This window comes from Vreelandella populi, from assembly GCF_003989825.1.
GTDB classification, from domain to species: domain Bacteria; phylum Pseudomonadota; class Gammaproteobacteria; order Pseudomonadales; family Halomonadaceae; genus Vreelandella; species Vreelandella populi.
In genome coordinates, this window is sequence record NZ_RZHE01000012.1 from 229,001 (window position 1) to 286,671 (window position 57,671).

At 50.3% G+C, this 57,671-nt stretch carries 47 protein-coding genes, 1 tRNA gene and 1 pseudogene (2 of these 49 running past the window's edge); 26 read left to right on the forward strand and 23 right to left on the reverse strand.

Going from position 1 to position 57,671, the window contains the following annotated elements; all coding sequences use genetic code 11:
- The 4 genes from metG to ELY25_RS13320 form a co-directional block, all read right to left on the reverse strand.
- Positions 1-1,056, reverse strand: the 5' portion of a protein-coding gene (metG, locus tag ELY25_RS13305) for a methionine--tRNA ligase (RefSeq protein WP_126951748.1). 981 nt of this gene lie to the left of the window's left edge; only the first 1,056 of its 2,037 coding nucleotides appear in the window; its start codon is at positions 1,054-1,056; its stop codon lies beyond the left edge, outside the window.
- Positions 1,057-1,202: 146 nt separating this feature from the next.
- The gene (locus tag ELY25_RS13310; protein ID WP_126951749.1) at positions 1,203-1,484 is read right to left on the reverse strand and encodes a hypothetical protein; all 282 of its coding nucleotides are present in this window, start codon (positions 1,482-1,484) and stop codon (positions 1,203-1,205) included.
- Positions 1,485-1,617: 133 nt separating this feature from the next.
- Positions 1,618-2,802, reverse strand: a complete 1,185-nt coding sequence (locus ELY25_RS13315) for a 1-acyl-sn-glycerol-3-phosphate acyltransferase (protein WP_126951750.1) — start codon at positions 2,800-2,802, stop codon at positions 1,618-1,620.
- 62 nt (positions 2,803-2,864) lie between these two features.
- Positions 2,865-3,794 carry a recombination-associated protein RdgC gene (locus tag ELY25_RS13320; RefSeq protein ID WP_126951751.1) on the reverse strand — a complete coding sequence of 310 codons (930 nt, stop codon included), beginning with the start codon at positions 3,792-3,794 and terminating at the stop codon, positions 2,865-2,867.
- A gap of 168 nt (positions 3,795-3,962) precedes the next feature.
- On the opposite strand from ELY25_RS13320, the gene ELY25_RS13325 reads away from it, so the two are divergent.
- The 9 genes from ELY25_RS13325 (at position 3,963) to ELY25_RS13365 (ending at position 16,202) form a co-directional block, all read left to right on the forward strand.
- Positions 3,963-4,397, forward strand: a complete 435-nt coding sequence (locus ELY25_RS13325; protein WP_126951752.1) for an acyl-CoA thioesterase — start codon at positions 3,963-3,965, stop codon at positions 4,395-4,397.
- A gap of 153 nt (positions 4,398-4,550) precedes the next feature.
- Positions 4,551-7,256 (forward strand): DNA gyrase subunit A, encoded by a 2,706-nt coding sequence (gyrA, locus tag ELY25_RS13330; RefSeq protein WP_126951753.1) that lies wholly within the window; start codon positions 4,551-4,553, stop codon positions 7,254-7,256.
- The gene (serC, locus tag ELY25_RS13335; protein WP_126951754.1) at positions 7,240-8,343 is read left to right on the forward strand and encodes a 3-phosphoserine/phosphohydroxythreonine transaminase; all 1,104 of its coding nucleotides are present in this window, start codon (positions 7,240-7,242) and stop codon (positions 8,341-8,343) included. Before gyrA ends, serC begins: the two co-directional genes overlap by 17 nt.
- A gap of 5 nt (positions 8,344-8,348) precedes the next feature.
- The gene (gene pheA / locus ELY25_RS13340) at positions 8,349-9,440 is read left to right on the forward strand and encodes a prephenate dehydratase (RefSeq protein ID WP_126951755.1); all 1,092 of its coding nucleotides are present in this window, start codon (positions 8,349-8,351) and stop codon (positions 9,438-9,440) included.
- 5 nt (positions 9,441-9,445) lie between these two features.
- Positions 9,446-11,725: a bifunctional prephenate dehydrogenase/3-phosphoshikimate 1-carboxyvinyltransferase gene (locus ELY25_RS13345; protein ID WP_126951756.1), complete on the forward strand. Its 2,280-nt coding sequence runs from the start codon at positions 9,446-9,448 to the stop codon at positions 11,723-11,725.
- Positions 11,718-12,407, forward strand: coding sequence for a (d)CMP kinase (gene cmk, locus ELY25_RS13350; RefSeq protein ID WP_126951757.1), 690 nt, complete (start codon positions 11,718-11,720; stop codon positions 12,405-12,407). The genes ELY25_RS13345 and cmk overlap by 8 nt, the downstream gene beginning before the upstream one ends.
- Before the next feature lie 183 nt (positions 12,408-12,590).
- Positions 12,591-14,270: a 30S ribosomal protein S1 gene (rpsA, locus tag ELY25_RS13355; RefSeq protein ID WP_126951758.1), complete on the forward strand. Its 1,680-nt coding sequence runs from the start codon at positions 12,591-12,593 to the stop codon at positions 14,268-14,270.
- Positions 14,271-14,559: 289 nt separating this feature from the next.
- On the forward strand, positions 14,560-14,937 hold the full coding sequence (locus ELY25_RS13360; protein WP_126951759.1) for a histone-like nucleoid-structuring protein, MvaT/MvaU family: 378 nt from the start codon (positions 14,560-14,562) through the stop codon (positions 14,935-14,937).
- 926 nt (positions 14,938-15,863) lie between these two features.
- Complete coding sequence (locus tag ELY25_RS13365; protein ID WP_126951760.1) at positions 15,864-16,202, forward strand: hypothetical protein; 339 nt, start codon at positions 15,864-15,866, stop codon at positions 16,200-16,202.
- Between the two features lie 6 nt (positions 16,203-16,208).
- Here ELY25_RS13365 and ELY25_RS13370 read toward each other — a convergent pair whose 3' ends face one another.
- The 6 genes from ELY25_RS13370 to pilB form a co-directional block, all read right to left on the reverse strand.
- Positions 16,209-17,087 (reverse strand): DNA replication terminus site-binding protein, encoded by an 879-nt coding sequence (locus ELY25_RS13370; RefSeq protein ID WP_126951761.1) that lies wholly within the window; start codon positions 17,085-17,087, stop codon positions 16,209-16,211.
- Positions 17,088-17,108: 21 nt separating this feature from the next.
- Complete coding sequence (gene yacG, locus ELY25_RS13375; RefSeq protein WP_126951762.1) at positions 17,109-17,342, reverse strand: DNA gyrase inhibitor YacG; 234 nt, start codon at positions 17,340-17,342, stop codon at positions 17,109-17,111.
- A gap of 27 nt (positions 17,343-17,369) precedes the next feature.
- On the reverse strand, positions 17,370-17,960 hold the full coding sequence (gene coaE, locus ELY25_RS13380; RefSeq protein WP_126951763.1) for a dephospho-CoA kinase: 591 nt from the start codon (positions 17,958-17,960) through the stop codon (positions 17,370-17,372).
- Positions 17,961-18,079: 119 nt separating this feature from the next.
- Complete coding sequence (locus tag ELY25_RS13385) at positions 18,080-18,922, reverse strand: prepilin peptidase (RefSeq protein WP_126951764.1); 843 nt, start codon at positions 18,920-18,922, stop codon at positions 18,080-18,082.
- 17 nt (positions 18,923-18,939) lie between these two features.
- A complete protein-coding gene (locus ELY25_RS13390) occupies positions 18,940-20,172 on the reverse strand; it encodes a type II secretion system F family protein (protein ID WP_126951765.1) in 1,233 nt (410 codons plus the stop codon).
- Between the two features lie 2 nt (positions 20,173-20,174).
- Positions 20,175-21,869, reverse strand: a complete 1,695-nt coding sequence (pilB, locus tag ELY25_RS13395) for a type IV-A pilus assembly ATPase PilB (RefSeq protein WP_126951766.1) — start codon at positions 21,867-21,869, stop codon at positions 20,175-20,177.
- Positions 21,870-22,148: 279 nt separating this feature from the next.
- Between pilB and ELY25_RS18145 the strand changes: the two genes are divergently transcribed.
- From ELY25_RS18145 to ELY25_RS13420, 5 genes are all read left to right on the forward strand, one after another.
- Positions 22,149-22,535 (forward strand): type IV pilin protein, encoded by a 387-nt coding sequence (locus ELY25_RS18145; protein ID WP_126951767.1) that lies wholly within the window; start codon positions 22,149-22,151, stop codon positions 22,533-22,535.
- Between the two features lie 117 nt (positions 22,536-22,652).
- Positions 22,653-23,096 (forward strand): anti-virulence regulator CigR family protein, encoded by a 444-nt coding sequence (locus ELY25_RS13405; protein WP_185856274.1) that lies wholly within the window; start codon positions 22,653-22,655, stop codon positions 23,094-23,096.
- 99 nt (positions 23,097-23,195) lie between these two features.
- A complete protein-coding gene (locus tag ELY25_RS13410; RefSeq protein WP_422822383.1) occupies positions 23,196-24,005 on the forward strand; it encodes an inositol monophosphatase family protein in 810 nt (269 codons plus the stop codon).
- Positions 24,006-24,136: 131 nt separating this feature from the next.
- Positions 24,137-24,213, forward strand: a tRNA-Pro gene (locus ELY25_RS13415).
- A gap of 382 nt (positions 24,214-24,595) precedes the next feature.
- Entirely contained in the window at positions 24,596-24,892 is a 297-nt protein-coding gene (locus ELY25_RS13420; RefSeq protein WP_221885504.1) for a hypothetical protein, read from the forward strand.
- Positions 24,893-25,041: 149 nt separating this feature from the next.
- Here the strand turns inward: ELY25_RS13420 and ELY25_RS18045 are convergent, their stop codons facing one another.
- Together ELY25_RS18045 and ELY25_RS18050 are read right to left on the reverse strand one after the other, a co-directional pair.
- Positions 25,042-25,296, reverse strand: a complete 255-nt coding sequence (locus ELY25_RS18045; protein WP_236995738.1) for a hypothetical protein — start codon at positions 25,294-25,296, stop codon at positions 25,042-25,044.
- Between the two features lie 16 nt (positions 25,297-25,312).
- Positions 25,313-25,540 carry an opioid growth factor receptor-related protein gene (locus tag ELY25_RS18050; RefSeq protein ID WP_335808207.1) on the reverse strand — a complete coding sequence of 76 codons (228 nt, stop codon included), beginning with the start codon at positions 25,538-25,540 and terminating at the stop codon, positions 25,313-25,315.
- Between the two features lie 295 nt (positions 25,541-25,835).
- On the opposite strand from ELY25_RS18050, the pseudogene tnpA reads away from it, so the two are divergent.
- Positions 25,836-26,199: pseudogene (gene tnpA / locus ELY25_RS13430) on the forward strand (IS200/IS605 family transposase).
- Positions 26,200-26,257: 58 nt separating this feature from the next.
- Here the strand turns inward: tnpA and ELY25_RS13435 are convergent.
- Complete coding sequence (locus tag ELY25_RS13435) at positions 26,258-26,917, reverse strand: SGNH/GDSL hydrolase family protein (protein ID WP_221885505.1); 660 nt, start codon at positions 26,915-26,917, stop codon at positions 26,258-26,260.
- A 313-nt stretch (positions 26,918-27,230) separates the two neighbouring features.
- Between ELY25_RS13435 and ELY25_RS13440 the strand changes: the two genes are divergently transcribed.
- Positions 27,231-29,336 carry a TRAP transporter permease gene (locus tag ELY25_RS13440; RefSeq protein WP_126951770.1) on the forward strand — a complete coding sequence of 702 codons (2,106 nt, stop codon included), beginning with the start codon at positions 27,231-27,233 and terminating at the stop codon, positions 29,334-29,336.
- 40 nt (positions 29,337-29,376) lie between these two features.
- Positions 29,377-30,351, forward strand: a complete 975-nt coding sequence (locus tag ELY25_RS13445; RefSeq protein WP_126951771.1) for a TAXI family TRAP transporter solute-binding subunit — start codon at positions 29,377-29,379, stop codon at positions 30,349-30,351.
- A 19-nt stretch (positions 30,352-30,370) separates the two neighbouring features.
- Here ELY25_RS13445 and ELY25_RS13450 read toward each other — a convergent pair whose 3' ends face one another.
- From ELY25_RS13450 to ELY25_RS13470, 5 genes are all read right to left on the reverse strand, one after another.
- Complete coding sequence (locus tag ELY25_RS13450; protein ID WP_126951772.1) at positions 30,371-31,372, reverse strand: LacI family DNA-binding transcriptional regulator; 1,002 nt, start codon at positions 31,370-31,372, stop codon at positions 30,371-30,373.
- Between the two features lie 319 nt (positions 31,373-31,691).
- Positions 31,692-32,210, reverse strand: coding sequence for an opioid growth factor receptor-related protein (locus ELY25_RS13455; RefSeq protein WP_126951773.1), 519 nt, complete (start codon positions 32,208-32,210; stop codon positions 31,692-31,694).
- Positions 32,203-33,249 carry a helix-turn-helix transcriptional regulator gene (locus tag ELY25_RS13460; RefSeq protein WP_126951774.1) on the reverse strand — a complete coding sequence of 349 codons (1,047 nt, stop codon included), beginning with the start codon at positions 33,247-33,249 and terminating at the stop codon, positions 32,203-32,205. The genes ELY25_RS13455 and ELY25_RS13460 overlap by 8 nt, the downstream gene beginning before the upstream one ends.
- A gap of 37 nt (positions 33,250-33,286) precedes the next feature.
- Complete coding sequence (locus ELY25_RS13465; RefSeq protein WP_126951775.1) at positions 33,287-33,910, reverse strand: DUF2201 family putative metallopeptidase; 624 nt, start codon at positions 33,908-33,910, stop codon at positions 33,287-33,289.
- A gap of 565 nt (positions 33,911-34,475) precedes the next feature.
- Complete coding sequence (locus ELY25_RS13470; RefSeq protein WP_126951776.1) at positions 34,476-35,714, reverse strand: PcfJ domain-containing protein; 1,239 nt, start codon at positions 35,712-35,714, stop codon at positions 34,476-34,478.
- Positions 35,715-35,848: 134 nt separating this feature from the next.
- Here ELY25_RS13470 and ELY25_RS13475 point away from each other — a divergent pair, with 134 nt between their 5' ends.
- From ELY25_RS13475 to ELY25_RS13485, 3 genes are all read left to right on the forward strand, one after another.
- Positions 35,849-36,580, forward strand: coding sequence for an SIR2 family NAD-dependent protein deacylase (locus ELY25_RS13475; RefSeq protein WP_126951777.1), 732 nt, complete (start codon positions 35,849-35,851; stop codon positions 36,578-36,580).
- 41 nt (positions 36,581-36,621) lie between these two features.
- The gene (locus tag ELY25_RS13480; RefSeq protein WP_126951778.1) at positions 36,622-37,857 is read left to right on the forward strand and encodes a PDDEXK-like family protein; all 1,236 of its coding nucleotides are present in this window, start codon (positions 36,622-36,624) and stop codon (positions 37,855-37,857) included.
- Positions 37,858-37,967: 110 nt separating this feature from the next.
- Positions 37,968-38,501, forward strand: coding sequence for a hypothetical protein (locus ELY25_RS13485; protein WP_126951779.1), 534 nt, complete (start codon positions 37,968-37,970; stop codon positions 38,499-38,501).
- A gap of 185 nt (positions 38,502-38,686) precedes the next feature.
- On the opposite strand, the gene ELY25_RS13490 is transcribed toward ELY25_RS13485, so the two are convergent.
- A complete protein-coding gene (locus tag ELY25_RS13490) occupies positions 38,687-38,989 on the reverse strand; it encodes a hypothetical protein (protein WP_126951780.1) in 303 nt (100 codons plus the stop codon).
- Positions 38,990-39,140: 151 nt separating this feature from the next.
- Between ELY25_RS13490 and ELY25_RS13495 the strand changes: the two genes are divergently transcribed.
- The 6 genes from ELY25_RS13495 (at position 39,141) to ELY25_RS13520 (ending at position 46,932) form a co-directional block, all read left to right on the forward strand.
- Positions 39,141-39,725, forward strand: coding sequence for a nuclease-related domain-containing protein (locus tag ELY25_RS13495; RefSeq protein ID WP_185859317.1), 585 nt, complete (start codon positions 39,141-39,143; stop codon positions 39,723-39,725).
- A gap of 44 nt (positions 39,726-39,769) precedes the next feature.
- Complete coding sequence (locus ELY25_RS13500; protein ID WP_126951782.1) at positions 39,770-40,666, forward strand: AAA family ATPase; 897 nt, start codon at positions 39,770-39,772, stop codon at positions 40,664-40,666.
- Positions 40,667-41,020: 354 nt separating this feature from the next.
- Positions 41,021-42,529 (forward strand): DNA adenine methylase, encoded by a 1,509-nt coding sequence (locus ELY25_RS13505; RefSeq protein ID WP_126951783.1) that lies wholly within the window; start codon positions 41,021-41,023, stop codon positions 42,527-42,529.
- Entirely contained in the window at positions 42,526-43,818 is a 1,293-nt protein-coding gene (locus ELY25_RS13510; RefSeq protein ID WP_126951784.1) for a DNA adenine methylase, read from the forward strand. The genes ELY25_RS13505 and ELY25_RS13510 overlap by 4 nt, the downstream gene beginning before the upstream one ends.
- Complete coding sequence (locus tag ELY25_RS13515) at positions 43,805-45,535, forward strand: McrB family protein (RefSeq protein WP_126951785.1); 1,731 nt, start codon at positions 43,805-43,807, stop codon at positions 45,533-45,535. Before ELY25_RS13510 ends, ELY25_RS13515 begins: the two co-directional genes overlap by 14 nt.
- 23 nt (positions 45,536-45,558) lie before the next feature.
- Positions 45,559-46,932: a 5-methylcytosine restriction system specificity protein McrC gene (locus ELY25_RS13520; protein ID WP_185859319.1), complete on the forward strand. Its 1,374-nt coding sequence runs from the start codon at positions 45,559-45,561 to the stop codon at positions 46,930-46,932.
- Between the two features lie 546 nt (positions 46,933-47,478).
- On the opposite strand, the gene ELY25_RS13530 is transcribed toward ELY25_RS13520, so the two are convergent.
- The 4 genes from ELY25_RS13530 to recC all read right to left on the reverse strand — a co-directional run.
- Entirely contained in the window at positions 47,479-49,596 is a 2,118-nt protein-coding gene (locus tag ELY25_RS13530; RefSeq protein WP_126951787.1) for an AAA family ATPase, read from the reverse strand.
- A 147-nt stretch (positions 49,597-49,743) separates the two neighbouring features.
- Positions 49,744-51,801, reverse strand: a complete 2,058-nt coding sequence (recD, locus tag ELY25_RS13535; protein ID WP_126951788.1) for an exodeoxyribonuclease V subunit alpha — start codon at positions 51,799-51,801, stop codon at positions 49,744-49,746.
- Positions 51,798-55,574 (reverse strand): exodeoxyribonuclease V subunit beta, encoded by a 3,777-nt coding sequence (gene recB / locus ELY25_RS13540; RefSeq protein WP_126951789.1) that lies wholly within the window; start codon positions 55,572-55,574, stop codon positions 51,798-51,800. The genes recD and recB overlap by 4 nt, the downstream gene beginning before the upstream one ends.
- A protein-coding gene (gene recC, locus ELY25_RS13545) for an exodeoxyribonuclease V subunit gamma (protein WP_126951790.1) crosses the window boundary here: on the reverse strand, positions 55,574-57,671 show its 3' portion. The gene runs 1,547 nt beyond the window's last position; the window shows 2,098 of its 3,645 coding nt (coding positions 1,548-3,645); the start codon falls outside the window, past its right edge; it ends in the stop codon at positions 55,574-55,576. The genes recB and recC overlap by 1 nt, the downstream gene beginning before the upstream one ends.

A 57,671-nucleotide genomic window follows, 5' to 3' on the forward strand; every position in this document is an offset into this window, starting at 1 on the left:
AGGGTTAAGGTAATCGGCATAGGTGGCGGCCTTGATAAAGGTGCCGCGGGACTTCGACATCTTGGCGCCGTCCACGGTCAGAAACCCGTGGCAGTTAACGGCAGTGGGCGTGCGCAGATCGGCACCGTGCAGCATGGCTGGCCAGAAAAGCGCGTGGAAATAGACGATATCTTTGCCGATGAAGTGATAGACCTCGGCACTGGAGTCCTTGCGCCAGTAGCTATCGAAATCGATGCCTTCACGGTCACATAAATTCTTGAAGCTGGCCAGATAGCCGATAGGGGCATCCAGCCAGACATAAAAATACTTGCCCGGCGCATCGGGGATTTCAAACCCGAAGTAGGGCGCATCCCGGGAAATATCCCATTCGTTGAAGCCGGACTCGAACCACTCCATCAGCTTATTGCGGATTTGCGGCTGTACATGACCGTCGTTGATCCATGCCTGCAAAAACTCGGCAAAGTCAGGCAGTTTAAAGAAGTAGTGTGTCGAGCTGCGTACTTCTGGCGTGGCGCCGGAAATAGCCGAAACCGGATTGATGAGATCGGCAGGCGTATAGGTGGCGCCGCATTTCTCGCAGTTATCACCGTATTGGTCGTCGGCACCACATTTTGGGCAGGTGCCCTTGATGAAGCGGTCCGCCAGGAAAAGACCCTTTTGCGGGTCGTACATCTGTTCAATATCACGGGTGGCAATATGCCCTTTATCACGCAGGCGCTTGTAAATCAGCTCACTGAAATGACGGTTTTCTTCTGAATGGGTGGAGTGATAGTTATCAAACCCCACGCCAAAACGGGCGAAATCTTGCTGGTGATCATGTGACACCCGATCAATCAGGGCTTCCGGTGTAATGCCTTCCTGTTCGGCACGCAGCATGATCGCCGTGCCATGGGCGTCATCGGCACACACGTAGTAGCACTGTTGGCCACGGCTTTTCTGAAAACGTACCCAGATATCGGTTTGGATATATTCAAGCAAGTGACCGAGGTGAATAGCTCCGTTGGCGTAAGGGAGCGCGCTGGTCACCAGAATATTGCGCGTGGCAGAGTTGGACATGGTGAATGCTAATTCCAATTGGACGATAACAGTGAAATGGGGAAGTTATCCGGCCTCTGGCCGATGATATTGTCAGTAATGATATAGTCAGTAACGAGCGTAGGAGCGAAGTATAGGCATCGCATTCGCTAGGCTTTCAGTCGTTACTAGTAGAGCGCTTGTTCTTCTTGAACGACTTCTTTTAAAAGCTCCAAAAACAGCTTGTCAGCTTCTGAGTGCTCGGCAGGGTCTTCGGGAATATGCACGCTGGTAGTGTCTGATATCTCGTTGGCAATTCGTGCCATAGCCGCAGGGCTACTGCCTTCATTTAGCTGCTGTCGGGCGATGACTAGCGACTGCTCAAGAATATTGGGGTCTTGAAGCAATTTACGTATAAAGCCCCGCAGTTCATTAATAATGCGAGATTTTTGAATTTCTGATGCGGACATAAAATTCTCCTTAACGCCACGCAGGCGGACAGCCGCAAGCGTGGCCTGGCAATGTATTGACCATAGCATTTTTTCGTGCGGTGAGCATGGCTCGTCTAACGCCAGTCTGCATCACTATTGTGGATGATCGATATCATTTAAGCGTTAACCGGCCCGCCTTGTGCTTAACGGGGTTGGCATACTGCAATAGCCAATAAGGCCGCAAGGCTTCGGGTACGTTCGCAAGACGTGCCTGAAAGCGCTCGCGATCCTGACGGGTAATGGTTTTGCGCGCCACCAGCTCAGGTGCCTCACCCAGCGCTTCCAATGCCAGGTAGTGGCTTGGGTACAAGCGGTAACCTCCAATGACCTGGCGATCGATTTCGCCGGCCACTTCATCAGGGGTCGCCATGTCCACGCCAACGGGGGCGCCAAAACGCAGTTGAACACGGCCTTTAGCGCCGGTAATGCCCGCTACAATCGAGCGGATATCTTCAAACTCGCTTTTAGCGTAGCTGCCCTGTGTGGCTAGATCGTGTAGCTCCTGGGCTTTTTGCACGTCGCAGGGGTCATATTCATAGCTGATGGATACTGGCACGAGCTTAAGCTCGGCCACCGCGTCGCCAAACACCATATCGCGCTCGGCATTACGCTTGGCCATTGTCAGCATCTTGATGATGGCAGGGTCAGTGCGGTCGATACCGTTTTTGGCGCGACCTTCGCGCTGGGCCATCCAGATAGAGTGCTGGTCTTCTGTAATCGAGTGACGAATATAGGCGGAAAGCTGCTGATAGGCGGCCAGCATGGCACGTTTGCCGCGTGCGCTCCTCGGGACAATAAAGCTTTTATTTAACCGCATCAGGTCGGTTACGTAAGGCTTTTTGAGCAGGTTGTCACCGATGGCAATACGGACCGTGTCTCGTCCAGCCTGATAAAGCGCGTAGTTTACAAACGCCGGATCAAGGGATATATCCCGATGGTTGCCAATAAACAGGTAGGCGCCGTTAGGGTCGAGCTTATCAAGCCCCGACACCTCAAACGCATCTGTCGTGGTGCGAATCATGCGCTCCATGTAAGTGGCGATGCGCATTTGAAAGTCGCGCACCGAAGTAACCCCTTTTACTTCGCGCTGTATGGCATGACTTGCCAGTTTGCGGGCAAGCGATGGCACCCAGCGGGCCATACGGGGCAGGCGGAAACGGGTAAGCGCATCCAGTAGCTCGCTATCGCGAGCCAGATGTGCAAGAACATCAGCCACTTCGCTATCCATATAAGGGCGGATATCCGCCCATGGGTCAGTGGTATTGAGAGCGTTGGGTGCTTCGTTGTGATGAGTCATGCGATCCGTTGGATGATAAGTAAAAAGCGATTCATAGCAGCGAGATCAAAATGTCGGTTGCCTTACGTTTCCGCAGGCGCTTGCGTGTTTTCACCGTCCAGCCACTCTATCAGGCGGACAATATCATCAGATAGCGCTTGAGCCATTAAAATAAAGTCGGTTTCAAGCCGAGCCAGTGCGTCATCACCATCATCGGCGTGGTCCGCTTCTTCAATCAGGGCATCGCCAAAACGCAGCGATTTGAGCGCAAGATCGTCATGCAGTACAAAGCTTAGCCGCCCTTCAAGGCTCATGGCGAGTTTGCTCGCCTGGCGCCCGCTTTCCAGCAACTGCTGTATTTCATCACTGTCGAGATCCACTTGGCGGGCGCGAAGTACGCCATCGTCACCCTTGGCTTTGAGCTCCACTTGATCACCCAGCTGTAAATCGGCAGGGCGGCTGGCAGGGTCGCCAAGCCAGGTCGTCATGGCGCGAATAGGTAGCGTCTGTGATGACAAGGGCGTGGCTTTCAGGCTGCCCAAGGTTTCGCGCAATAGATCCAGCAGATCTTCAGCGCGAGTGCGCGAGCTTGCGTTAATACCAATTAGATGACGCCGCGTATCCCACCAGAGATCGATTTTTTGACTGCGTACAAACGCGCGAGGAAGCAGCTCTTCGGTTACTTGCTCTTTTAACGCGGTTTTCTCTTTGCGCGTCACTTTACGGCCTTCACGGGCCTCGATATCGGCAACTTGTTCATCAACCTCTTCTTTGACGACCGAGGCTGGCAGCAGGCGCTCTTGGCGCAGCACCGAAAGAAGCCGGTGGCCTTGAATCTCATGCAGCAGTTGTCCGCCGCCCAGACGACCAGCGGGGGCTGTCCAGCCTAAGCGACGAGCATCCGCCGTGCCCAGCGGTTTGGCTGCATGTGCATCGAGGGCATCGGCGAGCATTGTACTGTCAAGCTCGGGGGCGCCATGGAGGCGATATAAATGCAGGTGCTTAAACCACATGTCACCAGTCCTATTAAAAAGGTGGCACATTATGTCGAAAGCGCGGCATTCCTGCCAGCTCCTTACCGGGTATGAGTTTATTGTATGTGTTTCAAACTTGTGTTTGATTTGGTGTAAGGCGGGCTGACCGCTATCGTATTCAGGCTTTTTTACTTAAAAGGAGATGATATGTCGACATCGCTTTCCCGCGTTGAATTACGCGTCCGTGGTTATCATTTGGATGGCTACCGCCACGTCAATAACGCTCGCTACCTTGAGTTTATGGAGGAAGGGCGCTGGGCTTTTTTCGATGATCACCCCAGGTTAATGAGTGAGCTTCACCAGTCAGGCCACGCGTTTGTGGTCGTCAACCTCAATATCGACTACTGCGCCGCCGCCGGGCACGGCGATGATCTTTACGTACTCACCGGCATGGTAGACGTTGGTGAGCGCAGCGCACTTTGCCATCATCGAATATACCGAAGCGATGGTGTGTTGATTGCCCAGGCAGATCTTACCTTTGTGCTACTTGATATGAAGGCTAACAAGGCCGTGGAGATCGATGGGGAGCTTAAAGAGACGCTTGGTCGTCTGGTCGTTACCAAGGAACAATTTGCGGCTTAATGATCAATGGTCGTGTACCTGGCTGCCCTTGCTGCTGATGCAGTGGTATGATGTAGCAGTATCTGCGCGCCGCCTCATGGTTCTACTAAAAGGCGGTATTTTAAGCGCTTTCAACTCTCGCAGTGCCAATGCAGTGCAAAGGATCTGACTTTCATGGGTGACATCGCCAGAGAAATCTTGCCCGTCAATATTGAAGACGAGCTTAAGCAGTCGTACCTCGACTATGCGATGAGTGTCATTATCGGCCGCGCGCTACCCGATGTGCGTGACGGTTTGAAACCTGTTCACCGGCGTGTGCTGTTTGCCATGCATGAACTTGGTAATGACTGGAATAAACCGTACAAGAAATCGGCGCGTGTTGTCGGCGATGTCATCGGTAAATATCACCCGCATGGTGATAGCGCGGTTTATGACACTATCGTAAGGATGGCGCAGCATTTCTCGATGCGCCACGTACTGGTCGATGGCCAGGGTAACTTCGGTTCCATTGACGGCGATAATGCTGCCGCCATGCGTTATACCGAAGTACGCATGTCGCGCCTGGCGCATGAGCTGCTCGCGGACCTTGAAAAGGATACCGTGGACTGGGTCGATAACTACGACGGTACCGAGCGCATCCCTGCCGTATTGCCGACCAAAGTGCCCAACCTGCTGATCAATGGCTCGTCGGGTATTGCGGTAGGTATGGCAACCAACATTCCGCCGCACAATATGCGCGAAGTTATCGACGGCTGTTTAGCGCTGATCGATGACTACACGCTGACGGTGGATGATTTGATGCATTACATCCCCGGCCCTGATTTTCCCACTGCCGGCATCATCAATGGTCGTGCGGGCATTCTGGATGCTTATCGCACCGGGCGTGGGCGTATTTATGTGCGCGCCCGCCACACCATTGAACATCATGACAAGACCGGCCGTGACCATATCATCATTACCGAGCTACCTTATCAGGTGAACAAGGCGCGCCTGATTGAGAAAATTGCTGAGCTGGTAAAAGAGAAGAAAATCGAAGGCATTGCCGAGCTGCGCGACGAATCCGATAAAGACGGCTTGCGTGTCGTGATCGAGATTAAACGCGGCGAGTCGGGTGAGGTTGTCGTTAATAACCTATTCGCCCAGACACAGCTGCAGAACGTGTTTGGTATCAACATGGTGGCGCTGGAAAACGGCCAGCCACGCACGTTGAACCTCAAGGAGATGCTCGAGGCCTTCATTCGTCACCGTCGTGAAGTGGTGACGCGGCGCACGCTGTTCGAACTCAAGAAAGCCCGGGAGCGTGGCCATCTCCTGGAAGGCCTGGCGGTCGCCATCTCGAATATTGACGATATTATCGAGCTGATCAAGGCCTCTCCGAGTGCCGCGGAAGCCAAAGAAAAACTGCTTGCGAAAACATGGCAGCCTGGTCAGGTAACCGCCATGCTCGAAAGAGCAGGCGCGACATCTTGCAAGCCTGAAGAGCTTGATGAGCACTTTGGCCTTAATCCGTCTGCCACCGAGTATCGCCTGTCGCCTGCCCAGGCCCAGGCGATTCTTGAGCTTCGCCTGCATCGCCTGACGGGTCTTGAAACAGAAAAGCTGCTTAACGAATACCTGGCGATTCTTGAAAGAATCGCTGAGCTGACCGAAATTCTCGCCTCGGCTGACCGGTTGATGGAAGTAATCCGCGAAGAGCTGCACGCGGTGCGCGATCAGTTTGGTAATGATCGCCGCACAGAAATTCAGGCAAGCCATCTGGATCTTTCCATTGAAGATCTGATCGCCGAAGAGGATATGGTGGTTACCGTATCGCGCTCTGGCTATGCGAAAACCCAGCCGCTCTCCGATTACCAGGCTCAGCGGCGTGGTGGTCGTGGCAAGTCAGCCACGTCCATGAAAGATGAAGATGTGATTGAGCATCTGCTGGTGGCTTCAACCCATGACACCGTGCTGCTGTTCTCCAACCGTGGCAAAGTGTATTGGCTGAAGGTTTACGAGATGCCGGCGGCCAGCCGTGGTTCGCGCGGCAAGCCGCTTGTGAATATGCTGCCGCTTGAAGAAGGCGAATCGGTTAACGCTATCCTGCCGGTGCGCGATTACGATCCCGAGCATTACATCTTCTTTGCTACTGCCAACGGTACGGTGAAGCGGACAAGTCTCGAGCAGTTCTCGCGGCCGCGTAGCGTGGGCCTTATTGCGATTGACCTTGAAGAAGGCGACCGCCTGGTAGGCGCCGCGATCACCTCCGGCTCTGATCACGCCATGATGCTTTCATCCAATGGCAAGGCGATTCGCTTTGAAGAGGCCAATGTGCGAGCTATGGGGCGCACAGCCCGCGGTGTACGCGGTATGCGCTTGGCCGATGGCTGTGAAGTAATCAGCCTGATCATACCCAAGAGTCAGCAGATTGATGCTGAAGCCGATACAGATATCGAAGGCGCCGAAGCAAATATCGCCGAAAGTACCCAGGCGGAAGGGCAGATCTACATTCTTACCGCTAGCGAAAATGGGTATGGCAAACGTACGCGTCTTGAAGAGTTTCCGCTGCGCGGGCGCGGCGGCCAGGGTGTTATCGCCATGCAAACCAGCGAGCGTAACGGTTCGCTAGTGGCTGCCATGCAGGTCTACGACAGCGATGAAATGATGCTGATCACCGATCGGGGCACGCTGGTACGTACGCGCGTTGAAGAAGTATCAACGACCTCACGTAATACCCAAGGCGTCATGCTGATCCGTCTGGGTAAAGAAGAAAAATTGGTTAAAACCGTTCGTGTTGACGAACCTGACGACAGTGAGCTGGATGCACTGGATGAGCCGGGCGAATCCGACAACACAAGCGATAGTGCACAGGATACTGGGGCTGATGACGCGTCACTATAACTTTTGTGCGGGGCCTGCGGCCCTGCCCGTTGCGGTGCTCGAAAGAGCTCGCAACGAGCTGGTGGATTATCAGGGGCGTGGCTTATCCGTCATGGAGATGAGCCACAGAAGCGATGAGTTTGTGGCGATTGCCGAGCAGGCTGAAGCGGACTTTCGCAAGCTGCTGGGCGTTCCTGACAACTATCGGGTTCTGTTTCTGCAGGGCGGGGCCAGCATGCAGTTTGCCATGCTGCCCATGAACCTGCTTGGTCAGGGTGGCAGTGGCAACTTTATCCAGACAGGCATTTGGGGCAAAAAAGCCTTGAACGAAGCCAAGCGGCTTGGCTATGCCTGCCACGTGGCCGGCAGCAGCGAGCCAAACGGTCATACAGCCGTGCCCGGGCTTGATGCACTGGATATCAAAAGCGATGCGGCTTACCTGCACTACACGTCCAACGAGACGATTGGTGGCCTGGAGTTTGACTACACGCCCCACGTGTCGCGTTCTGACGGTGAGCGAGTACCGCTGATCTGCGATATGTCCTCCAATATTCTTTCCAAGCCTATGGAAGTTAACGACTTTGGCGTTATCTATGCCGGGGCCCAGAAGAATATCGGTCCGGCCGGGCTGACGCTGGTGGTAGTTCGCGATGACCTGCTGGGCCGCGCCAAACCTGATATTCCTTCGCTATTTGACTACCAACTGCTGGCCGAGGCCGGCTCCATGGTCAACACGCCACCAACGTATGCCTGGTACCTGGCAGGACTCGTCTTCCAGTGGCTGCGCGATGATATCGGCGGTCTTAAGGCGATGGATGCTATCAATCAGCGCAAGGCAGAAAAGCTATATAGCGCCATCGATGCCAGCGATTTCTACAGCAACCCGATTGCCAAAGCGAACCGCTCGCGTATGAACGTGCCTTTTGTATTAGCCGATGCGGCGCTGGACAAGGCGTTTTTAGAAGAGGCTGACCAAGCTGGTCTTCTCAACCTGAAAGGTCATCGCAGTGTGGGCGGCATGCGTGCCAGTTTGTACAACGCTGTGCCTGAAGAAGCGGTAGAGGCCCTGGTGGCTTTCATGGCAGATTTTGAACAACGAAGAGGCTAACTCTCATGTCCGACTCGTCAATCAATCTGGACGAGCTGCGCCAGCGTATCGATCAACTCGATGGTGATATTCTTCGCCTGATCAGTGAACGTGCCGCCTGCGCGCAGAAAGTGGCTCACGTAAAACTTGCCCACGACAAGGATGCGGTATTTTACCGACCTGAACGTGAAGCGCAGGTGTTGCGGCGCATTATGTCGTTAAATGAGGGGCCGCTGGACTCTGAAGAGATGGCACGGCTGTTTCGTGAAATCATGTCAGCCTGCCTGGCACTTGAGCAGCCGATCAAAGTGGCTTACCTGGGGCCAGAAGGTACGTTTACCCAGCAGGCCGCGTTGAAGCACTTTGGCGAAAGCGCCATTAGCCTGCCGATGGCGGCTATTGACGAGGTCTTCCGTGAAGTGGAGGCCGGTGCCGTCAACTATGGTGTGGTGCCGGTTGAGAACTCAACGGAAGGCGTCGTCAATCATACGCTCGATACCTTTATGGATTCGTCTATCCATATATGCGGTGAAGTCGTTTTGCGCATTCATCATCATTTGCTGATCAGTGATACGACACGGCGTGACAAGATCTCGCGTATCTATTCGCACCCTCAGTCTTTTGGGCAGTGCCGCAAATGGTTGGATGCACATTATCCTCACGCTGAGCGGGTGCCCGTATCGTCGAATGCCGAAGCTGCCAAACTGGTTAAAACTGAGTGGCACAGTGCCGCCATCGCGGGCGATATGGCAGCCAAGCTTTATGGTCTTGAGCGCGTGGCTGACAAGATTGAGGACCGGCCGGATAACTCGACCCGCTTCTTGATCATTGGGAATCATCAGGTGCCTATGGCGGGTGAGGATAAGACCTCGATCGTCGTGGCCATGCGCAACCAGCCAGGCGCACTGCACGATCTACTAGAGCCCTTTCACCGCCACAAGATCGATCTTACCCGTATTGAAACACGTCCATCGCGCACTGGCGTATGGAACTATGTGTTCTTTATTGATTTTAAAGGGCATATGGATGAGCCTCGGGTAGCTGCTGTGCTTGATGAAGTAAGATTACGGGCATCCGAGCTACGTGTCTTGGGCTCTTACCCGCAAGGCGTGCTGTGAAGGCTATGCATTTGTCGGCAGATAAACCTTTTTCATGCACTGAGCAGCGGCTGGTCATTATCGGTTTGGGTTTGATCGGTGGATCTTTAGCGGCCGCCCTGCGCGCATCGGGATTCAAAGGCGTTATTGCTGCCTGTGATCCTAATCAGGATGAAATAGCCCGCGGTATTGAAATGGGGCTGATTGATGAAGGCAGTGAGGACATCGCTGCTCAATTAGTGGATGCCTCCATGGTGGTGCTTGCAGTGCCTGTGCTGGCCATGGAGCCCGTGATGACGGCGCTTGCAAAGGCGCTTCCGTGTGCGGCAAGTCATGTGGTGCTAACCGATGTAGGCAGCACAAAAGCCACTATTCGTGCATGTGCGGTACGCGTGTTTGGGGCAGTGCCGTCCAATATGGTGCTGGGTCATCCTATTGCCGGTTCCGAAAAGAGTGGTGTTGCAGCTGCCAATCCTGAACTTTATGTCCATCATCGCGTTATTTTAACGCCCGAGTCGAATGTCGACCCTAATGCCTTAACGCGCGTGCGTGCATTGTGGCAAGCCTGTGGCGCTGACGTGCTCGAAATGGACGTTGAGCGCCATGACCAGGTCCTTGCACGTACCAGCCATTTGCCGCATCTGCTTGCCTTTTCACTAGTGGATACGCTAGCCCGCCAAGACGAGCGCCTTGAGATTTTTCGTTACGCCGCTGGCGGGTTTCGGGATTTTACGCGCATCGCGGGCAGTGACCCGGTGATGTGGCGAGATATATTCATTGCCAATCGCCATGCTGTTTTGGCGTCGCTGGATGACTTTGAGGCAGGGCTTGCCCGGTTACGGCAAGCTGTAGAAAGTGGTGACAGCGATGCGCTTATTGCCACCTTTGACCGTGCAAGCCATGCACGGCATTACTTTGATACGTTATTGAATAAAACCAGCTACCAAGCGGAATACAATATGCAACCACAGGGTAAGGTGACCTATCGAGTACATCCAGGCGGCCAGGCGAAAGGACGCTTACGCGTGCCGGGCGATAAATCCATGTCGCACCGCTCTATTATGCTGGGTGCTCTTGCTGAAGGTATTACTGAGGTAAAAGGCTTCCTTGAAGGTGAAGATAGTCTGGCAACGCTCCAGGCGTTCCGTGAAATGGGTGTTGCCATTGAAGGGCCGCATCAAGGCCGTGTCACTATTCATGGTGTGGGGATGCAGGGTCTGAAAGCACCGGCAGGGCCCCTTTATGTCGGTAACTCGGGTACCGCTATGCGTCTTTTTGCAGGACTGCTGGCCGGACAAGCGTTTGATAGCGAACTCACCGGTGACGAATCGCTGACCAAGCGTCCCATGGCGCGCGTGGCCGACCCGCTTCGCCTGATGGGTGCAACGATTGAGACTGCTGAGGGCGGCCGGCCACCTTTGAAGATCAAGGGGGGCGCTGCGCTTAAGGGCGTTTTTTACGATATGCCCATGGCCAGCGCCCAGGTCAAGTCCTGTTTGCTATTGGCAGGCCTTTACGCACAGGGCGAGACACGTGTACGTGAACCGGCGCCGACTCGAGACCATACCGAACGCATGCTTAATGGATTTGGCTATGCGGTTTCCCGGGAAGGTGATACTTGCTGGCTACAGGGCGGTGGCAAGTTGACGGCCGGCCCGATCGACGTGCCTTCAGATATCTCCTCGGCAACCTTTTTCCTGGTGGCCGCTGCCATCACGCCAAACGCCGATATTACTCTGGAGCACGTGGGGATCAATCCAACGCGTATTGGGGTCATCAATATTCTGACTTTGATGGGCGCTGACCTGACGCTCGAAAACGAGCGTGAAGTGGGCGGTGAGCCGGTTGCCGATATTCGTATCCGCTATGCGCCGCTTAAAGGAATCGAGATTCCGGTGGATCAGGTGCCGTTGGCGATTGATGAGTTCCCTGCGCTGTTTATTGCCGCCGCCAATGCATCAGGCACGACGCGCCTGCGTGGCGCCGATGAGCTGCGTGTAAAAGAGTCTGACCGCATTCAGGCTATGGCCGATGGACTTGCCGTACTGGGCGTTGAGCATACCGTGGTCGATGACGGTATCGATATCGTGGGCAGCGGTAATAGCGATACGCCAAGCTATGGCGGCGGGCGTATCGATAGCTTGGGGGATCACCGTATCGCCATGGCATTTGCCATTGCTTCACTGCGTGCCAGTGAGGATATCATCATTGAGGACTGTGCCAACGTAGCTACCTCGTTCCCAAGTTTTGTCGATCTTGCTAATAAAATTGGCATGCACGTCAAGGTGGAGAGCGGGCATGATTGACCGCATTCCGGTATTGACGATTGATGGGCCTGGCGGCGCTGGAAAGGGTACCATTAGCGGTTTGCTGGCTGAGCGTTTAGGCTGGCATTTACTCGACAGCGGGGCGCTTTATCGGTTAACAGCCGCTGCGGCCATCAAGCATGGCGTGGCGTTGGATAACGAGTCTGCCGTTGCCGCCCTCGCTGAATCATTGGATGTGGCCTTCCCCGTTGAAGAAGGTAAGGCGCGTACCCTTCTAGAGGGCGAAGAAGTCAGCCAGTTGATTCGGACCGAGCAGATGGGTGAGCAGGCATCCATAGTAGCCGCGCTGCCTGCGGTGCGAACTGCCTTGCTCCAACGTCAGCGTGATTTCCGTCATGCGCCTGGGCTGGTTGCTGATGGGCGCGATATGGGTACCGTTGTGTTTACCGATGCCCCGCTGAAGGTATTTTTAACCGCGAGCGCCGAAGAGCGCGCGCGACGTCGCCATCTTCAGTTGCAGGAATCGGGTATGGATGCTAGTCTTTCGAGTCTTTTAAAGGAGATTCAGGCACGCGATGCACGCGACACGCAGCGCAGTGTGGCTCCTCTCAAGCCGGCAGATGATGCTATTACGCTTGATACCACGCGCCTGAGCATACCGGAAGTGGTGGAACGGCTGTCGGAACTGCTCGCCCAAAGAGGGCTGGCTTCGGATAGTTGATTCTCCCTTGCGGCGCTTTTGATGCGGCGTCACAACGTGGCAGGGCAGGCAACTCACATCGGTGAGCCCGGTCAGGTTTAACCAGCGCTAACGTCCTCAAAGGCAGAGTTACATTAGGCCCGCACTCGCTGGTGGTGCGGAGAAGGCATTTATGCCTCAACAACGTAATTACGTAGGAACACCATGAGCGAAAGCTTTGCTGAGCTGTTTGAACAGTCTCTTAACGACATCAACATGGAGCCGGGCGCTATTGTTGCGGCTCAAGTTGTCGACATTGACGGTGACTGGGTTACTGTCAACGCTGGCCTGAAATCTGAAGGTCAAATCCCGGCCTCTCAATTCCGTGATGAGAACGGCGAACTGAACATTGCTATTGGCGATGACGTTCACGTTGCTCTTGAAGCGGTTGAAGATGGTTTCGGTGAGACTCGTCTGTCTCGTGAAAAAGCCAAGCGCGCTGAAGCTTGGAAGATTCTTGAAGCAGCCTTCGAGAAAGACGAAATCATCAAGGGCGTTATCAACGGTAAGGTTAAAGGCGGCTTCACTGTCGAAGTTGACTCTATCCGTGCGTTCCTGCCGGGTTCTCTGGTTGATGTTCGTCCAGTTCGCGATACCGCGCACCTGGAAAACAAAGAGCTGGACTTTAAAGTCATCAAGCTCGATCCGAAGCGCAACAACGTGGTTGTTTCACGTCGTGCGGTTCTGGAAGCAGAGAACAGTGCCGAGCGCGAAGCGCTGCTGGCCACTCTGCAAGAAGGCCAGCAGATCAAAGGTATCGTTAAGAACCTGACAGACTACGGCGCTTTCGTAGACCTGGGCGGTGTTGACGGCCTGCTTCACATCACCGACATGGCGTGGAAGCGCATCAAGCATCCGTCTGAAATCGTTGCTGTTGGTGACGAGATCAATGTCAAGGTGCTGAAGTTTGACCGTGAGCGCAATCGCGTATCACTGGGTCTCAAGCAGCTGGGCGAAGATCCGTGGGTCAACATCAAAGAGCGTTACCCGGAAGGCATGAAAGTACACGCAGTCGTCACTAATCTGACTGACTACGGCTGCTTTGCTGAGCTTGAAGAAGGCGTTGAAGGCTTGGTTCACGTTTCTGAAATGGACTGGACCAACAAAAATATCCACCCGTCTAAAGTTGTCCAAGTGGGCGACGATGTTGACGTCATGGTGCTGGATATCGACGAAGAGCGTCGTCGTATTTCTCTGGGTATCAAGCAGTGTACTGCTAACCCATGGGAAACATTCAATGCTGAGTACAACAAGGGCGATCGCGTTTCAGGTACCATTAAGTCAATCACTGACTTCGGTATCTTTATCGGCCTTGAAGGCGGCATCGACGGTCTGGTTCACCTGTCCGACATTTCCTGGACAGAAACCGGTGAAGAAGCCGTTCGTAACTTCAAGAAGGGCGACGAAGCAGAAGCGGTTATTCTCTCTATTGATCCCGAGCGTGAGCGTATCTCACTGGGCATCAAGCAGATGGATTCCGACCCGGTTGCTGAATACTTGTCTGTAAACGACAAGGGCAGCATCGTTACTGGTCGTATTATTGAAGTTGACGCAAAAGAAGCTCAGGTTGAGCTGGCAACTGACGTTATCGCTATTCTTAAAGCGTCAGAAATCAGTGCTGACCGTATCGAAGACGCACGTAACGTGCTGAACGAAGGCGACAGCGTTGAAGCGCGTATCGTAAGCGTTGATCGTAAGAGCCGTCAGATTAGCCTTTCCATTAAAGCGAAAGAGCAAGACGATACTCGTCAGAATCTGAAGAAACTGCGCGATCAGGAGCCTGAAGCAGCAGGTGGTCCGACCACTATCGGTGACTTGATTAAGCAGCAGATGGGCCAAGACTAATTTATTAGTCGCTGGTTCTATCAAGCGCCGCCCTAAGGGGCGGCGTTTTTTTGCTTTTAAATTAGCTGGTTTAGCAGAGGGATCCTATAAATTTTCCCTTAACCAACAATTAAAACTTTTTAAATACTAATTAAACAGTTAAAAAATTATTAGTAATTAAAGGAAAGTTCACTAGACTATTGTCAATGAGTGTTTTTAAAGTAATAATAGCCAAGCATCCTGAACTAATGGATATTGTGTTGGTCAGTGCAGTATCTAGTAGATAAATTTGAAGTATAAGGACTCCCCCATGTCACTTCTAAACGAATATATTCAAAAAGAGCAACAGCTTAAGCAGTTGCAAGAAGACTTGCAGCGGCTTGAAGGCGACCAGCGGTTAAAAAGCGAATTAGAGTTCAAGGCAAAACTTGAAGCGCTGATGAATGAGTTTGGTAAGCGTGCTGCTGATGTTATTGCGCTGCTGGACCCAGCTAACGATCAGCGCAGCGCTAAACCAGCTGTTAGCAACAATGCTAACCGCCGTAAGCGTCGTCTTAAGGTTTATAAAAATCCGCATACCGGTGAAGTCATTGAAACTCGCGGTGGTAATCATAAAGGCCTGCGTAGCTGGAAAGATGAACACGGTGATGAAAAAGTTGAATCCTGGCTGGAAAGCATGGAAGACTAAGTAGTATCTATCGGCATTTCATTTTGAAGTGCCGATTTTCTTATAGCGTTGTTTAAATTCTTTAAGCTGTATAATCGGCTAGTCGTTGCAAGCAATATATTTGAGAATCATTTCAAGTAACGGTATTGTTCCTAGGTTTTGAAAAAAATCATAGCTTTCATGTGCGACATAAAGTAATCGAGCTCGGATTGAAACTACTGACGGACGTATACTCGTTGGAAAGCAGATCATCAAGTTGATTTTGTGTCTGAGCTGGTATTGGATTTTATCCAATATGACTAGCTTTCAATCCCCTAAAACGACTGGATGATACGGAACAGTCTTTCAGAGCCGATGGCAGGATGAATGGCCCGATATAAGGTGTTCTGCTGGTAGATGCATCTTCATTTCGGTTTGTTCTGCCAGATGGCACTACGGCTTGCATTAAGCGACTTTTTTCATAGAAAATAAGGCATATCTGATTTGTATGCTACGCTATGATTAAACATGCATACTCCAGCCTGATAGCTGAACTATCTTTCGTTGTGAAGCGTTCAGAATGGTTCCTAGTCTAGCAGCTCGGCTGAAGCGAAACCTGCACCATGCTTTTCGTTGGACGTTGGGAAGGTGCCATCATGTACTGTCTCTCGTTCGTACGCTGTAAGACAGCTTACAGCACACTATGTTTGTAACGGTAAGCGTTCTGTACGGCTGGTCAGGTTGGCAATATTAAAAGATGTTATTGAGAGTACCCTAAGGGGAAAGGTATTTCTTTTCTTACAGTATTTGGCCTCTTATGTGATCACTGAGCCAGCTTACTTGTTAGCGATAGCATACCCTATGAAAAATTGATTAGTGCGTTTTACGCGTTTGGATACAGTTTGTGGAAAAAATACCTGATGCTCAGGTGCTTCGACCATTTCAAGTAAGGTGTAAATGAAACATCAATGAAATATCACAAAGCTCCAAAACAGTTGGATGAGCGTGAAAAACTGCGTAAGTTTCGTGAACTAGATGATGCGTTTGCGCAAGCATTACGCCAGTTGGAAGACCCTAATAGTGATTTTGACATTCCCACGGGTCCGCCTGTACGTTCATTAGCCGCGTTAGAAGAAGAAGATGCTACAGAGCGTTTGCAGGTAAGAGAGCGCTTGTTTGAAACCCGGTTGAAAGAACTGATGCGTGAATATGGCCAATCGGGTCAGGCAGTATGTGAGCTAATTGCAACTCTCTTATCCTATGATCTATGGCCGGAAGATAAGCCACCCTCTATTTCTGCGCCTTAAATCATTCTATCCATCTTTGTAACGGTAAATACGCAGACTAGGTAGGAATGGGTCCTGCTCAAGCTTTTCATCGCGCCTTTTTGCTCGCGTTCGCTCTGTTGGGGGATGCAACGGCGGCAGGTTGACATGCGGAAGTCGCTGCTCGGGTGCATGAACAAATAGCGGCATGGCAATATTAAGCGCGCGCCGGGTATGACCATCTTCTAATGGTTCGGTAAAAAAAAGGTTTGCGCGCATCAATGGGGCTTGAGCCTGTACTTGTGCCAAGGTTTCGCTGCTAGGCAGGCCCGCAAGTTTACGTAGCTGGATGCGTACGTGCGCCGCCTCCGTATCAAGCTGCATCAGTTTCTGTTCTGCTTCTTGGACACTAAGCCGCTTGATGGAGCGGCCGCTGCTGTACCAAGCGAGTCGTATACGTGACACAGGTGCTTCGGCAATCGGTATGTGTCGCCAGCACTGCTTTAAATGAAGTCTTGCAAATCCGCTTTGCCGCAATACGTCATCCACATAAGGATGGCGTTTGGGAAGGCGCTGCTTGATATCACTAAGCGCTTTAGGCGAAAGGTTCTTTATTTTTTGGATTAGCTCACTAATGCGCGTCTTCGCTTGGTTGATAGTGTCAATTGATTCAATCAACGCCTCATCGGCTGCGATAATACCTACGTAATTGCGCGTTTCTCGTCCATCTTGACCCTCCTGATGCCACATATCGAGCAACGCTTTTCTTAACCAGTCCGTGTCAACAATCGGCTGATGGAAAACCCATGTGGGCGGCATTTGTCGCTCGTAAAGGGTAAGCGAAGCTTCAATAGTGGCAATAAGATGGTCAAAACGATCATCAAGTTCATATAGCAAGCGGTAGGCAGTTACGTCGGTGTCAGACATAATTATCGTTTATCCCTCATGTTATGAGAGGGGCGCATCTTTATCAGCTTGCGCCAGCAGTGTTTCTAGATCGGCTTCATCCATGGCCGATTCGCCAGCAATACGGTGTGACTCTTCTGCCCAAGCGCCAAAATCAATTAATTGGCAGCGCTTGCTGCAAAATGGACGGTACGTACTTTCGGGCCCCCAGATAACTGTATTGCCGCACTGAGGGCAGTTGACTTCGAGTGGTGCATCGTTGGCAGAGTGAGACATAAACATTCCTAAATAGAATAGTAAAACTCAACATGTTCGATAATAGCTGTCCAGGCGCTCAACCTGGCGCAGCATATGGGCATGGGCGCCACTGTTATCAATCACATCGTCGGCTTTAGCCAAACGCTGATCACGAGGGAGTTGGGCGGCCAGGATAGCGTGTACCTGTTCGTTGCTCACATTGTCACGGGCAAGCGTACGGGATAATTGGATATGGACTGGTACATCGACCACGAGTGATCGATCGACCAGAGCATTCTGCCCTGATTCAAAAAGAAGGGGGGAAACGAGTAAGACATAGGGCGAACACTGAGATAGGTGCGATAACTGCTTTATTATCCGCTCTCTGATTTTCGGGTGAGTAACGGATTCAAGCCATAAACGTTTAGTTGGATCGGCAAAAACAAGTGCACGTAGTGCTGCTCTATCAAGCGTGCCGTCAGTTTTCGTAACGCCTTCGCCAAAGTAATCGATAATAGCTTTTAACGCAGGCTCGCCAGGCTCAACTATCTCACGGGCAACAATATCAGCATCTACCCAACTGACCCCTAACGTTTCAAAAGCATGCGCAACGGTTGATTTGCCTGAGCCGATACCACCTGTTAAGCCAATGATCATAGTAGCCCTTCATTACTTACTTTAGCACCTCATTTTACGCGCTTTTAACACAAAAGTCGGTCCTGACTGCCTTATAAAGGTTAAGTAAAAGCGTTTAAACAGCATACTTCAATCCCATATCACGTGTGTGAAAGGTAGAAAGCCACAAGCTCATTGCCGATGAGCAGGCATAACCAGCCCGCGATTGCCAGAAATGGCCCAAATGGCAGGGGAGCGCCACGCAAGCGGGGTAACAACGCCTGAGCAAGAATACCGATTATGGCACCCAGGCCCGCTGATATTAGTAAAAGTAAGGGTAGGAAGCTCCAGCCAAGCCAGGCGCCCAAGGCGGCTAGAAGCTTGAAATCCCCATAGCCCATGCCTTCTTTACCCGTCAGTAATTTATACAGCCAATAAACGCTCCAAAGTAGTAAGTAGCCGCCCATCGCGCCGATAACGGCATTTGAAAGCATGTAGGGCTGAAATAATAGCTGATAGAGAAGGCCTGCCCATAATAAGGGAAGAGTGAGAATGTCGGGCAAAAGATAGGTTCGAAAATCAATAACAGCTAAAGCGAGAAGCGTCAAACAGGCTGCAAAGATAAAGAGGCTGGCTAGACTGACGCCATGGAGAAACGTAATGGCTAAAGCAAGTATGCCGCCACTCAATTCAATAAGTGGGTATTGAAAACTTATGCTGCCTTTACAGGCAGCGCAGCGGCCACGGCGTTTAAACCACCCGATGAGGGGTAGGTTGTCATGCCAGGTAATGGGGTTTTCACAACGAGGGCAAATCGAACTCGGCATCGCCAGATTGAATCGAGGCGTTGGCTCAACAGGAAGTTCCAGTGCGGTACGCGCTTCCAGGCGCCATTGATTCATCAGTATTACCGGCAGGCGGGTAATGACAACATTTAAAAAACTGCCCAGACAACATCCGACTATAAAGACGATAATAACCATATCCCACGGCGGCAACTGCATAACACTCCTTGATGCACTTAGATAACGGTGCCTAGATCAAAAATGGGAAGATACATGGAGACAACGATGCCACCTACTAAAATGCCTAATATGATGATGATCAAAGGCTCCATCAACGAAGTCAGTGCGTCAACGGCATTATCGACCTCTTCTTCATAGTACTCGGCAACGCGGTGTAGCATGGTGGCAAGAGCGCCTGCCTCTTCACCAATACTTACCATTTGCACGGTCAGGGTGGGAAAGCAGTTTGTCATTCTCATTGAAAAGTGAAGCTGCTGACCTGTTGCCACGTCTTGTCGAACTTGGCGTACTGCCTGTTCATAGACTTTATTACCGGACGATCCAGCTGCTGTATCAAGGCCATCCACTAATGGAACACCTGATGCAAATGTTGTGGCCAGCGTACGAGCAAAGCGCGCAACCGCCGCTTTATTAACAATACTGCCAATAACCGGAAGCTGTAATATGGCCTTATCTAGGCGGTAAGCCAATGCGGATGAACGGCGCACTAACCATTTAAATACCAACACCGTGGTCATTAGAATGCCCAACAGAGGCAGCCATAGTTGCTGGGCCAAGACCGATAGATTAACAATTAGCTGTGTAAGGGCTGGGAGCTCCGCACCAAAACTTTGAAACATGCTTTCAAATTGGGGGACCACTTTTATCAGCAAAAGTAGTGTGATTCCCCATCCTGTGATCAATACGGTAAATGGGTACCAAAGTGCCTTTTTTACGCGCGCCTTGAGCGATTCAACCTTTTCCTTGTATACAGCGTTACGCTCTAGCATGCTTGAAAGGGTTCCCGCTTGCTCTCCAGCCTGCACTAAATGAATAAACAGCCGATCAAAATGTTGAGGATGATGCCCTAATGCATCAGAAAAGCTTGTACCTGAAGCAACATCGTCGGCTAGTTGTTTTAGAAGGGCTACCATGGAGGGCTTCTTGAGGCTTTCTGCTACAACGTAAAGCGCTTGTAAAAGAGGAATGCCTGCGTTGATCATGGTAGCCATTTGCCGAGAAAAGATCATGATATCGGCAGATTTTATACTGCCCGAAGAGTATGAGCCGCCTTTTCTTTGAATACGGCGTACATGAATATTCTGTTTGCTTAACTCAACAATAATATCTGTCTTGCTATGGCCGATACTCTCACCGGTTAATGGTCGTGCTTGAGGTCCGATGCCTATCCACTTCCAACGGTACAAATGACGTGGGCGAGCCTTGAGTTTGTTCGTCTGCCGAGCCATGGTCACTCCTTAATCACGCGATTAATTTCCTCCAGGCTAGTCACTCCTTGCAAAACGTAATATAAACCGCTTCGCCGAAGGCTGTGGTGGCCCTCGTTTCTCGCTTGGTGTTCGAAATCGATAGCTGATTCGTTGTACATGATACGCTGTCGCATCGCCTCAGAAATGGGTACAACTTCATAGATGCCGACACGCCCTTTGTAGCCATGTGTGCATTTTCGGCAGCCAACGGAACGATATAAAGTAGCCTGCTCAATTTCATGCTTTAAAAAGCCTTCGTTGAGCAATACTTCAAAAGGGATATCGGTAGTTGCCTTACAGTAATCACATAATTTGCGGGCAAGGCGTTGTGCGATAATTAGGCTCACTGAGCTTGCAATATTAAAAGGGGATACGCCTATGTTGGAAAGGCGGGTCAATGTTTGAGCAGCTGAATTGGTATGCACGGTAGACAGTACAAGGTGACCGGTTTGGGCAGCTTTCACCGCAATTTCTGCCGTTTCTAGATCCCGTATTTCACCCACCATGACGACATCGGGGTCTTGGCGCAGAAAGGAGCGCAGGGCATTGGCAAAATCCAGCCCAATTTTAGGCAGTACGTTTACTTGGTTAATACCCGCAACCTTGATCTCAACAGGATCCTCTGCGGTACAGATATTTCGCTCTACCTTATTGAGTAATGTAATGCCCGTATACAGTGAAACAGTTTTGCCGCTACCGGTCGGCCCTGTTACCAAGATCATGCCTTGTGGTTGTTTAAGGGCTTGTTCGTAGAGCGCTTGCTGAGTCTCGGTGAAGCCTAGCTGATCAATACTTAACTGAATGGCGGCAGGATCAAGAAGGCGAAGCACTATTTTTTCACCATAAACCGTCGGGAGCGAGTTTATACGTATATCCAACGAACGATTATGGGAAAGTTTAAGCTTGATGGCACCATCCTGAGGGATGCGACGCTCAGATATATCCAGCCGCGCCATTATTTTTAATCTTGCGGCAATCTGGTTGCGCATGGATAACGGAGGCTGCGCAATTTCAATAAGAACGCCATCAATTCGAAAGCGAATTCTATACTGGTACTCATAGGGTTCGAAATGGATATCTGAAGCGCCGCGATCAATAGCGTCCAGTAAAATTTTATTTACAAACTCAACAACAGGGCCGTCCTCAACATTCTGCACACTCTCCTCAAGAGACAAGTCGTCACTATCGATGGCTGTAGTGCTGACGGTTATATCTTGAATATGATCTAGAGAAGCATATTTACCATGAGCAAGGTAACCATGCAGCGTGGCGGCGAGTTGATCCATGGGGGCCAGAACGCCTTCAATCCGCGTGACACCGGTCGCAAACTTTAGCTCTTGAAGCTGAGCAAGTAGAGATGGACAAGTAATCGCGACTGTTAGATGCCGATCATTATGTGACAATGGCAGTACATTTAATGATTTTAAAAGGCTGGCCGGAAAATTGGAAGCGGGAGGCAGTGCGTCCAGTTCAATGGCTTCCAAGTCAATCAGTGGCAAACCATATTCTTTCGCAGCAGCAGAAGCCGCCGATACAGCGCTTACCCATTGTTGTTCAACCACGTAATGCATCAATGATATATCCAGATTTTTGGCCGCGGCCTGCGCTTCACTTACCTGTTGCGGGGTTAACAGATTTAGGGTAACGAAACGAGTAGCCAGCCCTTGGGTATTCACTGCTCAACTCGCTTTCTTGAATTAAAAGCGATGCCATAAGTTACTGATATTAATTTCTTCATGGTTATATTTTTCAGTTTGAACGATGACTTATATTTTTCAGTTTGAACGATGACTTATATTTTTATACGGATAGATGTGTATCGAATTCTAAATAAAACGGTTGATTAAGTAAAATTAAATATGTATTAGTAAGAGAAGCACATACAGCGTCTAGAAAACCAGTGCTGCTAAGTTTTCCATTTCTTTGAAATTAAGGGAGGGGTTATGAGCTGTCATATGAAAATCATTAAAATCAATAGCCTGCAAGAGGGGTTTACACTCATCGAGTTAATGGTGGTGATTGCTATAGTAGGTATCTTAATGGCCGTAGCCGTACCCCAGTATGGCAACTATCTGGATAAGGCCTCTCTTAGAGCGTGTGAAGGAGAGTTGGCCTCTTACCGAAGCATGGTGCTAACGAGTAACTCATTAACACAGTCAACAGATATTACTGCCCCTGAGGGTTTTATCTTCCAGGCATGCGATCTTGATGGTGACACTAGATTGCTAGAGTTGGCCCAGGCGTTTTATGACAGCGGCGATTTTAATGCCATCAGCACGAAACGCACTAACGCCGGGAGTATAAATATTGCGAAGGGCAATATAACGCCAGCGGACTCTTAATGATGAATTACGGTAGTCGAGCGTACTGACTGATAATCATTTTATTTCCACACTCCCTCCGTATTTGCTCGCTAGACTGAAGGCTCAGCATCACAAAGGAAGCGGACAGTGAAACAGATAAATACGTTGGTTCTGGCCGGGGTCTTGGGAGCAGTCCTCGCGATCAATACTGCTTCTGCCCAGCCTGCGCATGCACCTGCCCATGGAGCGCGGGGGCATCACCATCACGATGAGCAGCATCATCGAGGCTCGCGTCATTCACGAAATGAGCGTAGCCAACAGCAAGTAGATCTGCCGCGGTTGAATGAGCGAGAGCTCTTGCGAATACTACGCCAATATAATGCGCCAGCCTCCGAGTCGTTGCCGCCCGGTATTCAACGGCAAATCGAGCGTGGTAAACCGTTGCCCCCTGGAATCGCAAAACGCTTTGACGACTCATTGATTGCTCAACTGCCTCGCTACCCTGGTTATGAGTGGGAGCGTGTCGGTGCCGATGTCGTTCTGGTTGAAGCAGCAACACGCGTAGTTATAGATATCCTTGTAGATGCTCTGCGATATTAGGTGGTAGCAAATCCTGGCCAGGCGGATACTCGTGACTTAAAAAGTCATAATATGGGACTATGCTTGCTGGTTTAAGCGCAGTATGAGAAGGAAATTAGCATGCCTACATTGCAAGAGCGTCTGTCCCTGGCTATCTCTATCGCAGAGGAGGCCGGTGAGTTAATTCGTCAGGCACGTTCGGATCAGTCATTCTCCCAGCGGTTGAAAGCAGATGATGAGCTGGTGACTGATGTGGATGTGGCCGTCGATGAATTGATACGCCAACGGTTAAATGCCCATTTCCCCGGCGAGGCGCACTTGAGCGAAGAGCTTTCGCCTGAACGAGCTCTGGATGCCGATACATCCCAGCTATGGGTGGTAGACCCTATCGACGGCACGGTTAACTTTGCCCAAGGTTTACGGCACGTTGCTGTATCTATCGGTTGGATGGAAGACGGTATTGCCAAGATAGGTGTGGTGCATGCGCCTTTCTTGCAAGAAACATTTAGTGCAGCTGAAGGGCTGGGAGCTTATTGTAATCAAAAGAGTATCGCCGCTAGTAATGTCGCCACATTAGGCGAAACCCTGGTCGGTACAGGTTTTCCCTATCAAAAGGAAGCGCGTCAGCAGCTGATGCCCCGTTTAGGAGCAGTCTTGGCTAAGTGTCGAGATGTGCGACGCAACGGCGCTGCAGCCCTTGACCTTTGCGATGTTGCATGCGGTCGACTTGGTGCCTACTACGAAACTGTTTCCCCTTGGGATTTTGTTGCTGGCTGGGTAATTGCACGTGAGGCTGGAGCTAGCGTCGGTCACTTGAGCACCGTGCCCGAAGGCGTGCCAGCCGATCTCTATCCTAAAGAATTGCTGGTTACGGCTCCTGGCGTTTATGAAGCGATGAGGCAGCTGCTACTAGATGCCGAACAGAGCTAGAAGCCTGCTGTTGCTGGAAGAGAGGGCGACGTATGGCAAATACTTGAAAAGAAAGCGCAAAAAGGGCTTTTCATTTGATCAATAAAACGCTAGTATACGCACCGTCTTGAGGCAAAAGCCGTGAAAGACATCGGAGTGTGGCGCAGCTTGGTAGCGCGTTGCAATGGGGTTGCAAAGGTCGCAGGTTCGAATCCTGTCACTCCGACCAAAAAAGACATATAAAACGGCCACTTAGCTAACTGCTAACGTGGCCGTTTTTGTTTGGTTAGATTTTAGGTAGCAAATAGGTAGCACGCGACGGAAGCAAGAAGGCACTGCTGGCAACAACTGTTTGCCTTTTTCGCCCCCCCCCGCAATCCCATCGGCAACCGCGGAACCACCTCACATGAGACGAAGAGGGCTCGGTTATAATGATTTTGTAAAACCGCGCCGCACACCTTGATGGACTAGAAGTAGTCACCCGAAATACAGACAACGCAGCCAGCCAAAAAAGTACAGCTGTTCAATTGCGAAAAAGGGTAAGTTACACCCAACAAGCTGAGAGTTCGATTGGGCAACATGACAAGGGTAAATTACTAGGAGCTCCCGTCATGCCCAAAAAGAAAAGTGAAGACATCTTGGATAACGCGTTTCGACTTTACCATCAAGGCTACAGTCCGGAACTGATTGAGTTGCCTGAGAGCGCCGTATTTCCCTCTTTGATTCCAGCGGCGCCTTCGACAGCACGTAAAAGTAGAGTCACAGGAATGCTGCTAGGAGAGCCCGCTCCACGGTTCGTGCGTCGTGGACGTAATGTCAGGTACCGACTCTCTGATGTTTTAGCTTGGCTGTCTAAAGTAGATTCGCAGCGCTCAACAGCAGAAGCTTTTTTGCAAAGAAAAAACTAAAAGTACCCGATCTTTTTCTGACCTGATCCTTCCTAAGATCAAGCCCGGCCTCTTAACGATAGCAATCCATTTTTCCGCCCGTTGAGTTTTCTCAACGGGCGGTCACGTTTGGACAATTTTAACTTCTCTATCGGCCAGTTGAAGCTGCTTTAGATCGCATCTCGCCAAAACTGCACCGGCGTTTCCGACACTACCCCATGCTGCGTGCCAATCTCGACAACGGCCCGCTGAAAAGCCCGGGCAAGTTCAGGCTGATGGCACAAGAATAGCGTACGGATCATTCGCGTAATGCGCAGATGATCATGACCGCCTGCTTTTAGCCAAATATGCGTTTGGATCGAGAGGTTGGGCTGTTCTGTGATTACGTAGTTTTCGCGTTCCAGCCCAAAAGTCCAGCATTGCATCAAGGGACCGTTGCTGTCACTGGCGTAAGGATGCTTCTCTCTCAAAATCCGCTTGCACTTCGGACGTCAGTAAAGGAGGAAAGGCGTTAAAGCGGCCCATTTCAGGGATAGGAAACAGCCACTGGATATAATCGTGAGTGTGTTCCAGCCAGAAAGAGGGGAGTCCCCACATGTCTTCGAGTCGACGCCCCTTATGATCGTGGCCTTTCCCGCAGTAAAACGCGATTAAACGCTCATTGCCCATTATGCCCCCGCGCTAACGGTTTATCGAGTCCATGTAGCACCATTTCGCGTGCGTGGCGTTCGGTAGCTGTGTCAAGCCGGGCTTCAATTTGTCCTAGTGCGCGGACATAGGTGATAGCCCGTGATGGCAATTCCTACAAATAGTTCCAGACGAAGTTCACGCTGCGAGCCATCTGGTTAAGCTGTGCAACGTGCTTGTCTCTCACTCGAACTTTTAATGTCTGGGTCTGTTTCATGGCTTTGAGTATATTTTGTCTATGGACAATAGCCACTCAATCAGAACTGGCCGGCCCTGAATTTTTGAGATTCACGCTCATCTGGTCTTTGCGACCAAGTACCGTGGCAACGTGTTCAATGACGCGCATTTAGACGCCCTTGAAACTCGGTTCAGGCAAGTGTGTCAGGATTTCGAGGCCGAGCTTAAGGAATTCAAGGGTGGAACCGGTCATGTTCACTTACGGATGAACTACCCGCCCAAGGCTGGTGCATAGCCAGAAAGATGTTTCGAGTAGGCGGATGAAGCTGCTGCACCCTGAGTTGGTACTCCCCGCTTATAGGAACAATGCGTTATGGAGTCCCAGCTACTTTGCGGGAAGTGTCGGCGGTGCGCCGCTGAGTGTTGTTAAACCGTATATTAAGCAGCAGACGAGGCCGGAATAGGGGCGCGAAGCGCCCCACGCTATTAATCTTTGCACTAGAAGTACGAGGCTTTTTCGCGTTAACTGATAATACCTAGCTCTATTTCAACCTGTTGCGCTAAAGCCAAGCCGATTGCATGAGTTGCATTTGCAGTGAGATGCACTCCATCTATAGGGTCGGCTTCGGCTACAGTCGCGGCATCGAAGAAGCTGATTTCATATTGGCTAGCGATCTGCCTGTAAAGAAGCGAAAGTCGCTTTGACTCCTCGATGCTCCTATTGCCCATAGGTGGCTTTCCATCGACCCGATTACGCAAATGAGGGGGGGATACGATCATTATTTGTGGTACTGCGTTCGACCATCGGTAAGGGTGGTGCTTAATTATCTCGATAAGCCTCATCATGCCTATCGCCGCAGCGTCGGCAGAGCCCGCGATCTCACGTTTGAGATCGTTTAGCCCTAGCATGATGATTACAAGATCCAGCGGGAAGTGGCTACTAAGCAGTATGGGAAGCACATTTGCGCCATTGCGATCAATTGGCGAGCTGAGATCATCATAAATCGTTGTTCGCCCACCTAGGCCTTCTGCGACAACGTCCCAATTTGGCCCCAGCACTTTCTGAAGAACATTGGGCCAGCGATAGTCGAATGTATGTCGGCCGTCAGTTTGCGCGTCGGTTCCCCATGTCAAACTATCACCGAATGCTAAGATTGTTTTCATCTGGCGAATACCTGTCATCTTGGCAGCTCGATATGTGGGGTGTGAGTAAGTATGCTGTATTTGCTTAGTAGGCTCGATTTTTCAATCTTTATTGAATCGCTTAAAGCCATTGAAATATAAATATTTTTTTTCATTTCAATTATTCCTTCGGCTAAATTCTGCCTTGTCCATTACGTAAGATCGTAACTTTGTGTTGACAAAATAATACACTTATTATTATTTATATGGAAACGGTTCCATATCGTAAATATTCAAACAAATGGAAGCAAGTGACTTGTTCCGGTCGTAATAAGATGTGGCCGGTCTATCTTGGTTCGAAAGGGGATGAATAATGACAAAAAGCCCACCGCCAAATGCGCTATCAGCTGAAACGGCTGAACGGTTCGAGCATGGGAGCTCGGAGCGAGTATTAATACCCAGCTGGAACCGAATATTCGTTCTATGTGGAATCGCCTATATTTGTTTCCATATTGCAGTACTTAATTTTTGGAGCCTTGATGCTTGGGTCTTCCGCGCGATACATGTGAATGCGGCTGGAGTGCTATGCGTATTACTCTACGCTGGCAGATCAGGCGCATCCCGTAAACGTCCCGGATTTTGGGATCTTTTGTTGGCCTGTGGCGCAATTTACGCGACTTTTTACATTTGGTCGGAATTGGATATGTTGCTGATGCGCACCGGCGTCATGATGACGACGGCGGATGTTGTAGTCGCTATTATCGGCATTCTAGTGGTGTTGGAAGTCACGCGGCGTAGTTCAGGGTTAGCGCTTCCTATACTGGCCTCTATTTTTATGCTGTATTGCTTTGCTGGCCCAATACTACCTGGCGTACTAAGCCATCGCGGCTATGACCTTGGGTCCGTGGCTTCCTATCTTTATTCAATGGACGGTGTCTTTGGGATAGCAACCGCTGCGGCGGCTCAATATATTGTACTGTTCGTCGTTTTTGCGGCATTTTTGCAAGTATCGGGTGCGGGCGCGTTTTTCATGAACTTCGCGTTTGGTGCAATGGGCTGGGCTCGCGGTGGAACGGCGAAGGTTGCGCTGCTCAGTTCGGCGCTTTTTGGAATGATTTCAGGCAGCTCGGTTACTAACGTCGTTGCATCGGGGACTTTTTCGATTCCGGTGATGAAGCGTGCGGGCTATCGGGCATCCAGCGCCGGCGCTATTGAGGCAGCGGCCTCAACGGGGGGGCAACTGATGCCTCCCATTATGGGAGCAGGGGCTTTTATCATGGCCGAGGTGACAGGCATACCCTACACCTCGATCATCATCGCCGCCATTATCCCGTGCTTGCTTTATTACTTAGCGCTTTATGTTCATATCGATCTTGAGGCCCAGAAAGAGGGAATACACGGTTTACCTCGCAGCGAGCTACCACAGCTAAGGCCAATGCTAAAAGATGCTTTTGTGCTGTTGCCTCTAGTAGTACTTCTTGCTCTTCTATTTTCAGGCTACTCGGTCATTGCGGCGGGAACGTGGGGTACCGCTTCGGCGATGCTCGTCATGTTTGCTCGTTCTGCAGGGCTCGATTCGCGCTTACTGTCGCTGCCGATGCTTCTGCTCTTAGTGATGTTGATCGCTGGGCCATCGCGTGTCGGGCCGAATGTGGTGGGCGGCTATACGATGGGCCTGAGTGCGATCATGCTATTTTGCACTTACGCTCTAAAAGCTCAACGGCCATCAATCACTTTTGTGCTAAATGACATGATGCGCAAGGCAGTCGAGGCATGTAGTCTCGCGACGCGGCAATCACTTCAACTTGTGGCCGTATGTGCCTGTGCCGGTATTGTGGTTGGGGTGATTGGGCTGACAGGACTAGGCGGTCGCTTTTCGGGTCTCTTGATGGGGCTTGCGGGAGAAAGCCAGCTCCTTGCCCTGTTTTTTGCCATGCTGATTGCGTTGATCCTTGGCATGGGGATGCCAACCACTGCGGCTTATGCGATTGCCGCCAGCGTGGTTGCCCCCAGCCTACAGCGGATGGGCTTGCCGCCGCTCTCCGTTCATTTTTTTATCTTTTATTTCGCGGTTGTGTCCGCCATCACTCCTCCTATTGCCCTTTCGTCCTTCGCAGGAGCTGCGCTGGCAGGAGCCAGTCCATGGGAAACCGCCTTCCGATCATTACGTTACGGTATCGCGGCATTCGTTGTGCCCTATCTCTTTATCACTCATCCAGCGATTCTAATGGACGGTTCTGTCAAAGATATTATTCAGACAGTCGCAACGGCGGGGCTGGGAGTCTGGCTGTTGGCAACCGCCAGTGAAGGTTGGTTACGTGGTCGTCTGACTCCTTGGTTCCGGGTATGTCTGGCATTCAGTGCCTTATGCCTTATCGCAGGCGACGTATTGACCGATTTAATTGGAGTAAGCATGGCACTCGCACTGGTAATGCTTCGCTTAAGGACACGGTTCGGGAAATATCCAATCCCCGAGTAAGTCGGGTTTTCACTACCAACAATCATAACGAGAGGTTCACATGTTTTATAAAATCTTTACCGGACTGGCGCTGATTACTGCAACGTCAGTGATGGCTCAAGAAGTTGATAAGTCTGACTGGCCTAGTTCTATTGTTATAGGTACAGGCTCTCCTGGCGCGACATATGCGATTTATGGGCAGGGGCTTGCATCCATCATTTCGAATCATGTCGGGGTGCCGACCTCTACCCAACAGACCCAGGGGCCATACCAAAACGTAACACTCACCCAGAACGGTAGGATCGATATTGCGCTGACGACGATGGGACCTGCATATGAAGCATGGGTTGGTGAAAGCGAGCTAGCCCCTGGGGTTCAGCACAATCGGCTCCGCGCAGTAGCACCTATGTATATCTCACCGTTTCAAATGGCGGCCCTGGCAGATTCAGGACTGAATGAACTTTCTGACCTTGAAGGGAAACGTGTGGGTTTAGGGCCGGCAGGGGGCTCAGGCGCCTATTGGACACGGTGGTTTGATAAACTCGGTATCTCTGTCAATGCTAGCTTCGGCCCCTTTGGAGACCAGATGAGTCAGCTTTCAGATCGCCGATTGGATGCTGTAGGGGCAGCACCGGGCATCCCAGCTGCTGCTTATACCGAACTGGAGACGATGGAGCCTGCTCATTTCTTTGCATTTCCCGCAGAGGCGATCGAGACTTTGGCAGAGGAATTTCCATACCTGCAGCCTGTCGTCATACCGCCTGAAACCTATCGTTCGCTGGATGGTCCGGTGAACACACTTGGTATGTGGAATTTCGTCCTAACGCACGAGGACCTGCCTGAAAGCCTTACATATGAGATTACAAAGGCTATCTTTGCGTACCATGACGACCTCGTAGCCAGCCATGGCTCAGCCAGAGAAACCTTGGCCGAAAATGTAGTCCATAATCGCTTTCTTCCGTTACATCCAGGAGCAGAGCGCTATTATACCGAGGAGGGCATTGAGCTTTCCCCGATTGAAAATGGTGCAAACTGAAGCAGTCCAGCTGCAATCACTAACGCTTTACGATACTTAAAGTAGGCCTAAAGGTCGTGGGGATTACCTCTCTGCGGCCTTCCTCCCCGTTATCACGCATGTCTAAATAACAACGGCAGGCCAGTTTGCCTATAAGCGCAACATCACGTTCGATGGTCGCTATAGGCGGAAAATGAAGTTCTCCTAGATCCACACGGTCATGCGTAATCAGGGACACGTCCTGCCCAATAACATGCCCGCATTTACGTAGAGCGGTGATCAGTGGTGCTAAATACCGGTTATGCCCTACGATTAGCGCTTCGGGTAGGGCATTAGCGCACGACATGCATACGATCTCGTCATGAACCCAATCCCCTTCCATCGAACCCATCAGGACCGTCGCTTGCATATTGTGGCAATTCATTGCGTCGGTGAAAGCACGCCCTCGGTCTCGTCCAGGACGCCCTGTCTGCGGACAAAAAAGCGCTGCTGAAGTATGGTTTGTGCTCTTCAGATAGGCCACTGCCTCGACAACGCCTGAGGCATGGTCCGTCAGCACATGGGATACGCCTGGCACACCGTGCATGAAGTCCCGCTCAAGGATGATCTTAGGAAAATTCTGGAGTTGTAGGAGATTAGTTGTGGCCACATTATCTTCGTCGGAGGGCATCAGGAACATTCCATCTACCGCACGCGAAATGAAATTCTGCACTATCTCAGCTTCCACTTCAGGCCTACCCGAAGGGCTAGCAAAAAACATTTTAATATCATGTTGCCGCAATTCATCACCCAAGGTTTTGACGACAAATGATGACAGAGCATTTGAAATATCCGGCACGATAACGCTGACGCTAGTTCCAACAGTTCCACGCATCGCCGTTGCATGAAAACTGGGCGTGAAGCCTAGTTCTTCAATAGCCGCACGAATTTTTTCTCCCGTTTCCTGCTTGACATATCCGCGTCCTGAAACGAAGCGCGATACAGTGCCCAAGCCGACGCCAGCGTGTTTAGAGACATCGCGAATTGTAATCTTACGTGCCATGTTCTCTTATCCTAGTTTGAATATGTAGGCGCAGTGAAACTATTATAATTATGTTCGCCACCACAGTTCACTCATTTATCTGCCGCGCGTTGAGTATGTTCAACGGGCAGCAGAATGTGGAGACTCTCATTGAACGAGTGATATTAATCCAGGAGAAGGGCCAGTGGGAACACGATGTGGCGTATTCACAGCAATTCATATAACACCTAGCAACACTTGAGCTTTGAAGCTGGCATTGCCATATTCATTGTTTGTTGTGACGTTATTATGGCAGTCACTTTTCATGAAAGATGAGAGAATTGATAGGTTCTATGATTTATCAAGGCTGCTTGAGAACTAAAGCTTCTTGCCAATATTGAATTGAAGTTTCTGATACAACACCTCGCAGCGTGCCAATGTCGATTACTGCCTGTTGTACTGCACGTGCCAATTCAACTTGATGACATAATGCTAACGAGCGAAGAATACGGGTAATCCGTAAATGGTTGTGGCCTCCAGCTTTAAGCCAGATATGCGTTTGGATTGATAAATCAGGTTGCGCTGTGATAGTTATGCCGTCTTGATCAAGACCGAAAAAATTCAGCATGACATCAAGTGAACGCTGCTGTTGCTGGCGTAAAAAGCTATTTTTAGCAAATGCTTCTTGTAATGGGGGCGTTAATAAAGGGGCAAATGCATTAAAACGGCCAGCCTCGGGAATGGGAAACAGCCATTGAATGTAGTCGTGAGTATGCTCTAGCCAAAATGGTGAGAATGCCCAAATGTCGTTAATCATGCGGCCCTGATGATCAGGGCTTTCGCCACGGTAGAACGCTATTAAATGTTGATCATTATCCATGGTTAACTCCTGATAAGTGTGGGTCACTATCCTCTAAATAATGTGCCAACACGCGTTCCGCAGAAGCTTTTAACTCATCTCTCCAGGTGCTGGGGGCATGAACTTTAACGTTGGCGCCCATGCCCATTAGCCACCAGAGCGTCTGCTGATCGTCAGGAACTAATGCAGTGAGCCGGTACCAGCCACTTTTGTTAGTAGGTGAAATAGATTGCTCGCTTGAAAGCGGCGTTTCTTTTAGCAACCAAGCAACTGACCGATTGATTTCGGCATCCAACGTGACATCTTTTGATCCCTGTCGGTAGCCAAAAGCACTGCTTTGAATATAAGTGTCAATATTAAATCCTGCCCGAACCTGCCAGGCAGTCTCACTGATGGCAGCATTCTTAACTCGGTGTAATGCAAATTGACGTAAATCATCAAAGCCATCTACTTGCGCTAGTAAATACGTAACGCTATGGCGACTGACTATTCCTTGCGGATGCAGAATTAGCGCTTTTTCAGTTTCGGTAGTGCGTGATAAATAATTAACATCAATAGCTTTTTGCTCTAGTAGCGCTTGAGCAACCACTTGCCATGTCGTTTCGTCCAGCTCTGCAGGAATTAGAGCTTTGCCGTTCGGAATGGCTCGAACCTTACGTGCCCACTGACTAAGCCCATTAGAAGAAAGCTCGTCCAGTAGTCGGCGTGCATCTGTGAATTGTGGAGATAATTGTCCAATTACCACAGGCGGCAAAAGCCCTTTAAGGTACTCTTCGGCAAGCACTAGCGTTAGGGCACTGGGCACATCCAGCGCTGGTAATTGGCACTGGAAGTCACGATCGAAATACCAACGATAAGGCTTTTGTGTGTCATCGCATCCTAAAGGGAAATGGGTAGATAGTTTTTCGCTAAGGTCGCGCTGGAGTGAACGCGTATCAATATGAAACCCCCGCTCAGCAAGCTTCTCTTTTAGTACTGGCGTCGAAATACTCCCAGGATAACGGGGTATTAATTGAAGCAAGGTCAAATAACGAAATGAAGTGTCACGAGCATCAGCCATGAAGAAAGAATTCCTGGCGGTAAATAAAAGCCGCATGTTAGCGCGACTCACAAAACTTAGCGACTTTATCCGGTAGAGCGGGTGATTCACGAGCAATTAGATGTGCTCGGCGTCGCCATAGGTTAGGCAAGCCCGGGCTGGGTTGAATGTCCGCTAGATGCGTCCACAAGGCGGCCGGATGAATATCTATCGTTATTTCTGTTGAGGTATTGGGATGCCCCGCTAGCCAACGATAAACATCAAATGCACTTCGGCCCAAGCATACAGGAAATATTAGTGCATCCATTGGGAGCTCTATCCCCAGTTCAAGTAGAAGTGTATTGACCTCATGGTCACAAGCTAAGTGCCAATGTTTAGGATTTTCAACCAGTGGTGCCGTTAGGTGACCTGCTACACAGTGCCAAATGAGGTGTGCATGTAAAAAGCGTCGTGCTTCAATAGATAACGATGCGCTATAGGAAGGATTGAAATAGATATGGCGGCCGTCAGTACTAGCCGTGGCTATTTTATTTTGGAAGATAGGGGTTAATGTAAAAAATTGGCTTAGCAATGCCATGATGGGCAACTTTTCTTCCCAATACGCACGATCATTTTCCCACTTCTCAACTTCATGCTGAGCGAGTCGTTTATGCGTAGCTTGATTGTGTGTATCGCGTTGCATTGCGCTGCCTCTTTAACTGTCGGAAACAGCAGGTTAAATGGCTGGTGCGACAAGACATGCCGCAAGTAAAGTTTAATAAAATTATTATTAATTTTATTAATTAAGATTTTGATAGGTAAAATATTAAGGGCTTGCGAAGGCTTGGTTTAATCGCATTGGCTCACTATGCATGCACGCGTTTAAAGCGTCATATTCGCGTGCATATGGGTATCCTCCACGCTGATAATGATGACAGCAATGTGAAAAGGGCAGGGCGAGAGCGACAGGTATCGTACAAGGGCGCTTACTCAAAATTTTTGGAAAAATGGGTAAGCGCCTAGACCAATCCCTAACCAAAGTATTTTAAGATTGAACTAATGCAATGGGAGCCTTATCGTTTCTTTGCCAATGAAAATGCTAGTAAGTAAAAGATACGAGTGGAACATTATGCTGCATTGCTTTAACCATTACCCCGCAGGCCTGATGGCTGCCAAGTTATGATAACGAGACAAATAAAAGAAACTATGAGGTTTCATAAGTTACGGTATAGCTGTGATAAATTAAACCGCGCAATGGCAAAGCCTACCTATGGCTGCTTAGCCAACCACACCTGAATAAGGTGCTGAGCTTCCGATGTGGGGATAGCGTTATGCACCCCGCGTGCTTGGCTTAACTCCCAATGTTGGCCTTGTGGCAAAATCGCAATCGTCACGGCTTCAGGTTGCTGCATGTGATAAATAGCGACTTCTCCACGTGCGATGGCGCCGCTATAACTGCCCACGCAGTGTTGCATGCGCTCTCCCTCCAAGAGCAAATCCTGCCATGAGGTGATAGCGGTAATTAATGTCGTATTTGGTAAAGGTGCCGTAGGGTAGGAGCCGTGGTGTTGCTGTAGTTTAGCAGCGCTACTTTGAGCGTTGTCTGCGGTTGTGCGAGCATTAAAACTATCAACTAACCGGTTGTGCAGTGCTTGCAAGGTGGCCGTTGAACATACGGAGTAAAGGGCTTCAGGACCAGCGGCTAACATGCGCTGGGTATCCACCAGCATCGCTTTGAGCCAAGCGCTAGCATGATGGTGGGGGCCTTGGGTTAGCGCGTCGTCGATAAGCGTCAGTAACCCCGGCCAGCGTTCGCCCTCATAGTTGGCTAAAAAGATAAGGTGTCTGGCGTGAATACAGGGTTGATGACGCAAAAACTCGCTATTGTCGGGGTTGTTTAACGCCCGTTTTAACGGAAAGAGTTCTCGTCGAATCATAGGGCCAAGCTGACAACGACGTAGCAACTTGGCGCTTGATCGCGTTGTAGGTAAACCGGCGGCTGCACATAGCGTTGATTGTCTGTGGCGAAGTAATGCCGCGAAGGTATCCGCTGACCACCTTTCTTGTGCCCCCTTTTCTACCAGCAATATGAGCAGCAGCGGCGAAGACACTGCCATGTCGAGGGCAGCGTCCAACCGGCCAACAACCTGTGCTAGTTCAATGCCTAGGAAAGGCGCCGCGTTAATAACCTTAAGAAGCGCGTCGGGCATACCCAACGTTAATGCATCGCCATGGGTATCCATTAACACCTCCCAGCTGATCCCGGGAGGCTCCAAAAATGTACCCGTTGCTAGCTGCTCACCTTCTGCCTCACTTACCCACGAAAACGGCACATCTGACTGCCATGGCGAAAGCCGCACTACCAACTGATAGCCAACGGCTGATGACAGATCAAACGAGACGCTATTATCCGCAGGTGAAATATCGGTGACCCACATGCGTCGGGCAAAGTGGTAGATCCAGGCAGCGCAGCTAGCTGCGAGTGAGTTTGTTCGCAAAGAGAGCATCAGTTAGCGTCATCCAGGTGTGATTTTAGCCGCCAAATAATAGTGGGTATGTACGACATTAAATGTCGCACAGCGCGGTTAGGCTAGCGACTGAATCCAATGCTTGGTATTAGGCGCAGCAACAAGGATGCCGTATGAAACCTGCTATTAACCCAAACAAAATCGTTGTGTTTACCGGTGCTGGTATCAGTGTTAGTAGCGGTTTAGAGGCATTTCGCGATGGCGGATTAAAGGCAGTTTCGCAGCACGAACAATTGGCTTCGCCTCATGCTTGGATAGTGCGTAGGGGGGAAGTAATAGATTATTACAACTGGCGTAGGGAGTGCGCTGGCAAGGCGCAACCTACCCCAGCTCATCTTGCCATTGCGCGGCTTGAGCAGAAGTATGAAGTTGTCGTTATCACCCAGAATGTTGACGACTTACATGAGCGCGCAGGGTCTCATAATGTCATTCATTTGCATGGTGAACTCAGAAAAGTGAGATGTTGCGGTCAGCATGAGATGATATCGGATATCGGCATCAACCCTCAGAGCATAGGTGACACTTGCCCCGATGGGCATGATATGCGACCACATGTCGTCTGGTTTGGGGAGCCGATTATGCATTACGAAGAGGCTGGTCGGCATTTTAAGACGGCAGCCAAGGTGCTGGTAATCGGTACTTCGCTGCAGGTTGACCCGGCAGCGAAGCTGCCCAAAAAGGGGCGATACAGGGCGGAAAAGCTTATCGTAAACCCTCACTTCGATGTAGCCGATAGACCCTATAGCTATCGCATTATTCATGAAGAGGCCGATAGGATTGTGCCGGATATCGTAACTGCCTGGCTTGAAGGGCAACGCTGGGGCTATGGGCGTAGTCGCGCCTGAGAATGTGTTCCTGTAAATGCGACAACTAGGATCATTGTGACATGAGTTCAACGACAAAAGCCGAAGACCTGCTGCACTTGGCGGCGCTTCTTCAGCGTCACTATGCGTGCACGCCGCGTTTTAACGTATTCACTGTATTGCATAAGCCAACGGATGAAGTCCGGTTACATTCGCGCTTTATTGCCGCTTTGCTAAATCCTCAAACGCATGAGCTGGGTGTGGAGCTGCTTAAGTGTTTCATCGACCAAGTACACATTCCGAATTTTTCCTTAGAAGGGGTGCGTGTCGTTACAGAGCAGCAGCGAATCGACATTCTGGTGACTAATACCAAGCGCCAAGCCATTCTGATTGAAAACAAGCTATTTGCCGCTGATCAGGAAAACCAGCTGGTCACGTATTATCAATCCTTACGTGCCCAAGGTTATCAAGAGGTGCATGTAGTATTCCTCTCATTGGATGGGCGCCCGCCAGCACCCCAAAGCTTGGGTGACCTTGAGCAGCTTGGTAATGCCTCCGATATGCCAGGAACTTATCAAACTGCCGCGTACGCAGGGTGTTTGCTGCCTTGGTTGGCCAAATGCGTAGAAAAATCTGTACGGCATCCTTCGCTACGCGAAAGCATCGTGCAATATCACGACTTGATCACACAGTTAACGGGACAAGACATGAACACCCATCACCTGGATACGTTGGCTGACACCTTGCTTGAGGGAGACAATCTGCTTGCAGCGCATGACATTCGTCTGGCGTTTGATGAAGCGCTGATTCGTTTACAAGCAAGAATTTGGATAGAACTCAGGGAGACGATCAGCGGGATCAGTGCTGAGATGGATCAGCACCTAGATAGCCAGCATTCAACGTGTGGCAACGTTCAAGAGCAGTGCCGAGTATTTATGCGATCTTATAAGCGTAGGTCACCCAATCGCGAGACCGTTGGCCTGTATTATAAGCTGCCTAATCTGCAAAATGCTTTTATCGCTGCTGAAGCAGAAACCAACAGTATCTATCTTGGGATTAAGTGCTCTAACGAATCAATAGAATATAAGCCGCTGTGTCAGTTATTGGACAAAGAGGGGGCAATGGCCAGTCGGAATCATCTATGGCCTGGTTATGCCTACATTCCCCAGGATTTAAATTTGCGCAACCCGTCCATTCAATCTTTGCGTACCCTAACAGACGACACGCAACTAAAAAGCTACGTTCAAGCCATGGCCGATGAGATGCTACGCCTATGGCATTTGACATCATCACTTAAGATAGGGGGTTGTGTATATTGACCACCTTGACCTTGGAAATCCCACTGCCATCAAGGCGGCTGTTTTGACGGAGTGCCTGGTAACAAAGGCGGCGCATAGCCACTTAATTTTAGAAGGGAAGGGAGCTTAATATGGGAACCATGACAGCGCATGTTTTAATCGGTGATAGTCATCCAAATGACGGCGGGATTCTGCCTCACTGGGCAGTTCAGTTATCTGAAAATAGCCGGCCTCATCTCGTGTTACACAATAATGTTAATTATCTGGCGAAGCCAGTTGAGAACCCGCTCTATTTTGAGTGGATACCTAGTATTGAGAATGGCGGTGAAGATTTTCTGGCAATGATCGCTCTGCATGCAATAAACAATAACCCTTTAAAAGATAAAATGAAGGACCTCTATCCGGAAATATTCAAGCAGAGGGTGCATGTTTATGAGATACCTGATGATGTACGAAGTGAGCTATACCAAGAGATACGTAACGTTACCAACTGGCCAAAAGTAGTAGTCTCACTCTATCGCGGCTGCTATCTGGAAAATAAAGTCGCTTTACTGGAAGAGCTAGATATTGACTTTGAAATATGCCTATCGGTTAGAGCTAGGGAAAAGAGTAACTGGGGGCATTTAAATATCCGTAGGGAGGTGGGAAGCGTTACTAGAATTTAGGGGAGAGGGGGCAGATTTTATTGACGAAGTGCGTCAATTTTTTTGTTCAGATTGTTGGCGCGCTAGCCGAGTTTAAGTACATCCAAACACACCCAAAAATAGATAAGCCGTCTGTCGCCCAGGGGTGGTAAGCACCACCCCCGAAAGGCAAGGCCAAAAGGTGCAGCTTATCAGGCCAATGTCGGTTATTCGTGCCGTACAGCACCCACCTGAAAAATATCGCTCACTGGAAAGTCTGCCAACAACGCGGCTGCAGCAGCAACATGATTTGGCACATGCACCAGAAAATTGACTAATAATCGGTGAACCTCCTTATCACTGTAGTGCTCTGGTGAGGAATAGAGCTGCAGCAGGCTGTCTAGGTCACCCAGCCAGTCCGTCATATGAAAGGCGACATCCGCACTTTCAGAAGATGACAAATCCGATGTGTTCTGGACCGCTTCCTGTATACGCCGTCTGACTGTATTCCCAATGATTTCTTGCTTCATGTGAGCCTCCAAAGCCGATGCCAGTTGCTAACGCGTCAAATGGTCTGCGATGTATATTCACACTATTTTAAGTAGAATACCCAAATACATTTAGCCCAGGTAGACTACTGGCTTAACCATGCAGCGAACATAGATTAACTTGGGAGGTAACTTGGCTGAGATTTACCCACGCCTGAGCGAGACCGAGCTTAACGCGCTACCTTCCCGGGCGGAAGCCAACGTTTACCGGCAGCTGCGAGCGTTGGAGTTTCCTGGCCTTGAAGTCATGCACAGTCTTGCCACGCAAACCCGCAATGAAAAAGGAACGAGGGTAGGTGAGATCGACTTTCTGCTATTTCATCCGCAATACGGTATTCAGCTTTGGGAAGTCAAAGGTGGCGGCGTGTGGCTGGATGGGGAAGGGCAGTGGTGGTCACAGGGCAACCAAGGCACCCATAAGCTGACGACCACGCCGCTTGAACAGCTAAAAAAGCAGACAAGCAGCTTGGTGCAGGCGCTGAACCGAGTGCTGTCAGGTATCAAGCTACCCATTGCCCCTGTATTGATATTTCCCGACACTCGTGAATGGCAGGGTACCTTCCCAAAATTAACCTTAAACCGCGACCACGTCTTGCTGAAAGGCGATATGCAGAGTCTAAATGCTGAGCAGCTCATCGCACGTTTTCAGAACACCGCCTGGGCGGGCCGCGGGGTGCTGTCAATTCGCTACCGCTTACCAAACAGCAAACCAGGCTGATACAACACCATTTGCTTCGCCCTGCGTGCGCGCTGACCACTAGCGTGGCTGAGCAAGCCCGGGGTGTAGAGGCAGCAATGTTTCGCCTGAGTGAAGAGCAGCAGTGGGTACTTCGCCTGTTAGAGCACATTCCTCGTATGGCTATTTATGGAGGAGCCGGCACGGGTAAAAGCGTGTTGGCGCGAATGCGTGCCGAGCAACAGGCAAGAGAAGGGAAAAAAGTACTGGTGCTGTGCTTCAATATTGCCTTGGCAGACGCCCACCGCCAAGCTATGTGCGATACCCAACTGGGTACTATCGAGATAGTCACCTTTCACGAGCTTTGCCAAACGCGGGCAGAGCAGGCGGGTATCGGCTGGCCAATGCTAGAGGCGCCGAATGAGTTACCCCGTTTTTACAATGAAGCAGCACCGGATTTGCTGATTGAAGCCTTGCAGAAAGCCCCCGAACAATGGGATGCCCTCATCGTCGATGAAGCACAAGACTACGTTCCTGAATGGTGGCTGCCGCTTTATGAAATGCTAACAGAAGACGCCAGCGTGACGTTGCTAGCAGATCCCGCGCAAAATCTCTATGCACAGGATTATCACCTGCCGGTAGATGTGTTCGAAGGAATGGTGCCGTACCCATTTACCCTGCATCGTAACTACCGCAATGCCTATGAAATTGCCTGTTGGCTAAAGAGCGCCACGGCGCTGCCGCAGAACCAGGAGAACACCTGCCCAGCAGCCAACATGCAGTGTCAGTTCGCACATGGAAAAAGCCTCAGGATCAATGGCCGCTGCTACAAAAAGCCATTGCCGAGTTGGAGCAAGATGGCTTCCAACCGCAGGATATCTTACTACTTACCCCCTTCAAGGTGGCCAACAGCCAAGTGTTGCAAGCGCTTATGGAGCACAGCCCGCATTACAGCGAGCGTATGTTTAATGTGGCCGCGGTAAAGGGTCTGGAAGCACCTGTAGTAATTTTGGTTGATGTGGGTGCCAGCGCTTGGGCGGCGAATCCGAAAGTGGAGTATGTAGGGGCGTCTCGGGCGCGGGTGAAGGTAATTGTTATGACTCGATAAAGAATCAGTGAAAATTAAAAAAGTAATATGCAAAGCCCACTCAAAGAATTTAGGTGTTTGGTTCCTAGGAGTGATGGTTCATCCCATCGGCCACCGACTACTTGACATAGTCTAAGCCATTCTAAAATGGTGAAAAAAACGAGGCAACGCAAATTCAAGGCTTGACTACTACTGCTGTAAAAGCAAAAATCTAGGCACGTGTATCCAAATACATCCAGATAAGGTCGTCATGAAATCTGCCCAAATGAGGTTACGCCTTGAGCCCGACCTTCACAGGAAATTTATCGAGAAATCTCGAGAAAATGGAGTGCCCGCCGCAAAACTCATGCGCGATTTTATCTCAACCTACGTCGGTGAACAGACTTGCGCATTAGGAATCCGTGAAAAAATGACACACCAATCTGTTCAATCAGACAAGCAGCAAGAAATAATAAGGCCTATCCAATACCTTGGCTCAAAGCTCCGTTCCATATCACCTATTATCGAATTCGCACAAAAAAATCTAAATCCCTCATCTACCGTGCTTGATATTTTTACTGGAACGTCAGTAGTTGCTCAAGCATTTGCCAACATCGGAATGAATGTAATCGCATCAGATGTGATGGGCTACTCCTATCACTTTTCGCGCTCACTTCTGGGAAGCGCTAACGGCTCCCACTTTCGCAACCCAGAGAGCTTCTTTGCTTACATAGACAGCCACCTAGATTTTAATTTGATCCAAAAAGCATATGGCGACTGGATAAAACGAGAGCGTGATGCCGTCAACTCAAGTGATGCTGAGTCACTCTTTAAAGTATCTCGAGATATCCCTCAGATATGGAGACGTCTTGGGCAAACACCCGAACAAGTATATCTATTTGATAACCTTAGCAAGTTGAAAGGGCAGAAAATTTCGACTATTCCAGGTATCGTAAGCACTCATTATGCCGGGACATATTTCGGCATATTTCAATCTCAGATGCTCGACACAATACGTATTGAAACAGAAAAAGGCTACATAACAGGAGAGCTCTCTGACTGGGATTATTCCGCCTCCATAACAGCTCTATTGTTCGCGGCCTCATCAGCCTCATTTACTCCAGGCAAGCACTTCGCCCAATATCACCAAATTACCGACAAAAAAGACCTCGCATTTCACAAGAAAAGAATTCTTTTAGATCGATCTGTCGATATTTCTGAAAAATACAAAGAGATGCTTGAAAGAATTTGGAGTCGAGCAGCTAAAAACAACCCAAACCACGTTCCTATAAAAAAATCGATGGAAGAGCTCTGCCAAGATAATTCAGATCTTAGTAGCGTTGATCTGGTCTACGCTGATCCTCCCTATACGGCACAGCAATACTCTAGGTTTTACCATGTCCCAGAGATAATTAGTGAATACAGGGTTCCCAACTTGCAGGTGTTTAGAGGAAAAATAACTAAGGGGTTATATGATAACTCTCGATTTAATTCGAGATTTTCATCAAAACGGTCTTCGCCAAAAGCCTTTGAGGACTTGGCGTCTCTTTCTAGAGGAATTGACTCAGACTTAGTGATCAGTTATTCAGAATCAGCAGAGCACTCAACGGGAAATTCGCGAATGATCGATTTAGATTCCCTAAAGACTATTTGCAGAAAATATTTTCCTGTCGTGAGAGACGAGCGCTTGGAACATTCATATCGGCAGTTCAATTCGTCTAACTCTGCTGTCGTCAGCCGTTCCGACGACGAAGTACTCCTGGTTTGTGAGAGAAAATGATTAAACGTTACTTAGGCAATAAAAGAGAATTAATTCCAAACATTATCGAAGCAGTCGGTGATTGTGTCCCTCAAGGTTCAATTGTTGGGGATTTATTCTCTGGAACGATGTCAGTTTCGCTCGCGTTTAAAGAAGCTGGCTATAATGTTATAGCAAATGATATTAACCTATTTTCTTCGATCATAGGTGATGCATACCTTGTCAATAATGAAGTGCCTTCAGCTAATATTGACGAGCTAGTTCCCAAACAATTTTTAGAGCCTTCGAAGATTTTGGCTCGATCCGAAATTCAAACGCTGGGCGGCTCCTCAGGGTTTCTCTTCCTAGAAAGCGATGAACATCGTGAAAGATATCTAGATTTACTCACTCTTTTAATGTTTCTCTCTGAATTTTGCGAGCAGAATTCTTTACCTTCCGAGTTCAGTCGCTCATTTATTTTTGACTGTTATTGTGAGGAGGGATCCACTTCTGAATTCCTAAGCTCAAGAGGAACGAGCGGCCGAAGACGTTTCTTTAGTCCTCAAAATGCTCAAAAAATAGACAATATTCTAAATCACATTAGAATGTGGAAGCGGGAAGCATTGATTTCCCAAATGCTCTACTCTGTATTGTGCTGTGTTCTCATGCGAGGCGTAGAACGCGTGAGCAACACTCAAGGAACATTTCATGACTTCCCGAGAACAAAATACGATCCGCGCTCTTTGAGTCGACTGCGTCTGGAAGCACCATCCTTTGATATAGTTCTATCGGGTGGCACTCATATGGTTGGACGATGCGAGGATTCGTTGGAGTATGCAGAAAAATTGCCACACATGGGGGTTTTGTATTTAGATCCACCTTATAATTTTAGGCAATACACCTCTTATTATTTCATGTATAACCTTTTATGTCGGTACTCTGATCTAGAAGACTTGGATTCATATTTTTCACAAATTTCTTTTGTGCGTGGACAAAACATGAACGATGATTTCTCGTCAACTTTTTGCAAGAAAAACCAGTTTATTGACTCCTTGAAGCAGCTCGTAACTAGCGCAAGCTCAGATTATGTCGTTCTCTCATATTTCAATGGGACGAATCATTGGAATGATTTCAAAAAGGATTGTAACGGGCAGGGATATGAAGAGCTTGTCAAAATGTTTTCAAGTGATTATTTCGAAGATTCAAGCTTGGAGGTACGCCCAGTGAAAAGGGTGAACTACCAAAGTTATGGTGGGTACAAAGCACAGTCAGTAGAAGAGTATTTGTTTATTGCAAAACGGAAACTAGGAGCAAATAATGCAGTGGCATGACGTTTTAACAGGGCATGCTTTTCAGTCATGGATTTTTACGGTTGCATCTAGAAATATAGTAAGAATAGGACAGCCACTAGACCCCTTCACTACTTCAAATCGGAGGCTGATCCGAACTTCAGGATGGCTCACAGAAATTGAATATGCCCATTCTCTGTCTCGGTTGGTGAACAAAGAAAGAGCTGAACATCAGGCCCTGACAGACCTTCAGCGCGCACATTTAATTACTCGAAGTGATTCTTCCGGTGCAGAGCTGAGCCGCTTAGGGCAACTAGTTCTCGATTGTTGGAGAAGACACAGCATTGATAATGATATAGAACAATACGAAGTTCCAAGAGCGTTATCTTTAGTACTTTTTGCTGTTTCTCTCAATGATGAGCTATATGGTAGTATAATCGATTACTGGCACGAAATTAGAAGTGTTTACCGAGTCAACGAACTTATTGCTGACGACAATGCATTAACGTTACTGATTTATATAAATAGGACTGAAAATCACTACAATCCATGGAAACATTTATACCATCTTCGTTTCAGTATTTCAGATTCTAATCCCTCTGACTGGAGTCAGTTGCTCAACAGTCTCATGGGTATCGATAGTGACCTTGATGCTGCTATTCAGAACTTCACTCAACGAGTTGCAGATGCGGCCACACGGTCTAGAGGAAGAAGGGACTTCATATCAGCACTTGAAATTGCGTCGCTGGGACAGGGAATGTGCGATTATTTCTTCGATGCAATCCAATTAAACGATAGTGCGCGGGACGTGTGTAAGGACATTTTAAAGGAGTTTAGCCCCAGCGCACGGATTCCAGAGCTAGGCGTTGTAGAAGCCAATGTACTAGATGTTCTCAACAGACGTCGCAACGTCATTCTGTACGGCCCCCCCGGTACGGGCAAGACAAGGACAGCCCTCAACGTGAGAGAGCATTGGGAGGGTATAAATGGGGAAGGAACCGTTTTTAATATAACTTTCCACCCTTCTTTTAGCTACGAAGACTTCGTTCAAGGATTCCGGCCAGAAGAAGACCAACCTGGCAGCTTCATACTTAAAGATGGAATTCTTTTAACCGCTTGTAAAAAAGCAGAGAAAGAGAAAGAAAACATACCTAATGGCCAAGGAAAAGTCCTTCTTTTAATTGACGAAATTAATAGGGGTGATACCTCTAGAATATTTGGAGAGTTAATCACCTACATTGAGGCAGACAAAAGGGAAGTTAAATTTTCATTTTCTAACTCTATTCAAGGTCAGTTGTACTCAATTCCAGACAATCTTTACATTCTAGGTACAATGAATACCGCTGACAAAAGTGTCAGCCTTATGGACACTGCTATCCGACGACGTTTTGCTTTTATGGGCTTCTTTCCTGATCCAGCAGTCTATGATGAGACCAATTCGTGGGCTTCAGAAATCGAAGGGATCAGGGTTGGCGAAATACTTGCTTCACTCAATAGACGGCTGTTGGACACGGGGATCGAGCCCGACCGCGCTCTCGGGCATGCCTTGCTCGGCCTTAAAAGCGACTCTGATGATGTAAAACAGCAACTCATAGAACGTTTGCACTACGATGTTTATCCTTTAGTTTCTGAGTATTGCTATATGAACAGAGAAGCAATAAGAGAAATCCTGGGAGAATTTGTCGATGAATTTGGAAATTTCAGAAATTTAGATAATGAGGGATTAATTGAAGCATTAAAATCTTTGATAGAAAACTGAACTCTGAGATGGCGAGAAATTCCATGACTGTCATTTTGCTTGATGGAGAGGCGAAGTTTATTTGCTCCTCTTATTTACCGGACTTTAAAGACCAAAACTTGATTTTGGTCACTCCGATTGACCAGCATACTATTTCTATAAAAGCGAATAGGAGTCATTGGGTGGGTCGCATCACTGTTAAAGATCTAACAATTGTTGTGCCTCCCCCGTTTAATAATAGAGATTTTTTATTGTTTCTTTTGTACTCTGACGGATTTGATCTATCTAAAATGAAAGGCGTTGGAGACGTTGGAGATTTTTTTGAAGACCGGAATTCAGACCTAGCATTTTATCTGGCCCTCTCATACCTTTCTAATGTGAAAAATAGTATCGGTCACAATATCAGCAAAGCTTATGAAAAAATCTCAGAACGAAAACTCATTCTTCATGGTAGACCAGTATTTAAAAGCGGGTTTGGCAACCACCCATCAACTGGAATTACGTGTGAAATAAACAGGCTTTCCAGCGACAACGAGATCAATCAAATTGTGCTATTTGGACTTAAGATTGCTTTTGTGATTTTATCAAAATCAAGCTTTCGTTCTAGCTGTAGTGAGCTTATATTTTTATTCAGATCCATATGTCAAGAAAGAAGCTTCCATCTATTCAGTATTGAAAATGCTTTAATAACACTTCCAAGAAATCATGAGCATTACCGGTCTAGCTTAATTCTTCTAAAGTATTTGATTGAAGGCTCTCAGCCGGATTTTTTTTATGGCCGGAGTGCTAAGCTACCAAATTTTGAGATTTATTTACCTAGCGTATTCGAGAAATTCGTGTTTCGGCTAATTAAGGGCGCTTTAGAGCATTCCTGGCTTTCAGTTAAAGCCCAAGAAGCAAATAGTAAAGCAATCATAGACGAAGAGGGCAGATCATACCGGCGAACAATACCTGATATTGTCATTGGTAAACAAGGCATTCCCATAGCAGTGCTAGACTGCAAGTTTAAACCACGATACTTTGCAACTCCGCCGAATTCTATTGTCCCTAGAGGTAATCGGGTTTCAAATTCAGATATATATCAGATTTTCTTTTATCAGCAGAGGCTGATGGTTAACCATAAGCTCGACAAAGCTCCTAAAGCTGCAATTGTAGCTCCCAGCTTGTATGGCAGGGAATTTCAACCAGATAGCTCTAAACGGACGGTTATTTGGCCAGATAAATTAGTAGCAGACGGTGGTTGCAGGTTCGTTTTGCTACCTCTCCCCCTTCGGGACCTATTGGACATCCTTAGTTCTACCGGTTCAGAAGTAGAGGCACTTCGGTTTGCCCCTGAGATTAATAAGTTCATCTCTGATTTGCTTGATACTCCTACAATATCCACCGAGGAAGAGATGTCTTCTAATTGCCTTACTTAAGCGTACCATTACTACACCTAGGCATTTATTTCTTAGACCGGAAGAGTGTCTTTCCACTGCGAGGGCAGTAGCATATTGTGAATAATGTCGTTGAGCGTGGGCAGCTTTTTGAAGAGAGTAAGCATCCTTTATCTGTGTTTGTTTGTCCCCTACTGCATTATACAGATAACACCATGCGTCGCCTTGCTGGGTGGTGAAAATAGCCCGGTTGTATAAGCCTGCTTTGGGTGCATGCGCGATGTAGCCTTCTAGCTGGTCTATCAACGCTAACTGTTCTGCGTTGATAGCGTAGATTTAAACCACTATGCCAGTTGACTTCTCTTCTTTAGCACCAGGGGAGGGGCTGCGATCGTAAAGAGTGATGGCAGTGAGATAGTCTTTGCTAATTAGTGTGTCGCGCCATCAAACTAATAATGGTTTCGATGCCTTTGCTTGAGCGAGCCATATACGGCAACTCGAGCACAGCGCTGTATATCGCATTGTAGAGAATCCATGAGTTGTCACCTATAGTTAATGTTTCACACAACAAATGGTTAGCTGTCTGCGCTACACAAATCCCATTGGCTGGCGCTGGCCGTGTTGTTCGCGCTGTTCCAATGTCAGCGCATCTAGCATCGTGTTCAAGCGAATAGGCAGCCCGCGTAAATCCAGTTGGTCTAGCGCGGTGCGCACGTTGCCAGGGGTAAGGCGGCGTTGGGCTAGGTGGTTGGCAGGAATGTTTGTTAAACGTGTGTGGTCGCGTTCAGGCAATACCGCTTTTAACAGTTCACGCAGTGGTTCAGGAGCTAGTGGTAAAAACTCGACTTTGAGATCAAGGCGGCGCATCACAGCACGGTCTAGGCTATCCACACGGTTGGTGGTGGCCAATAAGATGCCGTCGAAGTTATCAATTTGTACCAGCAGCTCGTTAGTATGGGAAATCTCCCAACTTTTCATGCTGTTATCGCGTTGCATCAGTAGGGTGTCTACTTCGTCCAATAGCAGCACGGCGCCTGTTTGCCGCGCTTTGGTAAACAACTCGGCGAGCTTTTCTTCCGTACCGCCGACGTATTTATCTAATAAACTGCAGGCGTGCGCGGTAATGAGTTCGCGGCCCAAGCGCTCAGCTACGTGTTTTGCTAAGGCGGTTTTACCGCTGCCCGGCAGGCCATGCAGGCATAAACGGCCACGCTGGCGGCGCGTTAGTCGGTTAACGATATTCTCAAGCCCCGGGCGGGTATTGAGCCACTCCATGCGGTAAGCGGGCATGCTGGGGCCTATGGAAGTGGTAGAGCTGGTCGTAATGGGTGCGGTCGCTTTACCCAACGCCTGTAGGCGTTGTGCCATCATTGTCTCAATATGCTGCTCGTTACGCTGTGGAGTGCGCGGGTTAAACAGCGCCCCCAACCGACACAGTTGTTTAGCTGCAGCAGGGGTCATCCACGGCTGTTCTGCCAGGCGCTGCCGCCCTATGGGAGTGACGGGCAGTGTTTCAATTAACTGCCGGTAATGAGCGTTCGTCTGTTCATTACGATTGGCCTTCACTTCGATAATTAGGTCGAAGCGGCGCTGGTAGGCGGGGTCGAGCCAGTGCACGCTGTTACTCACCCACAGGCCAGGCGTAGGGTTGTTCTCTAGCAGCTGATTCATCCAGCCTTTGGGTAATACTTCTTCGTCGTTGATGACGTCCTCAATCTCATCGAACATCACAAGCCCAGGGCGCTTCCCAATCAGCGCTTGCACGACTTGGTAGCGCCCCAGGCGTTTGCTTGGGGTTAGCACATCGTTATCTTTTTCTGTCACTGGCACGCCGTATAGCGGTACCTTGAGCAGTGTAGCGAGCGATTTCACAAACTCTGTTTTACCCACGCCAGGTGCGCCGTAAATCAGTACGTTAGCACCGGTTTGTTGGGTGTCGATCGCGTTACGCAGGTAGTCCAATGCCAGCTGGCGCAGGGGTACAGAACCAAAACTGGCGAATGAATACGCGCCAGCAGGCTGGATAGGGCAAAGGCTCATCAAACGCTCAGCGATTAAGCTGCGTAAAGTGCTGGAAGCGAGGGTTATAACATCGTGGTTCACCAGCGGTGCTAAGCTACGCAGCATGGGGCCTGGCGATAAGGTGTCGTCCAAATCTAATACACGGTGGTTGTGGGTCGTATGAAGCAGTCCGAACATTTTTAGGCGGCTTTGCTCTTGTAAGCAAAGGTGCACATCATCGCTGCCGTGGCCGGTCAGCTGGGCTAATAGTTTCTTAGCACGGGTGTCTTCTATGCAGGTGAGCGTAGGGTTCATTTGTGGGAAGCGCAGCCGTAGCCAGCTCAGCGTGAGCAAATGCGTTTCAAGCTCAGAGAGCTGGAGCAAGCTCGCGACCTGTTCACACAGGATCACTAGTGGGTTGTTCAGGTGAGTGGTTGGGTTGATGTTGGCGCTAGTGCGTTTCCACCAGCGCTTTAGAGAGGCGCTGTAATCTTGGTAGCGCTGGCTACCCTGTGCAGCGGTTGGTACTTTGAGGCCGAGCCAGCCAAACAGGCTTTCCCAATCGTCGTCATCTAACGAACAATCTTTACCCTGGAACAGGATCACGCGAACAGCAATAAGCTGCGCCAGAAGGCGCTCTTCTGGGTTGTGCGTCTCGTCATCATCCGATTTGGTATGAAGGTTTAAGATCGTATCCCACTGCATGGCCGTCTCCTTAGCTGCTTACGTAAGTAGCTTAACCCTTAGGTGCGACGTTCCATGTCGCAGGAGGATCTGGTGCCCTTTGTTAGCAAGTTTCCTGTGTTATCTAGTGCTCACTCAAAGTGTTGTGGGAATTATTCGTTGTGGGAGTTAATGGTGAGAGACGGCAAATAAGCGGCTGTAGCGCTCAATGCATCGTTCAATAACGCGTGTCAGCACATCACTGTGGGTGTCGAGTAGCGTGAAGGTGTGCTTAGCCCGCGTCACGGCGGTATAGATTAATTCGCGGGTGAGTATTGGCGAGAGTGCGTCAGGCATCACCAGCGCGGTATGGCTAAACTCCGAGCCCTGCGACTTGTGAACGGTCATGGCGTAAACCGTTTCAATGCGCTGCAAACGGCTAGGTAGCACCCAGCGAATACCGCCTTGGTCGTCTGGGAACGCCACACGCAGCGTTAACCCGTTCTCTTCTTTGGATTCTGTTTTAGTACTGGTCTTAAAGTGACGCGGTGCGTTCAGGGTAATGCCGATATCCCCATTCATTAGCTTTAAGCCGTAGTCGTTACCGGTGACTAACACGGGGCGGCCTTGATACCAGTGGCTTTCAGCCGCTGAGGCATCGATCCATCCTTCACGTATCAGTGTCTGCTCAATACGCTCATTGAGCGTTTCCACTCCCCACGGCCCTTTGCGCAGCGGTGTTAATAGCTGGAACGTGCTGTGGGCTTTGAGAATAGTGGCCGCCCAGTTGTCCCACGTGGTTTTGTCGTCGTCGAGACCAGGGCGGGTGTCTGTTTGTTGAATGCAGTGCAAGTAGTGGCTAAGACCGCGTGCGTGAGGGTTATTTTTTCTTCCTGCGACCGCTAATGTCGTTAGCTTGTGGTAAGGCGCCGTTGCTGACAGCGATAGGTGGGCAAGGTCTTGATAGAGGGCGTCTGCCAATACGGCATGCGCCTGCTTGGCATTGCCTGCGTTGATAGCATCGGCGAGGTGTCCGATGCCACTTTGGCTATCAAAGCGAAAGCTGTGGCGCAGCTTGGCGGCCGCCTGATCCAGTGCCTGGCCAGAAGGGTTCGTTAGGGAAGTGTCGAGCGTGTAACCCGTGGTGGCGATGATCCATTGAGCGGTAGGGTCGCTGTAATGCCCATCATCAGCGCGTTGGCACAAACTGCCTAATACGGCCCCGGCTTCTACCGAGGCCAGCTGATCTTTATCGCCAATTAACACCAGTCGAGCGTGGGAGGGCAGCGCATCCAATAGCGCTGCCATCATCTCGATATCCACCATAGAGGCTTCGTCCACCACCACCATGTCGTAAGGCAGCGGGCGGTGAGCATGATAGGCATAGTGGCGCGTATCTGGGCGGGCACCTAGTAAGCGGTGCAGTGTTTTCACCTCAGTGGGCACAGACTGCTGCGTACCGTCAGGGAGCTCAATATCGTTTAGCGCAGCCACCTGTTGGGCAATCGATTCGTTGAGCCGAGCGGCAGCTTTACCTGTCGGTGCCGCCAGCGCAATCGTCAGCGCGGGCTGGTTAGCGAGACGCGTTAGCCCTTGCAGAAGCGCCAGCAGGCGAATAACCGTAGTTGTTTTTCCTGTGCCTGGTCCACCGGTAATCACCGCAAAGGGGGCGCGTGCGCCAATCGCACACGCCATTTTTTGCCAACGTACATCGTCCGCATGAGGTGCATCAGGCGGAAACAGACGGTTCAGCAGGCTGGCGGCCTGATCGCTGGGCCAATCGGTCACGTGTCCAAGGCGCGCGTTCACTGCCGCGGTGATGCGCTGCTCGTGCTGCCAATAGCGGCGCAGATAGAGCGTGGAGCCGACCAGTACAAGAGGCTCATTGCCGTTAGTGCCGGTGCCCACCGCCGACCAAGCACGTAATGCCACTACCCAGCCGGTGTCTGCATAACGGGCAATGAGGGTGTCGGGTGTGGGCAGCTCGGGCATGCTCTCCTGAGCTTGTACAGCGATCAGCGAGCGAGGCTGTGTGGTTAATGTTTTAAGATCGAGCAAGAGATGCCCTTGCCCGGCTAAATGGCTGACCATCGCCGCCGCTAGCAAGCAGGGGCCATCGGCCTCAGGTGCAAGCCGTGCTAGCTGGTCAGCGAACGCTGCATCGAGATCACGAATCCACCCCGCGCGCGCCCAGTTGAAAAGTGTGGTCAGTAAGATGTCATTCTCAGACAGATGCAAAGTATTCATGCCACCACCTCCTTGTGATTTTCTCCGGCCATCAGGTCGTCCAATCGCTCGATAAACGCCAGGGGTGGCTTAACACGCAGTACACCTCGGCTGGGCGCTTGTATGCCCCGCAGAAAGACCAACATGGCACCGCCAATATGATGGCTATAGTCATAGTCCGGCAAGGTTTGGCGCAGATGACGATGCAGTGCCAGCAAGTAGATACACAGCTGCATGTCGTAGCGCTTATCCAGTGCTGCTCGCATAAGCGCCTCTTGGGTGTAAGCCACATCAGAAGGCCCTAGCCAGTTCGACTTCCAATCAATCACGTAATACTGGCCGTTGTGCTCTGCTAGCAGGTCGATAAAGCCTTTCATTAAGCCGTTGAGCTGTTGAAAGCCCAGCGCTGGGCGTGGCTCTCCTGGGAATAGCGTCTCCTTCACTAGCTTATCGAGTACCGGGGTCTTGGCATTGACCGTGGCAAACCAAAAATCAGGTTCAGCGCGGTAATGAGTGAGTGATGCCAACACAGGGCCTTCCTCACCTTCGGTTGCTAGTGGGGTATGTAACCAAGCCGTGATGCCGGCTTCCAGCATAGGCGCGTGCATTTCCCAGCCGCGCATGATGCAACGCTGTTTCATACGGGCAATCAAAATTGAATCCCGATCGGCACGATCAAAGCCTTCATTGGCGAGCGTTTCTAACACACCGTGCAGGAAGGTGCCGGGGTTGGGGCCGCGGGGGAACGCGTGAAGTGTACCCACTTCCGGCGTGCCAGTTATGGGGGTGGGGCGAACCGGCTGGTGCTCTTCACTCTCTACTTCGGCTTGGGGAGTTTCTGGGGCGTTGGCCCCTTTTTGTTGCAGTGACGAATAACTGGCAATCCACCACGGTGTAAAGGCGCGATGATTAGCCGCCAACGCCGACTTGAGCGCTCGAGTACCCACCGGAGATTGATAGAGAGCATCGTCGCTGACCGCTGCTGCCTGCGTAATACTAGGGCATGCTTTAGTATGCGTCTGCCAGGCAGCTTTTATAGCTGACAAATTAGCAATTTTTTCACCACCGGCGAGCAAGTAGCCGATGCCGGATTTATCCAGCTGCGCCGTTTTACTGTTACCTACTTTAAGCGGTGCTAGGCCAATAAATGTCGCGTGCCGGGCTCGGGTAAGCGCCACGTAGAGTAGGCGCATCTCCTCTGAAAGGCGCTCGTCGTTGGCGGTTTCAAAGCTAGCTTTTGCCTCATTTTTCTTTTGTGAAAGCTCTAGCAGCGGTCGGTCGTCATCGCCATGGAACAGTGGTATACCCCACTTGCCGTTAATCTCCTTAAACGTACAAATAAAGGGCAGCGCGACAATAGGGTATTCAAGCCCCTTAGATTTGAAAATGGTCACGACTTGAATCAGTTCAGCATCGCTTTCTAAGCGAAGGATCTGTTCATCCGCGCCGGGCTCGTCGATCTGTTCGCCGAGCAGACGAACCAACGCTTGATCGCTATCTAACGTGTCGCTAGCATTCTGCGCCCACTCGGCCAGATGCAGCAGGTTAGTAAGGCGCCGTTCGCCCTTAGCGTTTGCCAACAATCGTTCGGGCACTTGGTAGTCGTGCATCAGCTGGCGCAGCGCAGGAAGAACACCACGTTGTTGCCAGCGGGTGCGATAGCCCGCGAAACGCTCTTGAATCGCTTCCCAGGCCATTTCATCGCGTTGTAAGCTGTCGAGTTGGTAAAGCGATAGCCCGAGCGTCGGTGTCGCCAGTGCAGTGCGCAGTGTAGAAACCGCAGCCGGCTCGGCGATGGCTTTCAGCCAACGCCAGAGGTCGCTGGCCTCTGGCGTTGCAAAGACGCTGTCGCGATCTGAGAGATACACACTGGCCAGACCGCGTGCGCTTAGCGCGTCACGGATGGCCGCAGCTTCCTTGCGGTCACGCACCAAAATGGCAATATCGCTAGCCTTTAGCGGCTTGAATAGTTTATCCGCATACTGAAACCCCGCTTCGTCATATGCTGCCTGGTTTAGCCACGTCGCAATTTGATTAGCGCAGTGACGCGCGGCCTGCTCAAGATAACGCTCCTTGTTAATGGGCTCGTCATCATCGCCCACTAGCCAAGCTGCTAGTGCGGGGGAGGGAACGCCACTAAGCATCAGCGTTTCCGCTCGGCCGTTAGTCTCCACGGCATGAAACGGCATAGGGTTATCGCTTGCTCCCCCTTCCACGGCAAATCGAAAGGCGCCACGGGGGAAGGTGTCTTCAGCATGCCTAAACAGCTGATTGACCGAAGCGACAGCGGCCTCGCTAGAGCGGAAGTTTGTAGCGAGAGTGTGGTGGCGCGGGAAAGTAGCTCGGCGGGCAGTGAGATAGGTGTAGATATCTCCGCCTCGAAAGCCGTAGATCGCCTGTTTTGGGTCTCCGATTAGGATCAGACCGGATGCTTGATCGTTATCACTGAGCCGATAGATGGCATCAAAAATTCGGTACTGCGCCGGGTCGGTGTCCTGAAACTCATCGATCATCGCCACGGGGAATTGCCCCCGCAGCCGATTTGCCAGTGTCTGGCCACCATCACCGCTGAGCGCCTTAGCCAGGCCTTGAATCATATCGTCAAAGCCCATCTGTGCGCGTTTTGCGAGCTGCTCGGCAAGCCGCGTGGAGACCCACTCGCGTGCGTCAGCTAAAATGTGCGGCTTAAGCGTTTGAGCTTGCTCGTTAATCGATGTGTCGATGCTTAACCATGCGTCCAGCGCCTCATGAAGCTCAAACGTCGGCGGGGTGGCACCTTTAGTAAGTTTGAAACGGCTAGTGGCTAGTTTGGGCACAAAGACGGTGTCATCCAGGTTTAACTCACCACGGCCCCAGGCCGCTAGTTCCTCTAGCCAGCTTTCAAACTTGGCGTCGTCTTTTTTATCCCTGAATGTGTTGCCGTTGAGCTGGCCGCGCAGATCGCGGAGTGCTTGATAGATGTCGTCGACATCTTTTAAGTAGGCACCACGCGCTTTTTCCTCGGTCCTTTGCCGTTCTTCACGCCGCTCAATAATCGCGTTCAGTAGGGCCTGTATATCTTCCGCTTGCAAAGGCTTTCCGCCTAAGCACAGCGTGGCATCGCGTCGTTGCAGCAGCGGGCGCAGCGCACTGTGTAACTGAAAGGGCGAGGCAAACAGGGCCATCATCGCGGTCGCCAACGGTTGTCTGAGAGGGTAAACGCGGGTACGCCAGTAGTCGAATACCGCCTCTTGAGTCATCTCTCCAAGGTCTTTGACGACTTCTTGCTGGAACAGCCTGCCGCTATCAAACGCATGCTCTTTGAGCATACGTTGCGCCCAGCTATGGATGGTCGAGATGGCGGCATCATCCATCCACTCCGCGGCGACCTCTAAGCGGCGGGCGCAGTGAGGCCAGGACTCTCGTGGGTAATCGTCTCGCAATTCGGCGAGTAGCGGATCGCTTTCAATTAAATCTTCGCTGTCGTTATGTGAGCGAAATGCTTCGGCCGCCTGTACCAGCCGCGCGCGAATTCGGTCTTTAAGTTCTTGGCTGGCGGCTTCGGTAAACGTCACCACCAGTATATCCGGCGGCACCAACGGCATGTGAAAACCGTTATCCTGTGGGTGGCTGTCATCATCGGGTTGGCCGTGGCCTAGCACTAGGCGCACATACAAAAGCGCAATGGTGAAGGTTTTGCCGGTTCCTGCGCTGGCCTCGATTAACTGGCTCCCACGCAGCGGTAGCGCAAGCGCAAGAGGACGTGAAGACGACTGAGAGGCCGCGGATAATGATGGCGTAAATGTTGGCGGCATCAGGTGTTCTCCTCAGCGTTGGCCGTATTTTTAGCTGCTGCGGCAGTGGTAATAGAGCGATGTAGGTCACCGTAAAGTGCTTGGCAGGCAGGCAAAAAGTCAGCGCATCCAAAAAATGTCTCTAACGTGGGTAACTCACGAAGGGTGAGCGGGCTGCGCTCTGGGAGTGCCTTGAACGCTTCTTTCCACGCTTCCATAAGATCGGCGTCCTCGCGCAGCGTATCGATGTCAGGCCAATCGGTGCCTGAAGCCAGATGATCGAATACCGCAAATGCCAGCAACGGGTGGGTAGGCAGCGGTGATTGCATAGCACCCAGCCACTGCTTGATAAGCGTATCTAGCCAGGCTATTGCATTATCGGTGGGTAACCCTGGTATCTCTAGCGTGCCGCTGGGGGATACCAAAAGCGTTGGGGAGTTGGGGTGCGTTATCTGCAACGCCAAATGTGCGGGCCAGTGACGGGTGATCTGTGCCCAATGCCAGTGATCTCCTTGATGCACTTGGCTGGTGAGTAACACCACTCGCGCCGCCTCTGTTTCATTGCAGTAGACATTATCGAGAGTATCTTCAAGTCTGATTTGGATAGGGACAGTGTGGTTCGGAAGCGAGACTTGGCAGGCGTATGTAATGGCCGGGGCCGGTTGCATGAGGCTAGGAAAGCGTACGAGCTGTTCACGATACGCGTTGAGTGTATCAAGTAGGCGTTCTAATAACTCGCGGCGCATGATCGGCCCGACCGGGGCGGGGGAATAGTTACCGGCGCGCTGGCGCTGTTCTTCAACTTGGCTAAATAGCGCGTCTATATCCACTTCGCGGTCGCTGGCGACGTGTTGGCCGAGCGGTTGCAGCATTGCCTCTCGCTGCTGCCATTTGGCTAGCCCTGCAAAGGCGAAGGGTTCGTCATCTTCGCTATCGGCGCGTTCGTCTCGCATGGTAGTAGAAAGTCGTAGCTGAAACAGAGCACTGACAGGATCACGCAAAAGCCCGGTTAAGGCACTTAGTGTGATGCTGCCTTCCGGCTGCCATAGTGGTAATGGCGAGCTCTCTTGTGCAGTGTTTTTGTCGATACTGTGATGGATTGCCTGCCATTCGCGCGCATAAGTAAAAAGCGGTGATGCGGCGTCAAAGTAGGTGTGTCCGAAAGGCTGTAACGGATGCTCTGAGGTCAGTTTGGCCAGTAATGCCTGCTTGTGTTTTTCGCGCTCGCTAAAAGTCAGCGTTGCGGGATCGGGCTGGGCGGGCAGTTGCCAGCCCGCAGCAAGATGATCGCGTAATTGGCCAACCAGCACGCTTGGTGGCTTCTCACTGTTATCTTGGGAACTGAAACCGCACCAGCTGATCACTAGCCTTTCTCGGGCGGAAAGTAACGCTTCAAGAAAGAGGTAGCGGTCATCATCGCGCCGCGAACGATCACCTGGGCGGTAATGCCCGCGAATGGCCATCAGATCAAAATCGGGTGCTTCACTTTTACGTGGGTAGGCGCCATCTTGCATACCCAGCATATACACGTGACGAAAAGGGATTGCGCGCATCGGCATTAACGTGGCGAAGGTGATTCGCCCAACCATAAAGTTCTGTGCCAGTTGCGGCTCATCGATTCGAGCAAGCCAGCTTTCACGCACGATAGCGAGATTAAGCGTCAGCGTTACATCGGCCTCTTGGATTTCTTGCTGCCAGTGTTCCAGTGCTGTTTGCACCTGTCCTAAAAGTTGCTCTTCCCGCGGGTTTGTGGGGACGAGCGTGTCGGTTAGAAGCTGGCTCAAGGTGGATGCCCATGCCTGGGCGCCCTGCGTAACATCCAGGTCTTCACGGTAGGTGTCCAACGTGCGCACCAGGCGGTAGAGAGAGCCGACGAGGCGTGCATCCAGCCCGGCGACTTCATCAAAGGGTACGATGCCCTCCCAGTCGTTACCCTGTAAGTCAGGTTCACCTACGGCGTAGCCCATTAGCATCCGTTCTAAACCGAAACGCCAAGTATGCAGTTCATCGTGTTCCGGTAGTCCTAATGATGTGCGCTGCTTTGCGTGGAGCCCCCAGCGAATATTGGCATCGTAGATCCAGCGCTGCAGAGTGCCCATATCACCTTCTTCTAGGCCG

What these genes read in the sequence shown, in the direction of transcription:
- ELY25_RS13505 (WP_126951783.1), top strand. Translation starts at nt 41,021, where the DNA reads ATGAAATCTGCCCAAATGAGGTTACGCCTTGAGCCCGACCTTCACAGG.
- serC (WP_126951754.1), top strand. Translation starts at nt 7,240, where the DNA reads ATGACGCGTCACTATAACTTTTGTGCGGGGCCTGCGGCCCTGCCCGTT.
- ELY25_RS13475 (WP_126951777.1), top strand. Translation starts at nt 35,849, where the DNA reads ATGAAACCTGCTATTAACCCAAACAAAATCGTTGTGTTTACCGGTGCT.
- ELY25_RS13485 (WP_126951779.1), top strand. Translation starts at nt 37,968, where the DNA reads ATGGGAACCATGACAGCGCATGTTTTAATCGGTGATAGTCATCCAAAT.
- ELY25_RS13310 (WP_126951749.1), bottom strand. Translation starts at nt 1,484, where the DNA reads ATGTCCGCATCAGAAATTCAAAAATCTCGCATTATTAATGAACTGCGG.
- ELY25_RS13420 (WP_221885504.1), top strand. Translation starts at nt 24,596, where the DNA reads ATGCCCAAAAAGAAAAGTGAAGACATCTTGGATAACGCGTTTCGACTT.
- ELY25_RS18145 (WP_126951767.1), top strand. Translation starts at nt 22,149, where the DNA reads ATGAAAATCATTAAAATCAATAGCCTGCAAGAGGGGTTTACACTCATC.
- ELY25_RS13370 (WP_126951761.1), bottom strand. Translation starts at nt 17,087, where the DNA reads ATGTCTGACACCGACGTAACTGCCTACCGCTTGCTATATGAACTTGAT.
- rpsA (WP_126951758.1), top strand. Translation starts at nt 12,591, where the DNA reads ATGAGCGAAAGCTTTGCTGAGCTGTTTGAACAGTCTCTTAACGACATC.
- ELY25_RS13435 (WP_221885505.1), bottom strand. Translation starts at nt 26,917, where the DNA reads ATGACAGGTATTCGCCAGATGAAAACAATCTTAGCATTCGGTGATAGT.
- ELY25_RS18050 (WP_335808207.1), bottom strand. Translation starts at nt 25,540, where the DNA reads ATGGGCAATGAGCGTTTAATCGCGTTTTACTGCGGGAAAGGCCACGAT.
- yacG (WP_126951762.1), bottom strand. Translation starts at nt 17,342, where the DNA reads ATGTCTCACTCTGCCAACGATGCACCACTCGAAGTCAACTGCCCTCAG.
- ELY25_RS13440 (WP_126951770.1), top strand. Translation starts at nt 27,231, where the DNA reads ATGACAAAAAGCCCACCGCCAAATGCGCTATCAGCTGAAACGGCTGAA.
- ELY25_RS13480 (WP_126951778.1), top strand. Translation starts at nt 36,622, where the DNA reads ATGAGTTCAACGACAAAAGCCGAAGACCTGCTGCACTTGGCGGCGCTT.
- ELY25_RS13325 (WP_126951752.1), top strand. Translation starts at nt 3,963, where the DNA reads ATGTCGACATCGCTTTCCCGCGTTGAATTACGCGTCCGTGGTTATCAT.
- ELY25_RS13515 (WP_126951785.1), top strand. Translation starts at nt 43,805, where the DNA reads ATGCAGTGGCATGACGTTTTAACAGGGCATGCTTTTCAGTCATGGATT.
- ELY25_RS13460 (WP_126951774.1), bottom strand. Translation starts at nt 33,249, where the DNA reads ATGGCTGATGCTCGTGACACTTCATTTCGTTATTTGACCTTGCTTCAA.
- ELY25_RS13360 (WP_126951759.1), top strand. Translation starts at nt 14,560, where the DNA reads ATGTCACTTCTAAACGAATATATTCAAAAAGAGCAACAGCTTAAGCAG.
- ELY25_RS13315 (WP_126951750.1), bottom strand. Translation starts at nt 2,802, where the DNA reads ATGACTCATCACAACGAAGCACCCAACGCTCTCAATACCACTGACCCA.
- ELY25_RS13385 (WP_126951764.1), bottom strand. Translation starts at nt 18,922, where the DNA reads ATGCAGTTGCCGCCGTGGGATATGGTTATTATCGTCTTTATAGTCGGA.
- ELY25_RS13320 (WP_126951751.1), bottom strand. Translation starts at nt 3,794, where the DNA reads ATGTGGTTTAAGCACCTGCATTTATATCGCCTCCATGGCGCCCCCGAG.
- ELY25_RS13510 (WP_126951784.1), top strand. Translation starts at nt 42,526, where the DNA reads ATGATTAAACGTTACTTAGGCAATAAAAGAGAATTAATTCCAAACATT.
- ELY25_RS13345 (WP_126951756.1), top strand. Translation starts at nt 9,446, where the DNA reads ATGCATTTGTCGGCAGATAAACCTTTTTCATGCACTGAGCAGCGGCTG.
- pheA (WP_126951755.1), top strand. Translation starts at nt 8,349, where the DNA reads ATGTCCGACTCGTCAATCAATCTGGACGAGCTGCGCCAGCGTATCGAT.
- ELY25_RS13530 (WP_126951787.1), bottom strand. Translation starts at nt 49,596, where the DNA reads ATGCAGTGGGATACGATCTTAAACCTTCATACCAAATCGGATGATGAC.
- ELY25_RS13470 (WP_126951776.1), bottom strand. Translation starts at nt 35,714, where the DNA reads ATGCTCTCTTTGCGAACAAACTCACTCGCAGCTAGCTGCGCTGCCTGG.
- recD (WP_126951788.1), bottom strand. Translation starts at nt 51,801, where the DNA reads ATGAATACTTTGCATCTGTCTGAGAATGACATCTTACTGACCACACTT.
- coaE (WP_126951763.1), bottom strand. Translation starts at nt 17,960, where the DNA reads ATGATCATTGGCTTAACAGGTGGTATCGGCTCAGGCAAATCAACCGTT.
- ELY25_RS13445 (WP_126951771.1), top strand. Translation starts at nt 29,377, where the DNA reads ATGTTTTATAAAATCTTTACCGGACTGGCGCTGATTACTGCAACGTCA.
- ELY25_RS13410 (WP_422822383.1), top strand. Translation starts at nt 23,196, where the DNA reads ATGCCTACATTGCAAGAGCGTCTGTCCCTGGCTATCTCTATCGCAGAG.
- ELY25_RS13520 (WP_185859319.1), top strand. Translation starts at nt 45,559, where the DNA reads ATGACTGTCATTTTGCTTGATGGAGAGGCGAAGTTTATTTGCTCCTCT.
- ELY25_RS13490 (WP_126951780.1), bottom strand. Translation starts at nt 38,989, where the DNA reads ATGAAGCAAGAAATCATTGGGAATACAGTCAGACGGCGTATACAGGAA.
- ELY25_RS13390 (WP_126951765.1), bottom strand. Translation starts at nt 20,172, where the DNA reads ATGGCTCGGCAGACGAACAAACTCAAGGCTCGCCCACGTCATTTGTAC.
- recB (WP_126951789.1), bottom strand. Translation starts at nt 55,574, where the DNA reads ATGCCGCCAACATTTACGCCATCATTATCCGCGGCCTCTCAGTCGTCT.
- gyrA (WP_126951753.1), top strand. Translation starts at nt 4,551, where the DNA reads ATGGGTGACATCGCCAGAGAAATCTTGCCCGTCAATATTGAAGACGAG.
- cmk (WP_126951757.1), top strand. Translation starts at nt 11,718, where the DNA reads ATGATTGACCGCATTCCGGTATTGACGATTGATGGGCCTGGCGGCGCT.
- ELY25_RS13465 (WP_126951775.1), bottom strand. Translation starts at nt 33,910, where the DNA reads ATGCAACGCGATACACACAATCAAGCTACGCATAAACGACTCGCTCAG.
- ELY25_RS13455 (WP_126951773.1), bottom strand. Translation starts at nt 32,210, where the DNA reads ATGGATAATGATCAACATTTAATAGCGTTCTACCGTGGCGAAAGCCCT.
- ELY25_RS13365 (WP_126951760.1), top strand. Translation starts at nt 15,864, where the DNA reads ATGAAATATCACAAAGCTCCAAAACAGTTGGATGAGCGTGAAAAACTG.
- ELY25_RS13450 (WP_126951772.1), bottom strand. Translation starts at nt 31,372, where the DNA reads ATGGCACGTAAGATTACAATTCGCGATGTCTCTAAACACGCTGGCGTC.
- ELY25_RS18045 (WP_236995738.1), bottom strand. Translation starts at nt 25,296, where the DNA reads ATGCAATGCTGGACTTTTGGGCTGGAACGCGAAAACTACGTAATCACA.